This window comes from Actinomadura sp. 21ATH, from assembly GCF_041951345.1.
Taxonomy (GTDB): Bacteria; Actinomycetota; Actinomycetes; order Streptosporangiales; family Streptosporangiaceae; genus Spirillospora.
In genome coordinates this window covers 167573-222804 of the sequence record NZ_JBGNUR010000007.1, presented here as the reverse complement: position 1 = coordinate 222804, position 55232 = coordinate 167573, and the positions used below count along the sequence as shown (strand labels likewise).

55 protein-coding genes (2 of these 55 running past the window's edge) are annotated in these 55232 nt (G+C 74.2%); 39 read left to right on the top strand and 16 right to left on the bottom strand.

The genetic code is table 11. From position 1 onward, the window contains the following. The 5 genes in view from ACA361_RS22465 to ACA361_RS22445 are tightly spaced (at most 59 nt apart) and all read left to right on the top strand, a layout consistent with a single transcriptional unit that may run on beyond the window. Window positions 1–1052, top strand: partial view of a glycosyltransferase family 4 protein gene (locus ACA361_RS22465; RefSeq protein WP_375014647.1) — the 3' portion only. The gene continues 181 nt to the left of window position 1, outside the view; only the last 1052 of its 1233 coding nucleotides appear in the window; its start codon lies beyond the left edge, outside the window; its stop codon occupies window positions 1050–1052. A gap of 59 nt (window positions 1053–1111) precedes the next feature. After that, window positions 1112–2569, top strand: a complete 1458-nt coding sequence (locus ACA361_RS22460) for a lipopolysaccharide biosynthesis protein (protein WP_375014645.1) — start codon at window positions 1112–1114, stop codon at window positions 2567–2569. Beyond that, a complete protein-coding gene (locus tag ACA361_RS22455; protein WP_375014643.1) occupies window positions 2553–3278 on the top strand; it encodes an acetyltransferase in 726 nt (241 codons plus the stop codon). Before ACA361_RS22460 ends, ACA361_RS22455 begins: the two co-directional genes overlap by 17 nt. Further along, a complete protein-coding gene (locus tag ACA361_RS22450; protein WP_375014641.1) occupies window positions 3278–4369 on the top strand; it encodes a DegT/DnrJ/EryC1/StrS family aminotransferase in 1092 nt (363 codons plus the stop codon). Before ACA361_RS22455 ends, ACA361_RS22450 begins: the two co-directional genes overlap by 1 nt. Window positions 4370–4387: 18 nt before the next feature. Next, window positions 4388–5380: a hypothetical protein gene (locus tag ACA361_RS22445; RefSeq protein WP_375014639.1), complete on the top strand. Its 993-nt coding sequence runs from the start codon at window positions 4388–4390 to the stop codon at window positions 5378–5380. 20 nt (window positions 5381–5400) lie between these two features. Here ACA361_RS22445 and ACA361_RS22440 read toward each other — a convergent pair whose 3' ends face one another. Beyond that, window positions 5401–6738 (bottom strand): O-antigen ligase family protein, encoded by a 1338-nt coding sequence (locus ACA361_RS22440; protein WP_375014637.1) that lies wholly within the window; start codon window positions 6736–6738, stop codon window positions 5401–5403. 2 nt (window positions 6739–6740) lie between these two features. Next, window positions 6741–7682: a hypothetical protein gene (locus tag ACA361_RS22435; RefSeq protein WP_375014635.1), complete on the bottom strand. Its 942-nt coding sequence runs from the start codon at window positions 7680–7682 to the stop codon at window positions 6741–6743. Window positions 7683–7879: 197 nt separating this feature from the next. Between ACA361_RS22435 and ACA361_RS22430 the strand changes: the two genes are divergently transcribed. Then, window positions 7880–8626, top strand: a complete 747-nt coding sequence (locus ACA361_RS22430) for a hypothetical protein (protein WP_375014633.1) — start codon at window positions 7880–7882, stop codon at window positions 8624–8626. Here ACA361_RS22430 and ACA361_RS22425 read toward each other — a convergent pair. From ACA361_RS22425 to ACA361_RS22410, 4 genes are all read right to left on the bottom strand, one after another. Then, window positions 8509–9360 carry a WecB/TagA/CpsF family glycosyltransferase gene (locus tag ACA361_RS22425; protein WP_375014631.1) on the bottom strand — a complete coding sequence of 284 codons (852 nt, stop codon included), beginning with the start codon at window positions 9358–9360 and terminating at the stop codon, window positions 8509–8511. The two genes, ACA361_RS22430 and ACA361_RS22425, sit on opposite strands and share 118 nt — an antisense overlap. Continuing rightward, complete coding sequence (locus tag ACA361_RS22420) at window positions 9357–10550, bottom strand: hypothetical protein (RefSeq protein ID WP_375014629.1); 1194 nt, start codon at window positions 10548–10550, stop codon at window positions 9357–9359. Before ACA361_RS22420 ends, ACA361_RS22425 begins: the two co-directional genes overlap by 4 nt. Further along, window positions 10547–11173 carry a class I SAM-dependent methyltransferase gene (locus ACA361_RS22415; protein ID WP_375014628.1) on the bottom strand — a complete coding sequence of 209 codons (627 nt, stop codon included), beginning with the start codon at window positions 11171–11173 and terminating at the stop codon, window positions 10547–10549. The genes ACA361_RS22420 and ACA361_RS22415 overlap by 4 nt, the downstream gene beginning before the upstream one ends. 262 nt (window positions 11174–11435) lie before the next feature. Then, window positions 11436–12452 (bottom strand): hypothetical protein, encoded by a 1017-nt coding sequence (locus ACA361_RS22410; protein ID WP_375014625.1) that lies wholly within the window; start codon window positions 12450–12452, stop codon window positions 11436–11438. A 198-nt stretch (window positions 12453–12650) separates the two neighbouring features. Here ACA361_RS22410 and ACA361_RS22405 point away from each other — a divergent pair, with 198 nt between their 5' ends. The 10 genes from ACA361_RS22405 (at window position 12651) to ACA361_RS22360 (ending at window position 23037) form a co-directional block, all read left to right on the top strand. Further along, window positions 12651–14150, top strand: coding sequence for a sugar transferase (locus tag ACA361_RS22405; RefSeq protein ID WP_375014623.1), 1500 nt, complete (start codon window positions 12651–12653; stop codon window positions 14148–14150). Then, window positions 14150–15250 carry a non-hydrolyzing UDP-N-acetylglucosamine 2-epimerase gene (wecB, locus tag ACA361_RS22400; protein WP_375014621.1) on the top strand — a complete coding sequence of 367 codons (1101 nt, stop codon included), beginning with the start codon at window positions 14150–14152 and terminating at the stop codon, window positions 15248–15250. The genes ACA361_RS22405 and wecB overlap by 1 nt, the downstream gene beginning before the upstream one ends. Window positions 15251–15297: 47 nt before the next feature. Further along, the gene (locus tag ACA361_RS22395; protein ID WP_375014618.1) at window positions 15298–16563 is read left to right on the top strand and encodes a nucleotide sugar dehydrogenase; all 1266 of its coding nucleotides are present in this window, start codon (window positions 15298–15300) and stop codon (window positions 16561–16563) included. 115 nt (window positions 16564–16678) lie between these two features. After that, entirely contained in the window at window positions 16679–18301 is a 1623-nt protein-coding gene (locus tag ACA361_RS22390; RefSeq protein ID WP_375014616.1) for an alpha-amylase family glycosyl hydrolase, read from the top strand. A gap of 93 nt (window positions 18302–18394) precedes the next feature. Next, window positions 18395–19321 (top strand): ABC transporter ATP-binding protein, encoded by a 927-nt coding sequence (locus ACA361_RS22385; protein ID WP_375014614.1) that lies wholly within the window; start codon window positions 18395–18397, stop codon window positions 19319–19321. After that, window positions 19318–20136, top strand: coding sequence for a hypothetical protein (locus ACA361_RS22380; RefSeq protein ID WP_375014613.1), 819 nt, complete (start codon window positions 19318–19320; stop codon window positions 20134–20136). The genes ACA361_RS22385 and ACA361_RS22380 overlap by 4 nt, the downstream gene beginning before the upstream one ends. A 271-nt stretch (window positions 20137–20407) precedes the next feature. Then, window positions 20408–20791, top strand: a complete 384-nt coding sequence (locus ACA361_RS22375; RefSeq protein ID WP_375014611.1) for an ATP-binding protein — start codon at window positions 20408–20410, stop codon at window positions 20789–20791. 179 nt (window positions 20792–20970) lie between these two features. After that, the gene (locus tag ACA361_RS22370; RefSeq protein ID WP_375014609.1) at window positions 20971–21753 is read left to right on the top strand and encodes an aspartate dehydrogenase; all 783 of its coding nucleotides are present in this window, start codon (window positions 20971–20973) and stop codon (window positions 21751–21753) included. Next, the gene (locus ACA361_RS22365) at window positions 21750–22523 is read left to right on the top strand and encodes an alpha/beta fold hydrolase (RefSeq protein ID WP_375014607.1); all 774 of its coding nucleotides are present in this window, start codon (window positions 21750–21752) and stop codon (window positions 22521–22523) included. The genes ACA361_RS22370 and ACA361_RS22365 overlap by 4 nt, the downstream gene beginning before the upstream one ends. Window positions 22524–22539: 16 nt before the next feature. After that, window positions 22540–23037, top strand: coding sequence for a cupin domain-containing protein (locus ACA361_RS22360; protein WP_375014605.1), 498 nt, complete (start codon window positions 22540–22542; stop codon window positions 23035–23037). A 72-nt stretch (window positions 23038–23109) separates the two neighbouring features. On the opposite strand, the gene ACA361_RS22355 is transcribed toward ACA361_RS22360, so the two are convergent. Genes ACA361_RS22355 through ACA361_RS22340 form a run of 4 tightly spaced genes read right to left on the bottom strand, consistent with a single transcriptional unit; the run spans window position 23110 to window position 27028 of the window. Continuing rightward, on the bottom strand, window positions 23110–24255 hold the full coding sequence (locus tag ACA361_RS22355) for an alcohol dehydrogenase catalytic domain-containing protein (RefSeq protein WP_375014603.1): 1146 nt from the start codon (window positions 24253–24255) through the stop codon (window positions 23110–23112). Further along, window positions 24252–25142: an ABC transporter permease gene (locus ACA361_RS22350; protein ID WP_375014601.1), complete on the bottom strand. Its 891-nt coding sequence runs from the start codon at window positions 25140–25142 to the stop codon at window positions 24252–24254. The genes ACA361_RS22355 and ACA361_RS22350 overlap by 4 nt, the downstream gene beginning before the upstream one ends. Beyond that, complete coding sequence (locus ACA361_RS22345; protein ID WP_375014599.1) at window positions 25139–25954, bottom strand: ABC transporter ATP-binding protein; 816 nt, start codon at window positions 25952–25954, stop codon at window positions 25139–25141. The genes ACA361_RS22350 and ACA361_RS22345 overlap by 4 nt, the downstream gene beginning before the upstream one ends. Window positions 25955–25957: 3 nt before the next feature. Next, a complete protein-coding gene (locus ACA361_RS22340; RefSeq protein ID WP_375014597.1) occupies window positions 25958–27028 on the bottom strand; it encodes an ABC transporter substrate-binding protein in 1071 nt (356 codons plus the stop codon). A 179-nt stretch (window positions 27029–27207) separates the two neighbouring features. On the opposite strand from ACA361_RS22340, the gene ACA361_RS22335 reads away from it, so the two are divergent. Continuing rightward, a complete protein-coding gene (locus ACA361_RS22335; RefSeq protein ID WP_375014595.1) occupies window positions 27208–27744 on the top strand; it encodes a MarR family winged helix-turn-helix transcriptional regulator in 537 nt (178 codons plus the stop codon). Here the strand turns inward: ACA361_RS22335 and ACA361_RS22330 are convergent. Both ACA361_RS22330 and ACA361_RS22325 read right to left on the bottom strand, forming a co-directional pair. Continuing rightward, window positions 27741–28460: a cache domain-containing protein gene (locus ACA361_RS22330; protein WP_375014592.1), complete on the bottom strand. Its 720-nt coding sequence runs from the start codon at window positions 28458–28460 to the stop codon at window positions 27741–27743. The genes ACA361_RS22335 and ACA361_RS22330 overlap by 4 nt on opposite strands. Window positions 28461–28566: 106 nt before the next feature. Continuing rightward, window positions 28567–29319, bottom strand: coding sequence for a FadR/GntR family transcriptional regulator (locus ACA361_RS22325; protein ID WP_375014590.1), 753 nt, complete (start codon window positions 29317–29319; stop codon window positions 28567–28569). 259 nt (window positions 29320–29578) lie between these two features. Between ACA361_RS22325 and ACA361_RS22320 the strand changes: the two genes are divergently transcribed. The 8 genes from ACA361_RS22320 to ACA361_RS22285 all read left to right on the top strand — a co-directional run bounded on the left by ACA361_RS22320 (window position 29579) and on the right by ACA361_RS22285 (window position 38676). Continuing rightward, a complete protein-coding gene (locus ACA361_RS22320; RefSeq protein ID WP_375014588.1) occupies window positions 29579–31087 on the top strand; it encodes an APC family permease in 1509 nt (502 codons plus the stop codon). After that, on the top strand, window positions 31084–32310 hold the full coding sequence (locus tag ACA361_RS22315) for a cytochrome P450 (RefSeq protein ID WP_375014586.1): 1227 nt from the start codon (window positions 31084–31086) through the stop codon (window positions 32308–32310). Before ACA361_RS22320 ends, ACA361_RS22315 begins: the two co-directional genes overlap by 4 nt. Beyond that, window positions 32307–32495 carry a ferredoxin gene (locus tag ACA361_RS22310; protein ID WP_375014584.1) on the top strand — a complete coding sequence of 63 codons (189 nt, stop codon included), beginning with the start codon at window positions 32307–32309 and terminating at the stop codon, window positions 32493–32495. Before ACA361_RS22315 ends, ACA361_RS22310 begins: the two co-directional genes overlap by 4 nt. A 1-nt stretch (window position 32496) precedes the next feature. Further along, window positions 32497–33711 (top strand): NAD(P)/FAD-dependent oxidoreductase, encoded by a 1215-nt coding sequence (locus ACA361_RS22305; RefSeq protein ID WP_375014582.1) that lies wholly within the window; start codon window positions 32497–32499, stop codon window positions 33709–33711. Window positions 33712–33727: 16 nt separating this feature from the next. Beyond that, window positions 33728–35122 (top strand): glutamine synthetase family protein, encoded by a 1395-nt coding sequence (locus tag ACA361_RS22300; RefSeq protein ID WP_375014580.1) that lies wholly within the window; start codon window positions 33728–33730, stop codon window positions 35120–35122. Next, window positions 35122–35817, top strand: a complete 696-nt coding sequence (locus ACA361_RS22295) for a substrate-binding periplasmic protein (RefSeq protein WP_375014578.1) — start codon at window positions 35122–35124, stop codon at window positions 35815–35817. The genes ACA361_RS22300 and ACA361_RS22295 overlap by 1 nt, the downstream gene beginning before the upstream one ends. A 564-nt stretch (window positions 35818–36381) precedes the next feature. Then, the gene (locus tag ACA361_RS22290; RefSeq protein WP_375014576.1) at window positions 36382–37692 is read left to right on the top strand and encodes a vanadium-dependent haloperoxidase; all 1311 of its coding nucleotides are present in this window, start codon (window positions 36382–36384) and stop codon (window positions 37690–37692) included. Between the two features lie 111 nt (window positions 37693–37803). Further along, complete coding sequence (locus tag ACA361_RS22285) at window positions 37804–38676, top strand: alpha/beta fold hydrolase (RefSeq protein WP_375014574.1); 873 nt, start codon at window positions 37804–37806, stop codon at window positions 38674–38676. A 476-nt stretch (window positions 38677–39152) separates the two neighbouring features. On the opposite strand, the gene ACA361_RS22280 is transcribed toward ACA361_RS22285, so the two are convergent. Further along, window positions 39153–40220 carry a helix-turn-helix domain-containing protein gene (locus tag ACA361_RS22280; protein WP_375014572.1) on the bottom strand — a complete coding sequence of 356 codons (1068 nt, stop codon included), beginning with the start codon at window positions 40218–40220 and terminating at the stop codon, window positions 39153–39155. A 71-nt stretch (window positions 40221–40291) separates the two neighbouring features. Between ACA361_RS22280 and ACA361_RS22275 the strand changes: the two genes are divergently transcribed. The 5 genes from ACA361_RS22275 (at window position 40292) to ACA361_RS22255 (ending at window position 44326) form a co-directional block, all read left to right on the top strand. After that, window positions 40292–41377, top strand: a complete 1086-nt coding sequence (locus ACA361_RS22275; RefSeq protein ID WP_375014570.1) for a saccharopine dehydrogenase family protein — start codon at window positions 40292–40294, stop codon at window positions 41375–41377. Window positions 41378–41433: 56 nt separating this feature from the next. Beyond that, window positions 41434–42300 (top strand): alpha/beta fold hydrolase, encoded by an 867-nt coding sequence (locus tag ACA361_RS22270; protein ID WP_375014569.1) that lies wholly within the window; start codon window positions 41434–41436, stop codon window positions 42298–42300. 84 nt (window positions 42301–42384) lie between these two features. Continuing rightward, on the top strand, window positions 42385–42741 hold the full coding sequence (locus tag ACA361_RS22265; protein ID WP_375014567.1) for a hypothetical protein: 357 nt from the start codon (window positions 42385–42387) through the stop codon (window positions 42739–42741). 73 nt (window positions 42742–42814) lie between these two features. Then, window positions 42815–43060 (top strand): zeta toxin family protein, encoded by a 246-nt coding sequence (locus ACA361_RS22260; RefSeq protein ID WP_375014565.1) that lies wholly within the window; start codon window positions 42815–42817, stop codon window positions 43058–43060. Window positions 43061–43159: 99 nt separating this feature from the next. Next, window positions 43160–44326, top strand: coding sequence for an MFS transporter (locus tag ACA361_RS22255; RefSeq protein ID WP_375014563.1), 1167 nt, complete (start codon window positions 43160–43162; stop codon window positions 44324–44326). Between the two features lies 1 nt (window position 44327). On the opposite strand, the gene ACA361_RS22250 is transcribed toward ACA361_RS22255, so the two are convergent. Beyond that, complete coding sequence (locus tag ACA361_RS22250) at window positions 44328–47090, bottom strand: LuxR C-terminal-related transcriptional regulator (RefSeq protein WP_375014561.1); 2763 nt, start codon at window positions 47088–47090, stop codon at window positions 44328–44330. Between the two features lie 121 nt (window positions 47091–47211). On the opposite strand from ACA361_RS22250, the gene ACA361_RS22245 reads away from it, so the two are divergent. Genes ACA361_RS22245 through ACA361_RS22220 form a run of 6 tightly spaced genes read left to right on the top strand, consistent with a single transcriptional unit; the run spans window position 47212 to window position 51935 of the window. Continuing rightward, window positions 47212–47796 carry a TetR/AcrR family transcriptional regulator gene (locus ACA361_RS22245; RefSeq protein WP_375014559.1) on the top strand — a complete coding sequence of 195 codons (585 nt, stop codon included), beginning with the start codon at window positions 47212–47214 and terminating at the stop codon, window positions 47794–47796. Window positions 47797–47806: 10 nt separating this feature from the next. Next, on the top strand, window positions 47807–49015 hold the full coding sequence (locus ACA361_RS22240; RefSeq protein WP_375014557.1) for a cytochrome P450: 1209 nt from the start codon (window positions 47807–47809) through the stop codon (window positions 49013–49015). A 2-nt stretch (window positions 49016–49017) separates the two neighbouring features. After that, window positions 49018–49848 carry an SDR family oxidoreductase gene (locus ACA361_RS22235; RefSeq protein ID WP_375014555.1) on the top strand — a complete coding sequence of 277 codons (831 nt, stop codon included), beginning with the start codon at window positions 49018–49020 and terminating at the stop codon, window positions 49846–49848. Further along, window positions 49845–51185 (top strand): cytochrome P450, encoded by a 1341-nt coding sequence (locus tag ACA361_RS22230; RefSeq protein WP_375014553.1) that lies wholly within the window; start codon window positions 49845–49847, stop codon window positions 51183–51185. Before ACA361_RS22235 ends, ACA361_RS22230 begins: the two co-directional genes overlap by 4 nt. A 7-nt stretch (window positions 51186–51192) precedes the next feature. After that, window positions 51193–51387: a ferredoxin gene (locus ACA361_RS22225; protein ID WP_375014551.1), complete on the top strand. Its 195-nt coding sequence runs from the start codon at window positions 51193–51195 to the stop codon at window positions 51385–51387. Then, window positions 51387–51935, top strand: a complete 549-nt coding sequence (locus ACA361_RS22220; protein ID WP_375014549.1) for a hypothetical protein — start codon at window positions 51387–51389, stop codon at window positions 51933–51935. The genes ACA361_RS22225 and ACA361_RS22220 overlap by 1 nt, the downstream gene beginning before the upstream one ends. Before the next feature lie 55 nt (window positions 51936–51990). Here ACA361_RS22220 and ACA361_RS22215 read toward each other — a convergent pair whose 3' ends face one another. Further along, window positions 51991–52473 (bottom strand): DUF3515 domain-containing protein, encoded by a 483-nt coding sequence (locus tag ACA361_RS22215; protein WP_375014547.1) that lies wholly within the window; start codon window positions 52471–52473, stop codon window positions 51991–51993. Window positions 52474–52513: 40 nt separating this feature from the next. Continuing rightward, window positions 52514–52747, bottom strand: a complete 234-nt coding sequence (locus ACA361_RS22210) for an Lrp/AsnC family transcriptional regulator (protein ID WP_375014545.1) — start codon at window positions 52745–52747, stop codon at window positions 52514–52516. Window positions 52748–52885: 138 nt separating this feature from the next. Between ACA361_RS22210 and ACA361_RS22205 the strand changes: the two genes are divergently transcribed. From ACA361_RS22205 to thiD, 3 genes are all read left to right on the top strand, one after another. Then, window positions 52886–53806, top strand: a complete 921-nt coding sequence (locus tag ACA361_RS22205) for a thiamine-phosphate kinase (RefSeq protein WP_375014543.1) — start codon at window positions 52886–52888, stop codon at window positions 53804–53806. A 207-nt stretch (window positions 53807–54013) separates the two neighbouring features. Beyond that, on the top strand, window positions 54014–54520 hold the full coding sequence (locus ACA361_RS22200; RefSeq protein WP_375014542.1) for a cellulose binding domain-containing protein: 507 nt from the start codon (window positions 54014–54016) through the stop codon (window positions 54518–54520). A gap of 32 nt (window positions 54521–54552) precedes the next feature. Then, window positions 54553–55232, top strand: partial view of a bifunctional hydroxymethylpyrimidine kinase/phosphomethylpyrimidine kinase gene (gene thiD / locus ACA361_RS22195; protein ID WP_375014541.1) — the 5' portion only. The gene runs 142 nt beyond the window's last position; the window shows 680 of its 822 coding nt (coding positions 1–680); its start codon is at window positions 54553–54555; its stop codon lies off the right edge, out of view.

Here is a 55232-nt window from a genome sequence, read left to right as displayed (position 1 = left end):
GCCGTCCCGCCCCGGCCACCGTGCGGAGGCTGCGCGCGCTGGTGGGCGAGCGCGGCTTCGACGTCGTGCACGGGTACGAGTGGCCGCCCGGCCTGGAGGCGTTCCACGCGGTGCGGAACAGGCGCGGCGCCGCCGCCGTCTGCACGGTGATGTCGATGGCGGTCGCGCCGTTCCTGCCGCCCTCGCTGCCGCTGGTGGTCGGCACGGAGCAGATCCGGCGCCAGGTCCTGGAACGGCGCGGCCGCCGCCCCGGAGCGGTGCACCTGATCGAGCCGCCGGTGGACGTGCGCGCCAACGCGCCCGGCCATCCCGACGCGGAGTTCCGGCGCCGGTTCGGCCTGGAGCGCGGCCCGGTGGACATCGTCGCGGTGAGCCGGCTGGCGGCCGAGCTGAAGCTGGAGGGCCTGCTCACCGCCGTCGAGGTGGCCGGCCGGCTGGCCGCCGACACCCCGCTGCGGCTGGTCATCGTCGGCGACGGCCCGTGCCGCGGCCGCGTCGAGGAGCGCGCCGCCGAGGTCAACGCGCGGGCGGGCCGCCGCGTCGTGGTGCTCACCGGCCAGATCGACGACCCGCGCCCGGCGTACGCGGCCGCGACGATCGCGCTCGCCATGGGCGGCTCGGCGCTGCGCGCGATGGCGTTCGCCCGGCCGCTGATCGTCCAGGGCGAGCGCGGCTTCTTCGAGCCGCTCACCCCCGAGACCAGCGGGACGTTCCTCGACCAGGGCTGGTACGGCGTCGGCGGCGCGGGCGCCGACCGGCTGGAGGCCGTCCTGCGCGCCCTGATCGGCGATGAGGAGCGCCGCCGCGAGCTGGGCGAGTACGGCCGCGGCCTGGTCGTCGAGCGGTTCAGCCTGGAGGCCGCCGCCCGCGTCCAGGAACGGATCTACGAGCGGGCGCTGGACGCCGCCCGTACCGGCGCCGGCCTGGCCGTACGGCGCGACGCGGCGAGCACGGTCGGCCGCGTGCTGGCGTACAAGGTCGAGCGCCGCGCCCGAAAGCTCCGCGGCACGGTCGCCCTGGACGACTTCAACGCCGTCGCGGGGCCGCGGTGAGGGAACCGGAGGGAAGGCGGCGCCGGAAGGCGCCCCGGAGGCGACCGGGGACGCTGAGAGTGACGGTCGGGGAGGAGGACTCCCTCTTCGGGAAGGCGTCCCGGGCGCTCGGGTGGAGCCTCGCCAACACGGCGGCGGCGCGGCTGGGGACGCTCGCGATCGGGATCGCGCTGGCCCGGCTGCTCGGCCCCGCCGAGTTCGGCGTGTTCGCGGTGGCGATGGTGGCGCTGCTGGCCGTGCTCAGCTTCAACGAGCTGGGCGTCAGCCTGGCGATCGTGCGCTGGCCCGGCGACCCGAAGGAGATCGCGCCGACCGTCGCGACGATCTCGGTGGCGTCCAGCTGCGCGATCTACGCGGGGTGCTTCCTGGGCGCGCCCGCGTTCGCCGCGGCGATGGGCGCGCCGGGCGCGACCGGCGTGATCCGGCTGCTCACCCTGAACGTGGTGGTCAACGGGCTGGTGGCGGTGCCCGCCGCGCTGCTCCAGCGCGGGTTCCGCCAGGACCGCAGGGCGCTGGCCGACCAGGTCAACAACTGGGGCGGCGCGCTGGTGTCGATCGGCCTGGCGGTGACCGGGATGGGCGCGATGAGCCTGGCCGTCGGGCGGCTGGCGGGCGCGGGCGCGTCGGCCGTCCTGCTGGCGTGGGCGGCGCCGGGACCGCTGCGGTTCGGGTTCGACCCGGCGGCGGCGCGGGCGCTGCTGCGGTTCGGGCTGCCGCTGGCCGGGTCGAGCGTCGTGCTGTTCGCGGCCGGCAGCGTGGACCAGCTCGTCGTCGGGCACCTGCTCGGCCCCACCGCGCTCGGGTTCTACGTGCTCGCGTTCAACCTCTCCAACTGGCCGGTCACGATGTTCTCGCAGCCGGTGCGCGCCGTCGCTCCGGCCGCGTTCGCCCGGCTCCAGCACGACCCGCCCGCGCTGCGGCGCGCGTTCCTGTCGACCGCCGGGCTGCTCGCGGGCCTGACGCTGCCGGTCTGCCTGCTGCTGGCGGGCGCGGCCGGCCCGCTGGTCCGGCTCGTGTACGGGACGAGCTGGGAGCCCGCGGCGGCCGTGCTGCTGTGGCTGGCGGTGCTCGGCGGGTTCCGGATCATGTTCGAGCTGGTCTACGACTACTTCGTCGTGCTGGCCCGGACGCGGGCGGTGTTCACCGTCCAGGTCGTCTGGCTGGCCGCGCTCGTCCCGGCGCTGGTCGCCGGGGCCCGGCTGGACGGCCTCGCCGGCGCGGCGGTCGCGCACGTGCTGGTGGCCGCGCTCGTCGTCCTGCCCCTCTACCTGCGGGAACTCCGCCGCGCCGGGATCCCCGCGCTGCGCTTCCTCGCCCGTACCGCGCCGCCCGCGCTGCTGGCGGCCGGGGTCGGGCTCGCCGCCTGGAGCGCGCACGTCCTGATCCCCGCCGATCCGATCGCGCTGGCGGTCGCGGGCACGGCCGCGCTGGCGGCCCTGGGCCTGCTGCTCCGCCCGATGCGCACCGCCCTGCACGGGCTGCGAACCATGGAGGCCGCCGATGCCCGAGCAGTCTGACCACTGGCGGCTCGACCACGAGCCCTCTGACCACAGGTCGGCCGGCCACGGGCCGTCCGAACTGGTGATCGTGGGGGCGGGCGGGTTCGGCCGCGAGACCGCGCAGGCCGTGGCCGCGCTGCCGGACCGGACGGCGGCCGGATTCGCCGACGACGACCCCGCCCGGCACGGCACCCGCATCGAGGGGCTGCCCGTCCTCGGCGGCGTGGAGGAGATCGCGAAGAGCACCCCGGCCCGGCTCGTTGTCTGCACCGGCAGCCCCCGCGACTACGGCAGCCGGGCGCGGATCGTCCGGCGGCTGGGCCTGCCCGCGCACCGGTACGCGACGGTCGTGCACCCGGCGGCGTCGGTCGCGCCCTCGTCCCGGATCGGCGCGGGCTCGGTCGTGCTCGCGCAGACCGCGCTGACCGCGTCGGTCCGCGTCGGCGCGCACGTCGCCGTCATGCCGCACGTCACGCTCACCCACGACGACGAGGTCGGGGACTTCGCCACGATCGCGTCCGGCGTCCGGCTGGGCGGCGGCGTGACGGTCGGGCCCGGCGCCTACGTGGGCGCCGGGGCGCTCGTCCGGGAGGGCGTCGCGATCGGGGCGGGCGCCCTGGTCGGCATGGGCGCGGTCGTGCTGCGCGACGTACCGCCGGGCGAGGTCTGGGCGGGCTCCCCGGCCCGCCGCCTGCGCCCGGCACCCGAGGTCGGAGAGGTGAGCTGATGGTGGACGTTCCGTTCGTCGATCTCGCGGCGGCGCACGCCGAGGTCGAGGAGGAGGTGCTCGCCGGGTTCCGGCGGGTGCTGGCGGCGACGGCGTTCGTGCAGGGGCCGGACGTGGACGCGTTCGAGCGCGAGTACGCCGCGTTCGCCGGCGCCGCGCACTGCGTCGGCGTCGCCAACGGCACCGACGCGCTCGAACTGGCGCTGCGCGCGCTCGGCGCCGGGCCGGGCTCGGAGGTGGTGCTGCCCGCCAACACGTTCGTCGCCACCGCCGAGGCCGTGGTCCGGACGGGCGCCCGGCCGGTGCTGGTGGACGCCGAGCCCGAGCATCTGCTGATGGACCCGGCCGCGGCGGCGAAGGCGGTCGGTCCCGCGACGGCGGCGATCGTGCCCGTCCACCTGTACGGGCGGCTCGCCCCGGCGGCGCCGTTCCTGGAGCTGGGGCCGCCGGTGCTGGAGGACGCGGCGCAGTCGCAGGGCGCGCGGATCGCGGGGGAGGGGCTGTTCGGCGCCATCGCCGCGACCAGCTTCTACCCCGGCAAGAACCTCGGCGCGTACGGCGACGCGGGCGCGGTCGTCACCGGCTCCGCCGAGCTGGCCCGTACGGTGCGGCTGCTGCGCGACCACGGCAGCGAGCGCAAGTACCGGCACGAGATCATCGGGTTCAACTCGCGGCTGGACACGCTCCAGGCCGTCGTCCTGCGCGCCAAGCTGCGCCGCCTGGCGGCCTGGAACGGCCTGCGCCGCGCCGCCGCCGCCCGCTACGCCGAACTGCTCGACGGCGTCCCCGGCCTGACCCTCCCGGCACCGGCCGGGGAGGAGCACGTCTGGCACCTGTACGTCGTCCGCGTCACCGGACGGGACCGGGACGAGGTCGCCGGGCGGCTCGCCGGGCTGGGCGTGCGCTGCGGCGTCCACTACCCGGTCCCGGTGCACATGCAGCCGGCGTTCCGGTACCTCGGACACGGCCCCGGCGACTTCCCGGTCGCCGCGGCGGCCGCCGGCGAGATCCTGTCGCTGCCGATGTTCCCGCAGATCACCGCGGCGCAGCAGGAACGGGTCGCCGCCGCCCTCCGCAAGATCCTCGGCTGACCGCTGAAGGAGGCCGCCATGGCCCTGCCCAGGACGCTCAGGAGAATCCCGGTGGCCGCGCTCGCCGTCGCGTGCGCGGCCGCCGGCCCGGCCGCCTGCTCCGGTGACGGGTCCGGCCGTACGGCCAAGGGCACCCGCACCGCGAAGGCGCCGCCGACGGCCACGCCGAGCCCCAGCCCGAGCGGCGCGGTGTCCGTCCCGCCGCTGCGGCTCAAGAGCCCGGCGCCGGTCGGCGGCGAGGGCTCCCGCCTCACCTGGCCGACGCTGGACATGGTCGGCGTGCCGCGCGGGAAGCCGCTGCGCTCCAGCGGCCCGATCACCGTCCGCAGGAACGGCACGGTGATCGACGGGCTGCGGGTGAGCACCGAGATCAACGTGGACGCCGACAACGTCACGATCCGCAACACCCGGGTCCTCGGATCGGGCCAGTGGGCGATCATCCAGCGCAAGGGCCGGTCCGGGCTGCGGGTGGAGAACAGCGAGATCAGCGGGGACGGCCGGACCAAGACGCAGTACGGCATCCTCAACCAGGGCGGGACGATGACCGCCCGCCGGGTGCACGTCCACACCGTCAGCAACGGGATCGTGACCGACCACGGGCTGGTCGAGGACTCGGTGATCCGGAAGCTGAAGGAGTACCCGGGCGACCACGTGACCGCGTTCCAGTCCAACGGCAGCCCGGCGCCGGGGCTGTCCCTGGTCGTCCGGCACAGCGTGCTGCTCAACCCGGTCGCGCAGACCTCGGCGATCTCGATCTACCAGGACTTCAGCCGGGCGCGCGACGTGACGATCACCGGGAACCTGCTGGGCGGCGGCGGGTACGCGGTGTACGGCGGCAAGGGCAGGTTCGGCGCCCCCACCAACATCAGGATCACCCGGAACGCGTTCAGCCGCGACCACTTCGGGAAGGGCGGCCGGTACGGCCCCGTCACCGCGTGGGACCCGGCCGGGAAGGGCAACGTCTGGAAGGACAACGTCTGGGCCGACACCGGCAGGCCCGTCCGGCCCTGACCCCGCTCTGGAGGCGCCGCTCAGGAGGCGGGTCGCGTCATCCGCCACAGCGCGCCGCAGCATCCCAGGCACAGGAACGTCAGGCTCGCGGCCATCGGGAAGCTGAACGCGTCGAACGTCGCGTACGACGCCACCGCCACCGCCATCGACGCGGCGAAGCACTGCGCGAGGTGCCGCGTCTCCGGGTCGGCGCTCGCCTTGCGCGCCTTCCGCGCCAGCGCCCAGCCCGACACCAGCACGACCAGCAGCACCGCCAGGCCGGCGATCCCGGTCTCCACCAGCGACAGCAGGTACTGGTTGTCGAGGATCCGGTACGTCTGCGGCAGGTACGTGCCGAAGCCCTGCCCGAACCAGGGCCGCGGCGCCACCGCCTCCCCGATGACCGCCCAGTCGTCCGTCCGGGTGGTCGTGCTGGAGTCGCTGCCGATGGAGGAGACCAGGCCGGTCAGCGTCCCGATCAGGCCGGGGACCACGGCGCGCAGCGCCACCGACAGCAGCCCGACGACCAGCACCGCCCAGACCCGCCACATCGCGGGCCACACCGGCAGGACCACCAGGCCCACGACGACCATGCCGAGCATCGCCGACCGGGACACCGTCATCGGCAGCACGATCATGATCAGCGCCACCGGCAGCCAGCCGCGGAACCGCCGCCCCTTCCCGGCGCGGACCGCGCCGTGCAGCGCCAGCGGCAGCAGCATCGCCATCACCACCCCGAACTCGATGGGGTGCGTGGCCGTCGCCATCGGCCGGTTGAACTCCTCGCGCTGGAGCACCGAGGTGTACGACGTGGACGTGGTGAGCCCCGGGAACGCCAGGTACCCGGCCAGGTCGACGCCGGTGAAGAACTGGAACGCGCCGACCGCCGCGATGAGGCCGCCGCCCGCGACCAGCCTGCGCCGGACCGCCTCCAGCCGTTCCAGGTCCGGGATGCCGTCGGCGGCCAGCAGCGCGACGCCGATCCAGCCGAGCATCAGGATCAGGCCGCGGTCGGCTCCGTTCGCCTCCAGCCCGGGCAGGTTCCGGCCCATCGCGGCGGCGTACGCGGCCAGGATCGAGCAGGCGAACAGCACCATCACCGAGCGGACCGGCTGCGGCCCGCGCAGCGGCGTCGTCCGGGCCGTGATCATGGAGCTGAGGTACCAGCCGAGGCAGAGCACCGCCATGATCCCCGCCGGGGTGCCGGCGGCGCCGAGCGGGCCGACCACGAACCGCGCGGGCACCACCGTCAGCACCAGCACGAACGCGCTGAGCACGGTGACGGCGTCCACCCGCCCGGGCAGCGGCCGCGTCCCCGCGGGGTCCGCGATCAGCCCGCCCGGCGATCCCGTACCGGACGCGGCCGTGGTGGCGGCCAAGGTCAGCTTCCCGGCCTGCGGTAGCGCCCGGAGCCGGAGCGCGCCGACGCCTTCTCCTTGGCCTCGGCGGCGCTCTCGGCGGACGCGGCGGGGCCGGCGGGTTCGGCGGGTTCGGCGGGGCGCTTCGGGCCTTCCCTGGGCGCGGTCTTCGCGCCGTCCTGCCGTTTCGTCCCGTTCACCTTCCGGGGGAGCGGTACGTCCGGCAGCGTGACGCCGTTCGGCGACGGCTCCGCGGCGGCCGGGCCGTCGTCGTAGCCCGTCGCCGGAACCGCGGGCGGCTCGGGGCCCTCGCCCGCCTTGCCGCCGGCGCCCGCACCCGCTCCGGCGCCCGCGCGGACGCGCTTGCGGCGTTCGGAGAGGACCTCGGCGAACAGCGGTACCGCCACCGTGAGCGCCAGCCCGACGAACAGCACCATCACCAGCGTGCGCATCTTGCCGGTGGGCGCGAGCGTGGCGGACGGGCTCGCGGTGACGACGTTCGCCCTGATCTGCGCCCGCTCGGCCACGCCCTCCTTGGCCTGGAGCTGCGCGAGCCGCTGCGGGATCGCGGCCACCAGGGCGTCCAGCGTGCCCTTGGTGACCTTCTCGTCCGGCCCGGTGACGTCCACGGCCAGTACCGGGCCGGTGGAGTCCTGCGCGACGCCGACCTCGTACTCGGCGGTCAGGCCGCGGCCGCGCAGCTCGGCGGCGGTGCGGTCGTCCATCATCTCCCGGCCCACCACCTCGGCGGTGATGGTCAGCGAGCTGTCGAAGATCAGCCACGGGTTGCCGCCGGCCTCCCGCGCCTGGAACGGGGAGGCCAGGAACACCACGCTCGCCTTGGCCTCGTAGGTCCACGGTGTCAGCACCGCCGCCGCGGCGACGCCGCCCAGCGCGAGCAGCAGCAGCGGCACCGTCAGCAGCCACCGCCGCAGCAGGATGCCCATCCAGTCGAGTAGATCCACCAGTCCCCCTAGGCGGGCTCGCCGAGGCGGGCGAGCACGTCGATCATCACCATCGTGCGCAGCGGCCGGGCGCGCGTCACCCGGATGGCCACACCTGGCGAGCGGCGGCCGCCGCGGGCGGCGGCGTGCCACGATGTCCGGTACGTACCGGGACGGACGGCGCGGACGGGGCGGGACCGGACGGGCGGGGGGTGCTCGTGACCATTCGGGACTTCGGCGCCGCGCTGTGGCGCAGCCGGCTGGTGACCCTCGCGGTCGCCGCGCTGACGCTGGCGGCGCTGCTCCACGTGAAGACCGCGCCGCCCGACCACGAGCAGCGCTCGGCCATCACGCTGCTCTCGCCGCGCTCGCCGTTCCCCCGCAACGCCTACGCCAGCTTCACCCCGGCCATGGTCACCAACGCCGAGATCTCGGTGCGGATCCTGAGTTCGGAGCAGGGCCGCCGGCTCGTCCGCGCCGCCGGGGGCCGCGGCGAGTTCCAGGTGCTGCTCGCCAACCGCGGCAACCAGGAGATGCCCATCCACGACCAGCCGCACATCACGGTGGCGGCGCGGGACTCCACGGCGGCGGGCGCGCGGCGCACCCACGCGGCCGTCCTCCAGGTGCTGCGGCGGCAGCTGCTGGACCGGCAGAGCTCGCAGGGCGCCGCGCCCGGCTCGCTGATCTCCTGGCAGGTGACGGCGGGCACCGGCCAGGCGGTGCCGATGACGGGCCGCCCCTCGCGGCGGCTGCTCGCGGTCGCGCTGCTCGGCGGCATGATCATGCTGTACGCGGCGGTCGCCGCCGACCGCCGGCGGAACGGCGGCGGCGGGGGGCCGGGCCGGGGTCACGGGCTCTTGGCCCCCGGACGCCGCGCCCGGCGCGGCCTGACGATCCCGCGCAGGGTCTCCCGTACCGCCGCGAGCCCCACCAGCGCGACGAACGTGAAGTTCGTCGTGAAGTAGCGCGGGCCCAGCCGCAGCGGCTCCTGGATCACGCGGTACAGCCACTCCAGTCCGTGCCGCTGCCACCACACCGGCGCCCGCCGCACCTCCCCGGCCAGCACGTCGAACGTCCCGCCGACGCCGTGCGCGACGTACGCGCCGCTGCGTGCCGCCCAGTCCCGGACGAACAGCTCCTTCATCGGCGACGAGACGCCGATGAACAGCAGGTCGGTCCCGGCCGCGCGGATCTCGTCGGCGATCGCGGGCGCCTCGGCGGTGGAGAAGTACCCGTGCCGGGACCCGGCGACGACCAGCCCCGGGAAGCGCCGCCGCACCTCGGCGACCGTGCGTTCCAGCACCTCGGCGCGGGCACCGAAGAAGAACACCCGGTCGCCGCGCCGCTCCGCCTCCGGCAGCAGCGCCAGCATCAGGTCGATCCCGGCCACCCGCTCGGGCAGCGGCGCCCGCAGCAGCCGCGACGCCCACACCACCGACTGCCCGTCGGCGAGCACGAGGTCGCAGTCCAGCACCGCGCGGCGCAGGTCCGCGTCCCTGCGCAGCCGTACGATCTTGGCCGCGTTGAGCACGCCGATCGTCACCGGGGACCGCTCCTCGACGGCCTTCACGCAGGCCGCCACCGTCTCGTCGATGGTCAGCGGATCCAGCCGCACGCCGAGGAACTCGCGGCGGTCGCCGGGGCGCCGGCCGCCGGTCCCGCCCCTCGTTCGGTCGGACTCGGGAACGTCGCGGTTCATCGATCCTCCAGCCAGGAGTAGAGGAGCCAGCCGAGCTCGTAGGGGCGGCACTCCCGGTCGACCGCGCCGGGCGGGAACACCCGGTCGAGCGTCGCGGTACGCCAGCGGGGATGGAGCATCGTCGCGGCGGCGCGCGCGCCCCGTACCGCCTTGCGGGGGTCGGCGCGCGCCACCTTGCGCCAGGTCATCACCGGATCGCCGGGCATCAGCGGGACGTCGGTCTCCGGCGGGCGGGCCAGCCAGCCGACCCCGCGGGCGATCGCGTCCATGTGGCCGGGGCCGCCCGCCGCGGCCAGGTCGAGCAGCGCCATCGGCGCCATCGCGTGCTGGTGGACGCTGTAGACGGGGTAGCCCTCGACGACGCCGCCGGTCCGGGCGTCGTAGTGCCACCACCACTGGCCCTCCGGTCCCTGCGCCGCGCAGACGCCCGCGGCGGCCTTCGCGGCCGTCTCCAGCGACTCCTCGTCGCCGAGCCGGGCGAGCGCCTGGATCGGGTAGACCTGGTCGGCGAAGCAGCCGACGTGGGCGCGGTAGCGGGGGACCAGGCCGCGCCCGCCGACCTCGTGGGCGTACAGCTCGCGGCCGCGCAGGCCGTTCAGGAGCCGGCGGCGCGCCTTGTTCAGGTGGCCGAGCCCGTGCGCGGACGCGTCCAGCGCGCCGGCGTCGCGGGCGGCGGCCAGGGCGGCGACCACCCAGGCGGCGTCCACGGTGTACACCGGGCCGCGGCCGGGACGGTCGGCGCCGGCGAGCCGTTCGAGGGCCTGCGGCAGCCCGTCGTGCCCGGTCTCCGCGGCGGCCCAGCACACCAGCGCCACGTCGCCGAGCGAGGTGACGGCCCGCGCGCCGGTGTCCTTCAGCCGCGCCAGCAGCGTCCCGGCCAGCTCGGCGGCCGTCTGCCCGGCCAGCGCCGCGCGCTGCCCGTCCTCCGGCAGCAGCCGCGCGCCGAGCGCCACGATCGCCGCGTACCGCAGGCTCTGCCCGGCCGGTACGGCGCCGTCCCCGCCGGGCTCGCCGCGCATGGTGAAGACGAACGGCGCCGCCTCGCCGCCGCCGCGTTCCGTGCCGCCGCCGCGTTCCGTGCGCATCCGGGGCAGGCCGCGCACCGCCTGCGCCAGCAGCTCGCCGATGACTTCGCGGGCGGCCGGGTCCGCCTCGTCCAGGGCCCGCAGCCGGGGGGTGTCGAGGTTCACGAGCGCTTCACCGCGATCAGCGACTTGGTGAGGCCGGCGACCTTCTCGCCGAGGATCCGCGAGTGCGGGAAGTACTCCCGCATCTCGGTGCGGCTCAGCAGCTCGACCTCCAGCACGGCGCGCAGCGCCTCGGCCCGGTCGGCGGGCGGCGTGTGCACCAGCGGCCAGTGCCGCGCCACGGCCGCCCGCGCGGGCGGCGGCAGGAACTGCATGCCCGGGCAGACCCAGTGCGGCTCGACCGGGAAGTACCGGTACGGCGTCTGCACCCAGTGCCGGTCGGCGAGGCGGTGCACCGCGGCGGCGAACATCCGGCGGCGCGCGTGCCCGCCCAGATGCTCCAGCACCGAGTTGGAGATCACCAGGTCGTACCGGCCGCCGAGGATCTCCGCCGGCAGCTCGCACGCGTCGGCGTGGTCGGCGCGCAGCCACGGCGGCGGATCCGCCGGCGGTTTCTCCAGGTTCACGATGTGCACGCGGGCCGGCCGCACCGGGGCGCGGTGCCACGATTCGGCGGTGCCGCCCAGATCGATGACCGACATCCGGTCCAGCTCAGGAAAGGCGGCGCACAGCCAATCCCAGCGGCGGGCGCGGTAGCGCGCCCCCAGGGAACCCGGTGCGTCCACGAAACGATTACGCAATGCGTGCAGTCGACTCAACGCATCTCCCCGAACGGCTCCCCGTGACGGCCCAATATTGCGACCGTTCTACCGGGAAAAGCCACCTGGTTAAGTGGCCTGATCAGGACAGGGCATCGCGTGAAGTGGCCGGTATCGGCACGGCACACCAGTAGAAAATCGTCGAGAAAACGTCCTACCGAAATGGTTGCGCACCGAATGCGCGCGACTACAGAATCCGGTTCCGAAGTTCGATAGAGGTGCTGCCGGTTCAGCGGATCACGGCCGGCGAGAAGGCGCTGGCCAGCAGGATCCGGGGCGCGCCGGAGCCGTCGGCCGGGACCGTCCAGACCTCGCCGGCCCCGCCGCGCAGCCGCCCGTACGCGACGCTCCGCCCGTCCAGCCAGATCGCCTGATCGTCGATCGACGCGGTTTCGGCCAGCGCGGTCTCCTTCATGCCGCGCAGCTCGAGCACGTGCAGCCGCCATGGCCGGGATGGGTCACCGGTGGCCTTCTTGAACGCCAGCCGCGTCCCGTCGGGCGACAGCGACGGGCACTCGACGCCGGTCCGCATCGTCCACATCGCCTGCGTGCTGACCCGGCCCTGCACCAGGTAGGTGACGCCCTTGGTCTTCGCGGTGGCGTAGAAGCGGTCGTCGTCGCCGGTGAACGTCACGCCCCAGTAGTTGAGGTCGACGGACGTGTTCGGCCGCCCGTCCTGGAGCAGCGTGAAGCGCTCCAGGTCGGGGATGACATGGCCGGTTCTCGTGTCGAGGATCCCGGTGCGGGTGGACAGGTCCCCGCCGGCGTACGAGTCGCCGCTGACGAACACCGTCCAGGAGATCATCCGGCCGCTGGGCGAGACCTGCGCGCGGCTCGGCGCGCCCGGGATCGGGACCTTCCTGGTGACCGCGCCGCGCCGGTCCAGGGCCAGCGCGTACGCCTGCGTGTGCGCGCCGCGCTCGACAGTCAGGCAGGCGCCCGTGCCGTTCCTGGCGTGGACGCGGACGCACGGCAGGTCGCTGACGGTCCGGGTGCCGCCGGGCGCCTTGACCGGCACGCTCGCCAGCCGGCCGCTCTCCGGGCCGGGCGCCGCGTTGCGGAACAGCAGCGTCCCCGCGCGGGCGAGATCGAGCCCGCTCGCCCCCGCGCCGGTCCCGGTGCCGCCGCCCCCCTCGCCGCCGCGCGGGAACGGCAGGACGGCGGCGGCCACCGCGGCGACGGCGGCGGCCGCCGCGACCGCCGCCAGCGCGGTACGGCGGCCGGGCGAGCGCCCGGACACCTTCATCGAGCCTGCCCGGCGGTGTCGAACATGGGCGCAAGGCTAAGTGCGGCACGCGGTGCCGCCGCTTTATCGTCCGAATCCGGCCACCGGGATCGCTATTGACCACGTATTACTGATCCACTTCCCGGTCAGGGTCCTGTCCGGAGTCGGCCTTTTGCCTTCCTTTTACCAACCTCGACTGGAAGCTTAACGGGTCGGTCAATGTTCTTTCTGGCAACGGAGAGGGTGACGGGGGATGACCGGGTGAGCGTCATCGGCCATACCGGCACGGGTGTTCGTCCCGACCGGGGAAGGCGGGCAGCGGGACGCGACGGCTGGGTTTCACGCTATGTTCGTCTTGCCATTGCCGTGGATTTCTGCTGTGCACTCACGGCCGGCCTCGCCGGTTTCGTGTTCCGTTTCGGAGACCAAACTCTCGCGTACCGGCCGGACGTCGTGCTGGCCGCCGGCCTGCCGCTGCTGTGGGTCGGCTGGGCCGCCGCGGCCCGCGCGTACGACCCCCGCTTCTTCGGGATCGGGTCCGACGAGTACCGCCGCATCCTGAACGCGGGGGTCAGCCTCACCGCGGCGGTCGCCATCGCCTCGTACGCCACCAAGGCCGAGGTCGCCCGCGGCTACGTCGTCATCGCGCTGCCGCTGGTGACCGCGCTGACCCTCGCCGGCCGCTACCACCTGCGCAAGGGCCTGCACCGGCGGCGGGCGCGCGGCGACTGCCTGCGCCGGGTGGTGGCCGCCGGGCACCGCGAGGCGGTGGACGAGCTGATCCGCGAGTTCGGCCGCGCCCCGTACCACGGGATGCGGATCGTGGCCGCCTGCCTGCCGGCCGGCGGCACCGCGGACCGGCTCGGCGGCGTGCCCGTGGAGGGCCGGCTGGACGAGGTCGCCGACGTCGTGGCGCGCACCGGGGCGGAGACCGTCGCGGTGCTGGCCTGCCCCGAGCTGGCCGGCGTCGAGCTGCGCCGGCTCGCGTGGCGGCTGGAGAAGAACGACACCGAGCTGCTGGTCGCGTCCGCGCTGCTGGACATCGCGGGCCCGCGCACAACGATCCGCCCGGTCGCCGGGCTGCCCCTGCTGCACGTCGACCACCCCGAGCTCGCCGGCGTCCGGCGCGTCTTCAAGGGCATGTTCGACCGGGCCGTGGCCGCCGCCGCGCTCGTCCTGCTCGGCCCGCTCTGGGGGCTGATGGCGCTGCTCATCCGGGTCGACGACCCCGGCCCGGCGCTCTACGCGCAGGAGCGCGTGGGCCGCGGCGGTCACCGGTTCCGGATGCTGAAGTTCCGCACGATGGTCGTCGGCGCCGACCGCCGCCGCGACGAGGTCGCGGCACCGAACGCCCGCAACGGCGTCCTGTTCAAGCTCCGCGACGACCCGCGCGTCACCCGGCTCGGCGGCCGGCTGCGCCGCTTCTCGCTGGACGAGCTGCCGCAGCTGGTCAACGTGCTGCGCGGCGAGATGTCCCTGGTCGGCCCGCGCCCGCCGCTGCCGGACGAGGTCGACCGGTACGGCGAGGACGTCCACCGGCGGCTCGCCGTCAAGCCAGGGATGACCGGGCTGTGGCAGGTCAGCGGCCGCTCCGACCTTCCGTGGGACGAGGCCGTGCGGCTGGACCTGCGCTACATCGAGAACTGGTCGCTCACCCTCGACACCCAGATCCTCTGGAAGACGATCGCCGCCGTGGTCCGCGGCCAGGGCGCCTACTGATGGCAGGGAACGAAATGATCATCCTCCATGTGCTCGGCGCACGCCCGAACTTCGTCAAGGCGGCGCCGGTGATCGACGCGCTGGCGGCCCGCGGGGCCGCGCAGGCAGTGGTCCACACCGGCCAGCACTACGACGAGAAGATGTCGGAGATCTTCTTCCGCGAGCTGGGCCTGCCCGAACCCGACGTCAACCTCGGCGTCGGCTCGGGCAGCCACGCCGCCCAGACCGCCGCCCTGATGACCGGCCTGGAGGCCGAGTTCCTGCGCCGCGCCCCCGAACTGGTCGTCGTGTACGGCGACGTGAACTCGACGATCGCCGCCGCGCTGGTCGCGGCCAAGCTGCACCTCCCGGTCGCCCATGTGGAGGCCGGGCTGCGCAGCTTCGACATGACCATGCCCGAGGAGGTCAACCGCCGCCTCACCGACCAGCTCTCCGCACTGTGCCTGGTCACCAGCCCCGAAGCGATCGGCCACCTGGCCGCCGAGGGCATCGACCCCGCCCGGGCGCACCTGGTCGGCAACCCCATGATCGACACCCTGCTGACCAACCTCGGCCACTTCGACACCGCCGCCGTCCGCGCCGCCCACCACCTGCCCGAGCGCTACGTGCTGGCCACCCTGCACCGGCCCGCCAACGTCGACGACCCGGCCACCGCCGCCGCCCTGGTCACCCACCTGCACGGCATCGCCGACCTCGCCGACCTCGTCATCCCCCTCCACCCCCGCGGCCGCGCCAACCTGCTGGCCGCTGGCCTGGACACCCACCAGGGCGTCCACGTCCTGGACCCGCTGGGCTACATCGACTTCCTCGCCGCCGTACGCGGCGCCGCCGCCGTGGTCACCGACTCCGGCGGCCTCCAGGAAGAGACCACCATCCTCGCCGTCCCCTGCCTGACCGTACGGCCCAACACCGAACGGCCGATCACCATCACCCACGGCACCAACCGCCTGGTCACCCTCGACGACCTCGTCCCCGAGACCCGCAAGGCCCTGGAGACCGACCGTCACGGAACGAAACGCACGCCCCCGCTCTGGGACGGCCACGCGGGCGAACGCATCGCGGAAGTCATCCAGACCTGGCGACGGGAGAGCACCCGATGACGGCGGAGCGCGGCGTGGCAGGGCCGGACAGGCCAGACAGGCAGGACATGGATCTGGCGGTCATCGGACTCGGTTATGTCGGGTTGCCGTTGGTCAGGGAGGCATGCCGGGCAGGACTCCGCGTCGGGGGCCTGGACCGCGACACCCGCGTCATCGACGGCCTGGCCGCGGGCCGCTCGCACATCGACGACGTCACCGACGGCGAGGTTCGCGAGATGCTCGCCGCCGGGTTCGCGCCCAGCACCGACGACACGCTGCTGAGCGCCGCCCGCACCATGGTCATCTGCGTGCCGACCCCGCTGTCGGCCGAAGGCGGCCCCGACCTCACCGCCGTCAAGGGCGCCGCGGCCACCATCGCCCCGCACCTCAACCCCGGCGACCTGGTCGTCCTGGAATCCACCACCTACCCCGGCACCACCGAGGAGGTGCTGCGGCCGCTGCTGGAGGAAGGCTCCGGCCTGACCGCCGGCACCGACTTCCACCTGGCCTTCTCACCCGAACGCATCGACCCCGGCAACCCGCACTACGGCGTCGCCAACACCCCCAAGATCGTCGGCGGACTCACCGAAGCCTGCGCCCAGGCCGCCGCCGCCCTCTACGGCAAGTTCGTCGCCCAGGTCGTCCTCGCCAAAGGCACCCGCGAAGCCGAGATGGCCAAACTCCTGGAGAACACCTACCGCCACGTCAACATCGCCCTCGTCAACGAGATGGCAGTGTTCTGCAACGAACTCGGCATCGACCTGTGGGACGCCATCGACTGCGCCGCCACCAAGCCCTTCGGGTTCCAGCCGTTCCGCCCCGGGCCCGGCGTCGGCGGCCACTGCATCCCCATCGACCCCAACTACCTGTCCTACAAGGTCCGCTCGCTCGGCTACCCGTTCCGGTTCGTCGAACTCGCCCAGGAGATCAACGACCGCATGCCGCGCTACATCGTCGAGCGCGCCCAGCAGCTCCTCAACCAGCACGGCCAAGCCCTCAACGGCGCCCGCGTCCTCCTCCTCGGCGTCACCTACAAGGCCGACATCGCCGACCAGCGCGAATCGCCCGCCCGGCCCATCGCCCGCCGCCTCGCCCGCCTCGGCGCGCACCTCACGTACCACGATCCGCACGTCCCCTCCTGGCAGGTGGACGGCGCCGATGTGCCCGCGGCCGGCGGGGAACTGGCGGAGTCGCTCGGCCGGGCCGATCTGGTGCTGCTGCTGACCGGGCACGCCGCGTACGAGCCGCAGCTGCTGGCCGAGCACGCCACGCTGCTGTTCGACGCGCGCGGCCACACCCGCGCGACCGCCCGCCCCACGATCGAGACGCTCTGACACGGCCGCGGCGGATGTGTTGACTCGTGGCGTGTCTGGCTGATCGGGGCGCTCTGGCGGCGAGACACGCCACGAGTCAACGTTCTGGGGCGGTCCGGGTGGGAATCATCGGGTGATGGTTACCTCCCGCACCGGCGGTACGTCCTGGCTGGACGCCGCCGTCCTGTACCAGATCTATCCGCAGAGCTTCGCCGACTCCGACGGGGACGGGATCGGCGACTTCGCCGGCATCACCGAACGGCTCGGCCACCTCGCCTGGCTGGGCGTGAACACGGTCTGGATCAATCCGTGCTTCGTGTCGCCGTTCCGGGACGCCGGGTACGACGTGTCCGACCACTTCACCGTCGCCCCCCGCTACGGCACGGCGGACGACCTGGCCGTGCTGGTCGAGGCCGCCCGCGGGCACGGCATCCGCGTCCTGCTGGACCTGGTCGCGGGGCACACCTCGGACGAGCATCCGTGGTTCCTGCACTCGGCGGACGACCCGTCCGACCACCGCTACATCTGGACGGACGGCGGCGCGGCCCCGCGCGGCTTCGTGCCGTCGCCGGGGAGCCGGCCGGGCGCGTACCTGCCGAACTTCTTCGAGTCCCAGCCCGCCCTCAACTTCGGCTACGCGCGCGAGAAGGAGGGCCAGCCCTGGCGGCAGCCGGTGGACGCCGAGGGGCCGCGCGCCAACCGCGCCGCGCTGCGCGAGATCATGGACCACTGGCTGCGGCTCGGTTTCGCCGGGTTCCGGGTCGACATGGCCTCGTCGCTGGTGAAGGACGATCCGGGGCTGCGCGAGACCGCCCGGCTGTGGACGGAGCTGCGCGGCTGGCTCGACCGCGCCCACCCGGAGGCCGTGATCATGGCGGAGTGGGGCGATCCGGCGGTGTCGGTGCCGGCGGGCTTCCACGTCGACTTCTTCCTCCAGTTCGGCGGCGAGACCGACGGGCTGGCGATGCGGTCGCTGTGGAACAACGGCCAGGGCACCGTGCTGGAGCACTGGGACCCGCTCGACTGCTTCTTCGACGCGGGCGGCGGGGGCTCGCCGCGGCCGTTCGTCGAGGCGTGGCGGGAGGCGACCCGGGTCATCGGCGGTCCGGGGCACGTCTCGCTGCCGACCTCCAACCACGACTTCGCCCGGCTGGCCTGCGGCGCCCGGACGCGCGAGCAGCTGCCCGCCGCGTTCGTGCTGCAGATGACGTGGCCGACGCTGCCGGCGATCTACTACGGCGACGAGATCGGGATGCGCTTCGTTCCCGGCCTGCCCGACGTGGAGGGCAGCCGCCTCGGGCCGCGCTACAACCGGGCGGGCTCGCGGACGCCCATGCAGTGGGACGCCGGCCCGAACGCGGGGTTCTCGACCGCCGCGGCCGACCGGCTCTACCTGCCGCTGGACCCGGATCCGGACCGTCCCGACGTGGCGTCCCAGCGCGCCGACCCGGACTCGCTGCTGAACCTCGTCCGCCGCCTCATCGCCCTGCGCGCCGCCGCGCCGGAGCTGCGCGGCGGCGGTGACGTGGAGATCCTGGACGACGGGTTCCCGTTCGCGTACGTGCGCGGCGGCCGCTACCTCGTCGTCGTCAATCCGCGCCGCGAGCCCGCGACGCTCCCGCTGCCGCGCCCGGAGCTCGCCGCCGCGCGCCCCGTCGAACGGGCGGGCGTCACCATGAACGCCGACTCCGTGACCGCCGCCGCGTTCTCGTACGGGATCTTCGAGTGCGGCGGCCCGGGGAACGCCGCCGCTCCCTGACGAAAGTGGGGGGCGCCCCGGGACGATCGGGCACTGCGCCGCCGCCCGCCCGCTTCCTACCGTGATCGCGGTAGACGACGAGCGGGGGAGTGCATGATCACTCTGGACGGGCTGACGAAACGGTACGGCGACCGGACCGCCGTACGGGACCTGTCGCTGACGATCGAACCGGGCCTGGTGACGGGCTTCCTCGGGCCGAACGGCGCGGGGAAGTCCACCACGATGCGGATGATCCTCGGCCTGGACCGGCCGACGGCCGGCACGGCGCTGGTCGGCGGCCGGCCGTACGGCGCGTACCGGCATCCGCTGCGGCAGGTGGGCGCGCTCCTGGACGCCAAGGCGCTGCATCCCGGCCGCGGCGCGCGCCGGCACCTGCTGGCGATGGCGCACAGCAACGGGATCCCCGCGTCCCGGGTGGACGAGGTGCTGGGCGTGGTCGGCCTGCCGGAGGTCGCGGGGAAGCGCGCCGGGACGTTCTCGCTGGGCATGGGCCAGCGGCTCGGGATCGCGGGCGCGCTGCTGGGCGATCCGCCGGTGCTGATGTTCGATGAGCCGGTGAACGGCCTGGACCCGGACGGGGTCCGCTGGGTGCGCGAGCTGATGCGGTCGCTGGCGGCCGAGGGGCGGACGGTGTTCGTGTCCAGCCATCTGATGAGCGAGATGGAGCTGACCGCCGACCGGCTCGTCGTGATCGGGAAGGGCCGGCTGCTGGCCGACGCGCCGATCGCCGAGGTGCTGGCGGGCAGCTCCCGCCGGCGGGTCAGGGTCCGGGGTCCGCAGCCGGAGGGGCTGCGGAGGCTGGCGGCCGAGCTGGCCCCGCACGGCGTCGCCGCCGAGGAGGTCGCGCCCGGCGAGCTGCTGCTGTCGGGCACGAAGGTGGACCCGGTCGGTGATCTCGCGTTCCGGCTCGGCGTCCCGCTGTACGAGCTGAGCCCGCAGGACGCCACCCTCGAACAGGCGTACATGGAACTGACCGCCGGCAGCGTCGAGTACGCCGCGCCCGAAGGAGCGACCCGATGACCGCGGTGCTGACAGAGGGAGGAGCGCGGGCCGGGGACGGGGCGCGGGCCGGGGGCGGGCTGCCCGGCGCCGTCCGTTCCGAGTGGACCAAGGCATGGTCGGTCCGCGGCACGTGGTGGAGCCTGGTCGGGGCGGGCGCGCTGATGGGCGCGGCCTGCCTCCAGCTGGCGATCTTCACGGTGAACGCCAACGGCAACGACGATCCGGCCGACGACAAGGGCGTGGTCGGGCTCGGCACGATCGCGTTCGGCGCGGTCGACCTGGCCCAGTTCGCGATCATCGGGCTGGCGATGCTGCTGATCACCTCCGAGTACGCGACCGGCGCGATCCGCACGACGCTCCAGTGGATCCCGCGCCGCGGCACGATGCTGCTGGCCAAGACCGCGGTGGCCGCCGTCGTCGGCGCGGTGGCGGGCACGCTGCTGGCGGCGGGCGGCTCGCTGGCCGCCGCGCCGCTGCTCGGGCGCTGGGGGGAGTTCGAGCCCGCCACCTGGCTCGGCGACGTCCTGGCCGTGGGGGCCTACCTCGGCCTGATCAGCGTGTTCACGCTGGGCCTGGGGGCGATGCTGCGCAGCTCGGTGGGGACGCTGATCACGGTCTTCCTGATCTTGATGGTGGTGCCGGCGACCCTCCAGGCGAGCGATGTCGAGGCGGTCGAGCGGGCCTCGGAGTTCCTGCCCGGCATCGCGGGCACGTCGTTCATGCGGGGCGAGGCCGAGGCGTATCCGGCGCCGTTCGGCCTGCTGATCCTGGCCGCGTGGGCGGTGGCCGCCGTCGCCGGGGGGTACCAGGTCCTCCGCCGCAGGGACGCGTAACCCCTACTGGGACGGCGATCCCGCCGTGTCCGCCGCTGTGTCTTCCGCCACGGGGCGGGCACGGCGGGACCGCGTTCCCCATGGTGGTGAAGCCGGCCGCCGGGCCTTCCCCGCCCGGCAGGGGCACCCACCGGCAGAGCATCCGGTATGGGCGGGTACGTTCTGACCTGTGGACCCGCGCCCAGACCCGCCGCGGGCTGGGTATAACGGAGGGGCCGGGCTCTGGCCACCGGCGCGCGGACGGTGGCGGCGATCATGGGGGGATGGACGCGTGGGCGACTGGACGGTGATCGGCACGATCACGCTCGCCGCCGTGCCGGAGAGCGTGGGGGACGCCAGGCGTTTCGCCACCGAGACGCTGCCGGACGGCGACCGCACCGACACGGTGGAGCTGCTGGTCTCCGAGGCGTGCACCAACAGCGTCCAGCATTCGCGGTCCCGGTTCGGCGGGAAGTTCACCCTGACGCTGTCCGAGTGCGGCGGCGCGGTGCGCTGCGAGGTCGTGGACGACGGCAGCCCGACCCTCCCGACCCGCCGCGAGGGCGGCGAGTTGCGGGGCAGCGGGTACGGCGTGATGCTGATCGAGACGATGGCGGACCGGTCGGGCCACTTCGTCGAGGACCGCCGCCTGCACACCTGGTTCGAACTCGACTGACCGCGTCCGAAGGCCACAGGGCGGATCTCCTAGCGGGGATCCGCCCTTTTTGTCGTCTCTGTACCGACTCTTGCCGTCTCCTCGCCGGCCGTCTTGCGCGCCCGCCCGCACCCGGATACTTTTGAACCAAGTATTTTCGTTCCAAGCTATTAACGAACCAAGCTACTGACGGAGGGGCCGTGCGGGTCGGGGTGCTCGGGCATGGAGCGATCGGGGCGCGGGTCGCCGGGGTGCTGCGGGAGGGCGGCGTGCCCGGGGCCGAGCTGTCGGCCGTCCTGCGGCGCGGCGCCGGGACCGTGCCCGAGCGCGTCGAGGACGTGCGGGAACTGGTCGAATCCGCCGACGTGGTCGTGGAGGCCGCCGGGCAGGGCGCTCTGCGCCAGTACGGGCCGGACATCCTGGACGCCGGCCGCGACCTGGTCGCGGTGTCGGTCGGGGCCCTGGCCGACGACGCGCTCTTCGGCCGGCTGAGCGGTGCCAAGGGGCGGCTCCTGGTGTGCCAGGGCGCCCTCGGCGGGCTGGACGTCGTCCGCGCGGCAGCGATCGGCGGCCCCCTCACCGCGGTCCGGCTGACCTCGTCCAAGGCGCCGGCCTCGCTGATCCAGCCCTGGATGGACGACGGCTTCGCGGAACGGCTCCGCTCCCTCAAGCCGGGCGACGAGCCCGTCGTCCTGCACGACGGGGCCGCGCGCGAGGCCGCCGAGAGGTTCCCCAAGAACGCCAACGTGGCCGCGACGCTCGCGCTCGCGGCGGGGGACTGGGACGCCGTCCAGGTCCGCCTCGTCGCCGACCCCTGCGCCTCGATGACCCGGCACGTCGTGGAGTTCGCCGGGGCGGTCGGGCAGTACCGCTTCGAGCTGGCCAACCTCCCCGACCCCGACAACCCGGCCACCAGCGGGCTGGTGCCGTACGCCGTACTGCGGACCCTGGCGGACCTCGGCGCCTCCTGGCGGGTCGCATGACCGGCGCCCCGCGCATGATCAGGGACACCGGCACGGGCGCCCCGCTCCTGTGCCTGCACGGGATCGGCTCCAGCGGCGCCTCGTTCGACGCGATCACCCCGCTGCTGGCGGACCGGCTGTGCGTGATCGCCCGGGACGCCCCGGGCTACGCCGCCGCCCCCGACCCCGACGGCCCGCCCGGCATGGACGGCTACGCCGACGCCGCCGTCGCGATCCTGGACGATCTCGGCATCGGCCGGGCGCACGTCCTCGGCGTCTCCTGGGGCGGCGTGATCGCGACCCGGATCGCCCTCCGGCACCCGGACCGGCTCCGCTCGCTGATCCTCGCCGACTCGACCCGCGGCTCGGGCACCGCGCCGGAGAAGGCCGCCGCCATGCGCGCCCGCGGCGCCGAGCTCGCCGAGACCGGACCCGCCGCGTTCGCCCGCAGGCGCGCCGCCCGGCTGCTGTCGCCCGCGGCGACCCCCGCCCAGGTGGACGCCGTCGCGGCCGCGATGGCCGCCGCGATCCGCATGCCCGGGTACGGCCACGCGGCCGAGTCCATGGCCGCGACCGACCACGGCCCCCGCCTCGGCGAGGTACGGGCCCGCACTCTCGTCCTCGTGGGCGAGCACGACGCCGTCTGCCCGCCCGCCGAGAGCCGGCTGATCGCCGCCGCGATCCCCGGGGCCCGCTACGCGGAGATCCCCGGCGCCGGCCACCTGTCCAACCAGGAGCGGCCCGCGGAGTTCGCCCGGGCCGTACGCGACTTCCTCCACTCCGACCACTGAACGAAGGGGAACTGCCATGACTGATCTGGACCAGCTGATCGACGGCTGCATCGCCAGCCGGGACAGCCGCCTGGAGGACTGGGACACGCTGGGGTTCCAGGCCAAGGCGGGGGAGGAGTTCAAGCGGGCGCAGATCCGCTACATCGGCTCGGGTGCGACCGGGAACCACGAGACGGACGCGCGGATCCTGCCGTCGGAGCACTTCACGTTCTCCAACATGCGGCTGCCGGTGGGGGCGATCGGGCCGGAGCACACCCACCATGACGTGGAGGAGGTGTTCTTCGTCCTGGAGGGTGAGCTGGAGGTGACCGTTCACGATGTGGAGGACGGCACCCGGACCGCTTCGCGGGTGCTGGGGTACCGGGATCTGATCCGGGTGCCGGCGGGGGTGCCGCGCAGCCTGCGCAACATCGGGGACACCGACGCGCTGTTCTGCGTGGTGATCGGTGCGCAGAAGCCGCAGCTGCCGACCTACCCGCCGACCTCCCCGATGCACGGCGTCACCCGCGACTGAGAAGAGCGGGAACGCGGGAACGCGAGAGGGCCGGGGCCGTCCAGCGGCCCCGGCCCTCTCGCGTTCCCGCCCTCAGGGGATGAGCACGAACTTCTTCCCGGCCCCCGCGCCGAACTCCTCGTACGCCCCGGCCGCCTCGTCCAGCGGCACCGCGGTCGCGCGCACGGCGTCGCCGATGGCCAGGCCGCCGCGCAGGACGGCGGACGCCAGCTCGTCCTGATAGCGCCGCGCCGGGGTCGCGCCGGAGGTCACCGTGATCGCCTTGGACCAGATCCCGCCGAGCCACACCTCCAGCCCGGGACGCTCGCCGGGAGGGCCCGCCGGATACACGCCGGGGATCGCGATCGCGCCGCCCGGCCGGACGACCGAGACGACGTCGTTCAGCGCGGCGGCCCGGACGCCGGACGCGCCCACGCAGTCGATCCCCGCGTCCACGTGCGGGACGCCGGCGATCTCCGCGATCAGGTCGGGCAGCCCGCCGGCCGCGAGATCGGCGGCCGCGAAGCCGGCCGCGCGGGCGTGCGCGAGCCGCTCGGCGTTGAAGTCGCCGACCACGACCAGCGCCGCGCCCAGCAGCCGGCAGGCCGCCGCGCACGCCAGGCCCACCGGCCCGGCGCCGGCGACGTAGACGGTCGAGCCGGGGCCAACCCGGGCGCCCTTGGCCGCGTGGTACCCCGTCGGGAGCACGTCGCCGAGCAGCGCCACGTCCAGCAGCCGCTCGCGCGCCTGGTCCGGGTCGGGCAGGACGTGCAGGTTGAAGTCGGCGTACGGCACCAGCGCGTACTCCGCCTGGAGCCCCGCCCAGCCGCCGAAGCCCTCGCCCATCCCGTACGTGGCGCCCGGCCGGGACGGGTTCACGGCCAGGCAGTGCGCGGTGAGCCCGGCGCGGCAGTTCGCGCAGCGCCCGCAGGCCACGTTGAACGGGACCGAGCACACGTCGCCGGGCCGTACCCGCTCGACGTCCCGGCCCGCCTCGACCACGACGCCGGTCAGCTCGTGCCCCAGCACCATGCCGGGGACGGCGCCCGGCCCGTGCAGCGTGTGCCGGTCGGAGCCGCACACGCAGGTCGCCAGCGTCTGGACGATCACGCCGTGGTCGCAGCGCCGGGGCAGCACGCCGGGACCCGGCCGCACCTCCAGGGCGGGCATGGGAGCCTCGCCCAGGACGGCACGGCCGGGTCCGGCGTACACCACGGCCCGCTGGGAGCCGTTCGTCACAGCGCCCCCGACGCCTCGAACCGGCGGCCGCTCTTCTTCCCCGGCACGAGGACCCGTTCCAGCACCTCGACCAGCAGGAACAGCACGAAGCCGATCACGGTCAGCCAGGCGATCGACGCGAACACCGTGAGGCTGTCCATGTCGCCGCGCGCGGTGATCAGCAGCACGCCGAGGCCGGTGTCGGCGCCGACGAACTCGGCCACCACCGCGCCGACCACGGCCAGCGTGATGCCGACCTTGACGCCGGCGAAGATGCTGGGCAGCGCCCACGGCCAGCGGATCTTCCAGAACGCCTGCCACCGGCTCGCGCCCATCGACCGCACCAGCATCAGGCTCTCCGGCCGCGCCGCGCGGAAGCCCACCAGCGAGTCGATCACCACCGGGAAGAAGCAGATCAGCGCCACCATCAGGATCTTCGGCAGCTGGCCGAACCCGAACCAGATGATGAACAGCGGGGCGATCGCCACCTTCGGCACCACCTGCGCGATGATCAGCAGCGGGTAGATCGCCTTGCGGACGATCGCGCTGTAGACCATCCCGACCGCGATCGGCAGCGCGACCGCGATCGCCAGCGCGAACCCGACGAAGATCGCGATGATCGTCGGCACCGACTCCTCGGCGAACACGCCGAAGTCGCCGAACATCTTGGCCACCACGTCGCCCGGCGCCGGGAGCACGTACTCCTCGACCCCGCCGAACGACACCAGGCCCTGCCAGCCGGCGACGACCAGCACGACCAGCACGATCGGCAGCGCCCAGTCGGCGAACCGCGACTCCACCCAGCTCCGCTTCGGCGCGACCGCCGCGGCCGGGGCCGCCTTGCCCGCCTTCCCGGGCCTCTCCGTCTTCCCGGCCTTCTTCGCGTTCCCGGTCCGCGTCGCGGTCACTTGCCCTCCTCCGTCAGAACGCCGAGGGTCTCGAAGACGCCGCGGATCTCGCCGACCAGGTCGGTGAACTCCGTGCCGCTGCGCGCGCTCAGCGGCCGCGGCCGCTCCAGCGGCACCCGGAACTCGGCGGCGATGTTCGCCGGCCGCGGCGAGAAGACCAGCACCCGGTCGGCCAGGAACACCGCCTCGTCGATGCTGTGCGTCACGAACACGACCGTCTTGCGGCGCTCCATCCACAGCCGCTGGAGGTCGATCTGGATCTGGTCGCGGGTCAGTGCGTCCAGGGCGCCGAACGGCTCGTCCATCACCAGGATGTCGGGGTCGTGCAGCAGGGCGCGGCACAGCGCCACCCGCTGCTGCATGCCGCCCGACAGCTCCTCGGGGTAGTGGTCCTCGAACCCGCCGAGCCCGACCTGCGCCAGCAGCTCCTTCGCGCGCTCCTCGGCCGCGGCCCTGGGGGCGCGCCGGATCTCCGACTGGAGCAGGACGTTCTGCATCGCGGTCCGCCACGGCAGCAGCTCGGCGTTCTGGAACACGATCCCGAGGTCGGTGTACGGCTCCAGGACGGCCTCGCCCTGCACCCGCACCTGCCCGGACGTCGGCTGGGTCAGCCCGGCCAGCGCCATCAGCAGCGTGCTCTTGCCGCAGCCGCTGGGCCCGACGATGGCGAGGAACTCGCCGCGGTCGAGCTTGAAGGACATCTCGTTCACCGCGGTGACGACGCCGCCCGCGGTACCGAACGACTTGGTGAACCGGTCGAACTCGACGTACGGGGTCCGCGTCCCCGCCGCTTCCTTGGTCGCGGCCGTCATCGGCTACTTCCCTCCGAGGCTGTCGGCGCACTTCGCCAGGTGCGCGTTGCTGGCCACGTCGGCGGGCGAGAGCTTGCCGGCCTCCACGCCGCCGTACTGCTCCATGACCTTGATCGTGCTCTTCCAGTCCGCCTCGGCGGTGCAGCCGAACGGCTGGCCCTTGGTGGCGGCGGTGGTCAGCAGGGCGTTGGACGCCTCCCACTGCTTCTTGACCACGTCCTTGGACAGCGTGCTGGTGGTGGCCACCTTGAAGAACGAGGCCACCGCCCCGTCGATGTCCTTGTTGGTCGCCTGGACGGCCTCGGCGGTCGCGGCGAGGAACTTGCGCACCGCGTCCGGGTTCTCCTCGGCGAACTTGTCGGAGGTGACGATGCCGGAGCTGAGCACGTCCAGTCCCGCGTCGGCGTAGCCGAGCGCGACCAGGTCGCACTTGCACTTCTCCTTCATGTTCGGCTCGGTGACGTTCAGCAGGCCGAAGGTGAACTGCGTGGTGCCCTGGACGAACAGGCTGTCGCGGGCAGGGACGTCGACCTTCTTCAGCGTGACCGAGTCGGGGTCGAGCCCGGCCGCCTTGGCGAACGCCGGGAAGACCGTCTCGGGCGCCGAGCCCGCGGTGTACCCGGCGGACTTGCCGGCCAGGTCCTTGGCGGTGCGGATGCCGGAGTCCTTCTTGGCGAAGATCGCCAGCGGGGAGCGCTGCACCATGCCGGCCACCATCTGGACGGGCATGTTGCGGCCCGCCGCCTGCACCAGCGCCCCCGCGTCGGCGTAGCCGAGGTCGTCGGAGCCGTTGGCGACGGTCTGCAGCGTGGTGGCCGAGCCCTTGCCGGGGTTGAGCGTGACGTTCAGCCCGTGCTTGGCGTAGATACCCTGGTCGACACCGGCGACGAGGGGCAGGACGGCACCGGTGTAGAACACGTCGGTACGGACGTCGAGCTTGATCTTCCCGTCGGCGTCCTTCTCCGTTCCCGACCCGCCGCACGCGGCCAGCGTCAGGGCGGCGGCCGCGGCGAGCGCGGCGCCCGCCACGATCCGGCGCCGGCGCGGGCGGGAAGTGGCAACGACTGTGTGCATGGTGACCCCATCAGAGCGCGTTTACTTGGGGCGAAGTATCTGGGAGTCAAATTACTTGTGTCAAGGTATCTTAGGTCGTGTGGTTTTCCGCTAGGCTTCCCCCGTGCCGCCCGGCGGGCGGCGCCCCCCACCCCGGACGAGCCCGCTCAGCCCGGCTCGCACACCACACGGACGGTGCCATGGACACGGTCGAGAAGGTCCTCGACGACTGGCGGCGGGAACGTCCCGACCTCGACCCGTCGCCGATCGGCGTGTTCGGCCGCCTGCGCCGCGTCGCCGAGCTCGCGCGGCACGAGCTGGAGGGCTACCTCGCCCCGTACGGGCTGACGCCGAGGTCCTTCGACGTCCTGGCCAACCTGCGGCGCGGCGGCCCCCCGTACCGCAAGACCCCCTCGGAGCTGGCCGAGTCGTCGCTGCTGTCCAGCGGCGCCATGACCGGCCGCCTCGACGGCCTGGAGAAGGCCGGGCTCATCACCCGCACCCCGCACCCCGGCGACCGGCGGGTGATGTTCGCCGAGCTGACCCCGGCCGGGATCGAGCTGATCGACGAGGTCTTCGCGGAGCACCTGGCCAACGAGGAGGCCCTGCTGGACGGCCTGGACCGCGAGCACCGCGACGAGATCGCCGCCGCCCTGGCGCTGCTGGAGCGGACCATCAAGGACGCCGTCGCGAAGAGCGCCCCGCGCCCCCGCCGCCGCAGGAACGCCGGCGGCTAGGGCGTGAGCAGGTAGAGGCGGAGCTCGCCGCACGGCGCCAGCACGCCGCCGCCCTCCACCTCGACCGGCGCCCCGGTGCGTTCCACCGCCCTGATGTCCAGCCGGCGCAGGAGCGCGCCGGTCACGTGCCGCGCCGACCGGGAGATGATCACCCGGCCCTGCGAGTTGAGCAGGATCGCGCCCGGCGGCAGCAGCGGCAGCACGGCCTTCTCCACCCGGCGCAGGTACAGGTCGGCCCCGGTGATGCCGAGGTACCGCCCGGCGTCCAGGACGGGCGCCGACATCGTCAGGATGTACTGGTCGGTGCCGTGGAAGTCGACGTACGGCCCGTGCACGTTGGCCGCGCCCGTCCGGGCCGGGACGGTGTACCAGGGCTTGCCGGTGTAGTCGTAGAAGCCCAGGCTGTCGGGGTCGAGGTCGACGACCAGGCGCTCCGGATCGGGCCCGTCGCCGGCCTGCCACCACTCCAGCCACAGCGGCGCGTCCGCCAGCACGTCCGGCGCGGCCACGTACCCCGTCCCGGTGACCAGCGGGGCGTGCCCGCCGAGCACGCCGAGGATCTCCAGCCGCAGCGGCTCCAGGTCGCGGCGGGCCGGCCGCCCGTGCTCCCGGACGAGGCCGACCACGGTGGCGCTGAGCCGTTCGACGGAGCGCAGCACGGCGTCGAACACCTCGCCGACGTCGTGGCCGGCGGTCTGGGCGAGTCGCTGGTTCACTGGTGAGCCCCCGGCGTCGGCGATGGTCTCGATGGTGTCGTCGGTCTCGATGGTCTCGATGGTCTCGATGGTCTCGATGGTCGTCGGTGTCGGTGGTCGGTGCGCTTCACGGTTCTACGAGACCGAGATGCAGCTCCACAAGTCGTTCGACGGACTCGGCCACATGTCGCCGCGCGAGCGCGGCGGCGCGGTCGCCGTCCTCGGCGGCGATCGCCGCGACGATCTCGCGGTGCTGCCGGTCCAGCCGGCGCCGGGTCCGCTCGTCGGCGCCCGGCAGCCACAGCAGCGGCCCGATCTCGCTCTGGAGCCGGATCTCCTCCCGGGTGAGCCGGGCGGACTGGGCCGCGGCGGCCACCTCGACGTGGAAGCGCCCGTCGGTGTGGTGCTGGCGGCCGGGGCCGGTGGCCGCGGCGAACGCGTCGGCGGCCTCGCCGAGCCGGCCCAGGTCGTCCTGCGAGGCGCGGTCGGCCGCCAGCAGCGCCGCGCCGGCGGCCAGCGCGGCGTAGTGGTCGCCGAGGTCGCGCAGGTCGGCGACGGTGAGGTCGGCCAGCCGGCGGCGCAGCAGCCCGGCGGTCTCGGCCCGCTGCGGGGCCTTCACGAAGCTGCCGCCGCCCCGCCCCCGCCGGGTGACGATCAGGCCCTGGGCGCGCAGGTCGCTCAGCGCCTCCCGGACGGTCACGGTGGCCACCCCCAGCTGCGCGGCGAGGTCCGGCTCGCTGGGCAGCTGCTCGCCGTCGGCCAGCAGCCCGAGCGAGATCGCGTCGGCCAGCCGGCGGGTGATGGTCTCCGCCCGGCCCCGGTTCTCCAGGGGCGCGAACACGGCGAGCCGGGCGGTCGCCGACGCGTCCGGTGCGGGCATCGTTCTCCCTTCCACGGGTCCGGTCCTCGGCCCTCGGCCGCGGGTCCACGCCCACGGGGCCGTGGCCGTGGCGAGCGCGCCGGCCGGGGACCGGCCGCCACGGATGTCGCCGGGACCCTTGCCAAGAAAATATCTGGCGCCATATCTTTTCGCCGTGAGAGTACCTGCGGCTCTCGCGGCGCGACGCATCGCCGGCGCCAGTTTCGCAGGCCCGCGCGGTCCGGGCACAGGCCAGGACCCCGACGAGGGAGGACCCCCCGTGTCCGCCACACCTGACGCGGCCCCACCGGCCGCCGCGCCCCCTCACGACGACGACTCCGCCACGCTCGCCGCACTCGGCTACGAGTCCCACTTCCGGCGCGACATGAGCCTGTGGGCCAACTTCTCCCTGGGCTTCACCTACCTGTCCCCGGTGGTGGGCATCTACGCGCTGTTCGCGTTCTCGCTCGGCACCGCCGGGCCGCCGATGGTGTGGGCGCTCGTCATCGCCGGGATCGGCCAGCTGCTGGTGGCGCTGGTCTTCGGCGAGGTCGTCTCGCAGTACCCGGTCAGCGGCGGCATCTACCCCTGGGCCCGGCGGCTCTGGGGCCGGCGCTGGGCCTGGATGAGCGGCTGGATCTACCTGTTCGCGCTGCTGGCCACGATCGCCAGCGTCAGCTACGGCGCCGGCCCGTACGCGGCCGCCATGCTCGGCTTCGAGCCCACCGTCACCACCACGATCGGCTGCGCGCTGGCCGTCCTGCTGATCGCCACCCTGATCAACCTGTCCGGCACCCGCTGGCTGTCGCTGGCCGCGATCATCGGCTTCTCCGCCGAGCTGGTCGGCGCGCTGGTCGTCGGCGTCTGGCTGCTGGCCACCGAGCGCCACCACGGCCTCGGAGTCTTCTTCGACGGCCAGGGGACGGGCGCGGGCGGATCGTACGCCGCCGCGTTCCTGGCCGCCTCGCTCATCGGCATCTACCAGTACTACGGCTTCGAGGCGTGCGGCGACGTCGCCGAGGAGGTCCGCGACCCGGCCCGCCGCATCCCGAAGGCGATGCGGATGACGATCTACGTCGGCGGCGCGGCCGCCACGTTCATCACCTTCGCGCTGGTGCTGTCGGTCGCCGACTTCGGCGCGGTCATCTCCGGCGCGGACGCCGACCCGGTCACCACCGCGCTCACCGCCGCGTTCGGGCCGACGATGGTCAAGGTGATCCTCGGCATCGTGCTGATCTCCTTCGTGTCCTGCGCGATGAGCCTCCAGGCCGCCGCCAGCCGGCTGACCTACGCCTACGCCCGGGACGACATGATCGTCGGCAGCCGGGTGCTGGCCCGGTTCTCGGCCGCGCGGCACGTCCCGCCGTACGCGCTGCTGCTCGCCGCCGTGCTGCCCGCGCTGCTGGTGATCGGCTCCAAGGTCTCCGCCGACGCCCTCACGAAGATCATCTCGTTCGCCTCGCTGGGCATCTACCTGGGCTTCCAGATGGTCGTGCTCGCCGCGCTGCGGGCCCGGCTGCGCGGCTGGAGGCCGGCCGGCCCGTTCACCCTCGGCCGCTGGGGCCTGGCCGTGAACGTCGCCGCGCTCGTGTACGGCGTGCTCGCCATGATCAACATGGCGTGGCCGCGGACGCCGGACGTGCCCTGGTACGACAACTACATCGTCCTTCTCTCCGGCGCCGTCGTCATCGTGCTCGGCCTGGTCTACATGACCGTGACCCGCCACTACGGCCGCGGCGACGCCCCCGCCGGCGACGCGATCCCCGCCAAGCAAGGAGCAGGAGCGTGACCGCAGCCCCGTACTTCGACGCCCCCTACTTCAACATCGCCGACCCGACGTTCTCGGTGCAGTCCGCGGAGGTCAGGAAGGCCCGCGAGCAGGGCTGGTACGCCCGCACCAACTACGGCATCGCCGTGCTCCGGTACGACGAGGTCAGCCGCCTGCTGAAGCACCCCCGGCTCCGGCAGGGGAGCGCCAAATGGCCCGCGCACCACGGCATCACCACCGGCCCGTTCGCGGACTGGTGGGCCAACTGGGTGCTCAACAAAGAGGGCGCGGACCACCACCGGCTGCGCCGGCTGATGAACCCGGCGTTCTCCCGCCGGCTCATCGGCGGGCTCGTCCCGCGCTTCCGCGCCCTCGCCGGCGAGCTGGTGGACGGGTTCGCCGAGCCGGACCGGTGCGAGTTCGTGTCCGAGTTCGCCGAGCCGTACGCCGCCCGCGTCATCGCCATCATGCTCGGCCTGCCCGAGGAGGAGTGGCCCGTGCTGGCCCGCGACTCCGCGACGATCGGGCTGGCGATGGGCGTCACGATCGCCGAGGACCTGCCGAGGATCGAGGCGGCGCTGGACAACCTGTACGGCTACGTCGACGAGCTGATCGCCGACCGCACCCGGGAGCCGCGCGACGACTTCGTCACCCGGCTCGTCCAGGCCGGGAAGGACCAGGACCGGCTGGACCACACCGAGCTGCGCGACTCGATGGTGCTGCTGATCTTCGGCGGCTTCGACACCACCCGCAACCAGCTCGGCCTGGCCATGCAGACGTTCATGCGGCACCCCGACCAGTGGGGCGTCCTCGCCGAGCGCCCCGAGCTGGGCGCCGCCGCCGTCGAGGAGGTCATGCGGGTCGCGCCCACCACGACCTGGGTGACCCGCGAGGCCCTGGAGGACTTCGAGTTCGAGGGCCTGGACATCGCCGCCGGCACCACCGTCCACCTGTTCACCGAGTCCGCCGGGACCGACCCGCTCGCCGTCCCGGACGGCCGCTTCGACATCACCGCCGAGCGCCCGCCGCACTTCGGCTTCGGCGGCGGCGCCCACCACTGCCTCGGCCACTTCGTCGCCCGCTGCGACATGAGCGAGGCGCTCCCCCTGCTGGCCCGCCGGATGCGCGACCCGCGCCCCGGCGGCGAGATCCGGTCGCTGCCGCTCAGCGGCAACACCGGCCCCACCACCCTGCCCATCGCGTTCACCCCCGCCACCAGCCACTCAGGAGGAACCACCGCATGAAGGTCGTCGTCGACCTGGCCGTCTGCCAGGACCACGGGCAGTGCGCCATCGCCGCCCCCGACGTCTTCCGCATCAACGACGACGGGAAGCTGGAGTACGACGACGCCCCGCCCGAGGAGCTCCGCGAGGACGTCGAGGACGCCGCCGACGTCTGCCCCGTCCAGGCCATCCTGATCGAGGGCTGACATGGGCGGCCATGTCGTGATCGTCGGGGCCGGGATGGCCGGGCTGCGCGCCGCCGAGCAGCTGCGCGCCGCCGGCTGGGACCGCGCCCTCACCATCGTCGGGGCGGAGGAGCACCTCCCGTACAACCGTCCCCCGCTGTCCAAGGAGCTGCTCGCCGGCAAGGTCGGCGCCGGCGGGCTGGCCGAGGCGCACGCCGCGGCCGTGTTCCGGCGCCGCCGCAGCGTCGAGGACGCCCGCTGGATCCTCGGCAACCCCGTCGTCCGGTCGTCGCTGACCGCCCGGCGGCTGGAGCTGGCCGACGGCACCCGGCTCACCTTCGACGGCCTCGTGGTCGCCAGCGGGCTGCGGCCGCGCCGCGCGACCGTGCCGGGGCCGGCGGGCGGCCGGTACGTCCTGCGCACGCTGGAGGACGCCGTCGACCTGCGCGACCGGCTCGTCCGGGGCCGTTCCGTGCTCGTCATGGGCGGCGGCTTCATCGGCTGCGAGGTCGCCGCCACCGCGCTGCGCGCCGGCTGCGAGGTCACCGTCGTCGAGCCGTGCGCCGAGCCGATGGAACGCGCCCTCGGCCCCGAGCTGGGCCGCGTCCTGCGGCGCCACCACGAGGACCAGGGCGTCCGGTTCATCACCGGCCGCATGGTCGCCGAGTTCCTCGCCGACGGCGACCGGGTCACCGCCGCCGTCCTGGACGACGGCACCCTCGTCCCCGCCGACCTGGTCGTCGAGTCGATCGGCTCGCAGGCCAACGTCGAATGGCTGCGCGGCAACGGACTCGACCTGCACGACGGCGTCCTGTGCGACAACCTCCTGCGCGTCGAGGGCCGCCCCGGCGTGGTCGCGGTCGGCGACGTGGCCCGCTTCCCCAACCCCCGCTACGACGACGTGCCGCGCCGGGTCGAGCACTGGTGCGTCCCGACCGACACCGCCAAGCGCGCCGCCGCCACGCTGGCGGCGCACCTGGGCGTGCGGGCGCCCGACGACGCGCCGTTCGCGCCCGTCCCGTCGTTCTGGAGCGACCAGTACGACGTCCGCGTGCAGAGCTTCGGCGCCCCCGGCCTCGGCGACCGCTGCGAGCTGCTCGACGGCGGCCTCGACCATCCCCGCGCCCTCAAGGGCGGCGTCGCGATGGCCTACTACCGCGACCGCCGGATGGTCGGCGTCGCCCTCGTCGGCATCCCGCCCGCCCGCCACCGCCAGTACCGCGACCTCGTCAGCTGAACGGAAGGTCCCACCCATGAGCACGACCCCCCTAGACGAGCACCGGCAGCGCAACGCCGCCGCGGCCGCCGACATCCTCGCCCGGGTGGAGGAGTCCGGCGTCGAGTTCCTCTACTACCAGACCGTCTCGCTGACCGGCCGCGTCGTCGGCAAGGTCGTCCCGGCCCGGCACCTGGCCCGCAACCTCGAACGCGGCGTCAACCTGCACCGCACCGCGATGTCCGACCTCCAGGTCGACCGGCTCGGCAACCTGCTCGGCGGCGGGACGGAGGCCGCCGAGTTCACCGCGATGCCCGACCCCGAGACGTTCGCCGTCCTGCCCTGGGACACCACCGTCGGGCGCTTCTTCTGCCGCGTGTACGAGCCCGCGCACCGCGCCGACGTCGGCGGCCGGATCCTCGCGACCGACGGCCGCACCAACCTGCTGCGCGCGCACGAGGCGTTCACCGAGGCGACCGGGCTGCGGCTGCGCAGCGGCTGCGAGCCCGAGATGACCTGGACGGGCCCCGGCATGGAGGTGCACGTCAAGCCCGGCTCCAGCTCGTCGTACCACATCGACTGCCTGGAGGTCATGCGGCCGGTCTTCCAGCGGGTGATCCGGTACGGCCAGGCGCTCGGCTTCGACATGATCGAGGGCGACTACGAGGACCCCGGCCAGCTGGAGCTGAACTGGCTGTTCGACGACTGCGACGTGACCGCCGACCGGCTCGTCACGTACCGGCAGATCTGCCGCCAGGTCGCCCGCGAGCTCGGCGTGACCGCCAGCTTCATGCCCAAGCCCGCGACCGGCGTGATGGGCAACGGCTGCCACCACAACCTCAGCCTGTGGCGCGTCGGCGAGGAGGGAGGGGAGGGCACGAACATCCTGGCCGATCCGGACGTGACCGAGATGCACCTGACCGAGGCCGGCCGGCACGCGGTCGGCGGGATCCTGACGCACGCCGCCGGGATGATGGCGCTGATGGGGCCCACGGTGAACTCGTACAAGCGGTACTGGGACGCCGGCCAGTTCGCCCCCTCGCAGATCAACTGGGGCTTCGACAACAAGACCTGCACGGTGCGGCTGTCGGCGAACGGCCGGCTGGAGTTCAAGATCCCGGACGCGAGCGTCAACCCGTACCTGTCGCACGCCGCCCTCCTCGCGGCCATCAAGGACGGCCTGGACAACGCCATCGACCCGGGCGCGCCCCAGTCCGGCAGCAGCTACGAGGGCTCGCCGTCGAAGTTCGAGCCGCTGCCGCTGTCCCTCAGCGACGCCCTCGACGCGTTCGAGGCCGACCAGATCGTGCAGAGCTCCTTCCCCGCCGACCTCACCGGCCTGTACCTGGACCTCAAGCGCGACGAGTGGGCCCGCTTCTGCGGCCACATCACCGACTGGGAGCGCGACATGTACGCGGAGCACCTCCCGTAATGGCCGCGCCGCTCCGCCTCGCCTGCATCGACGCCGAGGCGCCCCCGCTGTTCTCCAAGAGCCCGGACGGCGTCACGCGCGACGGCTACGAGCCCGACCTGGCCGAGCTGTGCGCGGCCGTCCTGGACCGTTCCGTCGAATGGGTCTTCACGCCGTGGGCCGAGTTCGTCCCGGCCCTCCGGTCCCGCGAGGCCGACGCGGTCTGGTGCGGCCAGGGCATCACCGAGGCGCGCCGCCGCCAGGTCGACTTCACCCGCCCGTACGCCGTCTTCAACGAGTCCGTGCTGGTCCGCCGGGGGACGCCCGTCGCGTCCCCGGCCGACCTGCGCGGCCTCCGGGTCGCGGCCATCGAGGGCAGCACCAACATGGCGCTCGCGGAGACGTTCGAGGGCGCCGTGGCCGTCCCGTTCGGCGGCGCGACCGACGACGTCTTCGGTGACATGCTGGCCGCCCTCCGCGGCGGCGAGGTCGACGCGGTCGTGGACGACGACGTCGTCTTCGTCCCGCTGGGCGACGACCCCGACTTCGACCTGGCCTTCACCGTCCCGACCGGCAACCGCTGGGGCGTCGCCGTCGCCAAGGACCGCCCCGACGTCCTCGCCGACCTGGACGGCGCCCTGGCCACCATCATCGAGAACGGAGCACTGGAAAAGGTCTGGAGGGCACGCATGCCCGCCCTCCCGTACCCCTTCTGACGCGTCCCCGCCGGGCTGCGGGGCGGGCGCTGCCAGGGCGTTCCCGGAGGCGTCCCGGCTGTCGAGGGTGGCCGCGAACCGGCACAGCGGCCACCCCGGCAGCGGCGTGCCGAGCGGTTTCCAGGCCGCCCGGCAGGTCGCGTTCCGGATACGCCGGCAGACCGGCGTCGGCGCCGGAACGGCCCCGCCCGGCGCCCCCTGTCCTCGCATTTCGTGCGGCGGCCGGATTTCGGACGTACGCGCCGACCGGAATCGGATGAGCATTCCCCGCAATTCCGTGTCTATCTCGACATTCGTGCCGGGCGGATACCGGTTCACCGGCGGGGCGACACCGGCGGCCGGTCATGGCCCATTCCGGCCCGCCGATGACGGAACACCGCCGAGCAGGCGCTCATGTCGCAGCAGCTCGCAGCGGCCATGACGCCCGAGCGAGCTCGCCCCGGTTCCGCTCGAACGCGCCCGCCCGCGCGAATTCGCCGGCACCGTCTCATTGCCCCGACCCGGCCATGGCCGGACACTGAGTTCCTTGCCAGGGCCGGTGCAGATCAGTTGATGGGGGCCTCCATGTCACAGTCCATTCGCGAGCCCGTGAATTCTCGTGGAACGCGCAGCAAGGCGGCCATTGCCGCGCTCATTCTCGCCGCGCCGGTGGTGGCCGCGCCCGGTACGGCGCGGGCCCGCCCGGCCGCCGCCCCCGGCGCCCATCCGGCCGGCGCCGTCCTCACCTGGGACGTCCACGCCGAGACGGCGATCTTCGACCGGGCCCGGCAGTCGCCGACCGCGGCCGCCCGCAGCTTCGCCATCGTGCAGGGCGCCGTGTACGACGCGGTCAACGCCGTCGCCGGCGCCCCGTACGAGCCGTACCTGGTCGCGCCCCGCAGCCGGCCCGGCGACTCGACCCCCGCGGCCGTCGCCACCGCCGCGTACCGCACGCTCCGCTGGCTCTTCCCCGACCAGGCCGAGCCCCTGCGCGCGCAGTACGAGCAGGCGCTCGCCGCGATCCCCGACGGCCGTCCGGAACGCGGCGGCGTCGCCGTCGGCGCCGCCGCGGCCGCCGCGATGATCGAGGCCCGCCGCGACGACGGCGCGTTCTCCGACGCGACCTGGCGGGTCGGTACCCGCCCCGGCGAATGGCGGCCGACCCCGCCGGGGTTCCTCCAGGTCGGCGCCTGGTACGCCACCCTGAAGCCGTTCGTCATCGACGACCCCGGCGACTACCGCACCCCGGGTCCGCCCGCCTTGAGGAGCGCCGCGTACGCGCGCGACCTGAACGAGGTGCAGTCCCTCGGCTCGGCCGCCAGCACGTCGCGGACCCCCGACCAGACCGACGCGGCGAAGTGGTGGGACGACCCGCGGCAGGTGGAGTGGGCGATCGGCCGGCAGCTCGCCGCGACCCGGCGGCTCGGCGAGCTGCAGACGGCCCGCCTGCTGGCGATGGCGGGCGTGGCCGCCGCCGACGCGCTGGTCGCCTGCTACAAGGAGAAGAAGTACTGGAGCTTCTGGCGCCCGGTGACGGCGATCCCGCTCGCGGACACCGACGGCAACCCCGCCACCCGCGCCGACCCGTCCTGGACTCCGCTGCGGACCACGGCGCCGTCCACGGAGTACCCGTCCGGGCACGCCTGCTACACCTCGGCCGTCACGGCGGGCTGGGGGCGGTTCTTCGGCCGCGACGACATCTCGTTCAGCGCCTACAGCGCCGATTCCGGCACGACCCGCCGCTACGGCAGCCTCGCCGAGGCCAGGGCAGAGCTGGGCGAGGCCAGGATCTGGGCGGGCGTGCACTACCGCAGCGCCTCCGACGACGGCACCCGGCTCGGCTCCGCCGTCGCCCGCGCCGTCCTCGACCGCGAGTTCGGCCGCCGCGGCGACTGAGCCCGTTCACGACCGGACCCTTCTAACCTTCTAAATGCCGTTGACAAGTTAGGTAGGCCATGCGAGTCTCTAACTGTTGATAGTGTTTTAGAAGGTTAGAAGGGCGACGCGATGACCATCCGGCACCACACCATCGAGATCCAGGGCCTGCCCGTCTTCTACCGGGAGGCGGGCGACCCCTCGAAGCCCGCGCTCGTCCTGCTGCACGGCTTCCCGACCAGCTCGGCGATGTTCCGCGACCTCCTGCGCGACCTCGCGGACGACTTCCACCTGATCGCGCCCGACCACATCGGCTTCGGGCGGTCGGCCATGCCCCGGCTGGACGAGTTCGACTACGGCTTCGAACGGCTCACCGAGATCACCCTGGCGCTCCTGGACGAGCTCCGCCTCGACCGCTTCGCGCTGTACATCCACGACTACGGCGCCCCCATCGGCCTCCGGATCGCCTCCCGCCGGCCCGAACGCGTGACCGCGATCGTCAGCCAGAGCGGCAACGCCTACACGGAGGGCTTCACCCCGTTCTGGGACGTCCTGTTCGCCCACGCCAAGGACCGCGCCGCCAACGAACCCGCCGTACGGAGACTGCTGGAGCCCGCGGCGACCGAGTGGCAGTACACGCACGGCGTCCCCGCCGACCGCCTGGACCGCGTCTCACCCGACGCGTGGACGCTCGACCAGGCGTACCTCGACCGGCCCGGCAACCAGGAGATCCAGCTCCAGCTCTTCTGGGACTACCAGTTCAACCTCGACGCCTACCCCGCGTTCCAGGAGTACTTCCGCACGCACCGGCCGCCGCTCCTGGCCGTCTGGGGCCGCAACGACGAGATCTTCGGCCCGGACGGCGCCCGCGCGTTCGCCCGCGACCTCCCGGACGCCGAGATCCACCTGCTCGACGCCGGGCACTTCGCCCTCGACACCCACGGCCCCGAGATCGCGTCCCTGGTCCGCGACTTCCTGACCCGCGAGGCCGCCGCGTCCGCATGACGCCCCGCCCCGGTCTCCGCCGGCCCGTCCGCCGGAGACCGGGGACGGGCGGGAACCTTGACGGCCACCTCGGTGCCGCGGGGAGAATCGCGTCCGGTGGCGCCGGATGGGAGGCCGAGTGGAGGAACCGGCGGCGGGCGATCCGCGGACGGCGGGACCGTTCCGGCTGGTGGCCCGCCTCGGGAGCGGTGGCATGGGCCGGGTCTTCCTGGGACGCTCGCCCGGCGGTAGGCCGGTCGCCGTCAAGATGATCCGGCCCGAGCCGGCGGACGACCCCGGGTTCCGGCGCCGCTTCGCCCGGGAGGTCCGCGCGGCCAGCCGGGTGAACGGCTTCTGCACCGCCGAGGCGGTCGGCGCCGACCCCGCCGCGGACCCGCCGTGGATGGCCACCGCCTACATCGAGGGGCCTTCGACGACGACGTGCTCATGTTCGCGGTGCTGCGGCTCATGGCGCGCGACCTCGGCCGGCTCCGGGGTCAGCGCGCCACCGCGGCCTGGCCCGAGGAGCGCACCGGCCAGGTGTTCGGGCTGCTGGACGCCCCCGGGCCGTGGTCGGCCGGCCGCGTGCCGGAGCCCGGCGGCCCCTGACCGGCGCCCCGCCCCCGGTGCTCGGCGCGGAAGGTGCGGCGGTACGCGTCGGGCGGCACGCCGACCGCGCGGTTGAAGTGGCGGCGCAGCGTCGCGCCGGTGCCCATCCCGGTCGCCGCCGCGATCGCCTCGACACCGTCGTCGGTGGTCTCCAGCAGTTCCTGCGCGCGGCGGATCCGCTGGACCAGCAGCCACTGCAACGGGGTGGTGCCGGTCACCGTCCGGAAATGGCGGCCGAGGTTGCGCGTGCTCATCGCGGCCTGGCGGGCCAGGTCCTCCACGGTCAGCGGCCGGTCCAGCCGCTCGATCGCCCACGGGAACAGCGCCGCCAGCGGATGGTCGGCCTGCTCCGGCATCGGCGCGGAGACGAACTGGGCCTGGCCGCCGGCCCGGTGCGGCGGTACGACCAGCCGGCGCGCGACCACGTTCGCGACCGCCGAACCGTGGTCGAGCCGGACCAGGTGCAGGCACAGGTCCATCGCCGCGGCCTTCCCCGCCGAGGTGAGCACGCTGCCGCCGTCCACGTAGAGCACGTCCGGATCGACGTCCACCTCGGGGTAGCGCGCGGCCAGCGCATCGGTGTGCGCCCAGTGCGTGGTCGCGCGCCGCCCGTCCAGCAGGCCCGCGGCGGCGAGCACGAACGCGCCCGTGCAGAGGGAGGCGACGCGCGCGCCCGCCCGATGGGCCGCGCGCAACGCGTCGATGAGGTCGCCGGGCGGGTCCGCGTCGACGTCCGCCCACCCCGGAACGATCACCGTGTCGGCGTCCGCCAGCCGGTCGAACCCGTGGTCGGGCTCCAGCAGGAACCGGCCGGCCCGGACGGCGCCCGTCCCGCACCCGGCGAGGTCGTACCAGGGGACGGTCACGGCGGCCGGCGGCGGGCCGAACACCTCGTAGGCCACCGACAGCTCGAAGTGCAGCATCCCGTCGGTGACGGCGACCGCGACAGTTCTCATGTCCGGAATTGTACGAGCATTGGCGTTCCGGACACTCGTGCGGACCGGCCGGTCCCGCCAAGATCGTCGTCATGGATCGACCGAGCACGATGGAGGCGACGATGGCGACCGGCCAGGCGGTCACGGTATTCGGCGCGTACGGCCACACGGGACGCTTCGTGGTGGCGGAGCTGCGCGAGCGCGGGTTCGTCCCGGTCCTGTCCGGCCGCGACGCCGGGAAGCTGGAAGCGCTGGCGGCGGACTTCCCGGGGGCCGGCGTCCGGCCCGCGTCCGTCGACGACCCGGCCTCGCTCGACCGCGCCCTGGCCGGCGCGGCGGCGGTGATCAACACCGCGGGGCCGTTCGCCGCGACGGCCGCCCCGGTCATCGAGGCGGCGCTGCGCGCCGGCGTCCCGTACGTGGACGTGGCGGCCGAGATCGAGGCCAACGCCGACACGTTCGCGCACTTCGGCGAGCGGGCCCGCGCCGCCGGGGCCGTGATCGTCCCGGCGATGGCGTTCTTCGGCGGCCTCGGCGACCTGCTGGCCACCGCCGCGCTGGACGACCGCACCGCCGCCGACGAGGCGCACATCGCGTACGCGCTGAGCAGCTGGCACCCCACCGCGGGGACGCGGGACTCGGGCACCGTCTCGCGGGACCGGCGGGACGGCCGCCGCGTCCGCTTCACGAACGGGAGGCTGGAGTACCACCAGGACGACCTCCCGTCCCTGGAGTGGGCGTTCCCCGAGCCGATGGGCGCCCGGCCCGTCGTCGGCGAGTTCAGCATGGCGGACGTCGTCACGATCCCCAGCCACCTGGAGGTCCCCGAGGTCCGCTCGTACATGACGGTCGAGGCGGTGGAGGACCTGTCGGCCCCCGGCACCCCTTCCCCGGCGGCGGCCGACGAGCGCGGGCGCTCCGACCAGACCTTCCTCGTGGACGTCGTCGTCCGCTCCGGCGGCGAGGAGCGCCGCGCCACGGCGAGCGGCCGGGACATCTACGCCATCAGCGCGCCCCTCGCGGTGGAGGCCGTCGACCGCGTCCTCACCGGCCGGACCCGGACCACCGGGGTCGCCTCCGCCGGGCAGATCTTCGACGCGGCCGACTTCCTCCGCGCCCTGTCACCGCACCTGTCGTTCGAGATCTCGGACGAGGTCGCCGCCGGTTCCGGCGTGTAGCCCGGATGCCGGCGCGGGCGATGAGATGATCCTGCACGGAGATCGGAGGCCGTGCCATGGACGCTGAACCGCCGCACGTCGAAGGGGTCGCCCATCGATGGGTCGAGGCCCGGGGCATGAGGTTCCACGTCGCCGAGGCGGGGACCGCCGGCGACACCGTGGTCCTGCTGCACGGCTTCCCGCAGCACTGGTACGAGTGGCGGCACCTCATCCCCGAGCTGGCGGCCGACCACCGGGTCGTCGCCATCGACCTGCGCGGGCACGGCTGGTCGGACGCGCCGCCGGACGGCTACGCCAAGGAGGAGATGGCGCGGGACGTGCTGGCCGTCATGGACGCCCTGGACCTCGACCGGGTCAAGCTGGTCGGCCACGACTGGGGCGGCTGGATCGGCTTCCTGCTCTGCCTGAAGGCACCGGAGCGTTTCGACCGTTTCCTGGCGCTCAACATCGTCCACCCCTGGTCGCGGCCGCTGGCGGCGCTGCCGCACCTGTGGCGCTTCTGGTACCAGCAGGTCATCATCGCGCCGGGCATCGGCCGGCTGGCACTGCGCAAAGGCGCGTTCGCCCGCCTGATACTGCGGCTGGGCGTCCACGACCGGTCGGTGTGGGACCGGCGGACCATCGACGCCTTCGCCGACCGCTACACCGATCCCGCGCGGACCCGTGCGGGGATCATGGTCTACCGGACGTTCGTCCTGCGCGAGTTCCGCGCGGTGATGAGCGGCCGCTACCGGAGCCCCCTCGCCGTCCCGACCCGGCTCGTGTTCGGCACGCGCGACGTCTTCCTCAGCCACCGGGTGCTCGACGGCCACCAGCCGTACGCCGATCTCGACGTCCATCTCGTTCCCGACTGCGGCCACTTCATCGCCGACGAGCGCCCGGACATCGTCGCCGAGCACGCCCGCGCCTTCCTGGCCCCCTGATCGTCCCGGTTCGTGGACGATCGCTAGCGCCGGCGGGGAGTCCAGGCGTTCGCGGGGCGGCGCGGCCGAGATGATACTGACTGCATGCGCCGAGCCTTCGTCCATGAGGCCGTGGTGACCATGGCGGCCGGAGACGTCCGAGCACCGGGAGCCGCCGTCACCGCCGCGCTCTGCGGGCACTGGGAGCACGAGCCGCCATGCCCGCTCGCGCCCCACCACACCGCGGCGCACCGTTCCGGCGACGAGGTACGGCTGCGGGTGCTCTTCGCCACCGAACCCGCGGCCGAGGCCGAAGTGCGCCGCCGCATCGAAGCGGCCCTGTCCCAGGCGACTCTCACCACCCCGGACGGCACCGTGACCCGCTGGCGACTCCGCAGCGCTCACCCCGGCGCCATCGAGCAGGACGAGACCGGCCACGCCGAACGGCTCCTGCGGACCTGACCCCGTCGACACGCGGGCAATCGACATCGACCTGGAGTCCGTAGGTTTCGGCTGGGCGTGGTGGGGTGGCGGCATGACCACACCAGTCGCCATCCTGGTCAACGGGCTGCCCGGGGCAGGGAAGACCACGCTGGCCCGCACGCTGTCGCGCCACCTGGAGCTACCGATGTTCAGCAAGGACATCATCAAGGAGGCCCACGCGGCCGTGGCGGTGAAGCGACCGGAGCTCATGGTGAGGTGCCCGCCGTCCGGCAACCTGAACGCGCCCGTGATGGCGCTCGCGTGGCGGGCGGCCGACTTCATCATCGCGGGGAGCTGACCGGCGGATCGGTGGCGGATCCGTGGTGGCCACGGATGCCCGTCCGTGGCGGCGGAGGCGAGTCTTCGGCGGTAGGACGGCTGCCGAGGAGGCCCCGCGATGAACACCGCCACGCTGGACCGGACGAGCAAGACGGACGAGACGGAGCGGGAACGCCTGCTGACGCCCGCGTTCCTGCTGGTCATGACGGCCGGTGTCGGGGCGGCGACGAGCTTCTACCTGCTGTTCTCGGCGCTGCCGCGGTACGCGGAGGCGTCGGGGGCCGGCGGCGTGGGGGCCGGGCTGACGACGGGCGTGATGATGGCGGCGACGGTGGCCGCCGAGCTCGCGGTGCCGGGGCTGGTACGCCGGTTCGGGTACCGGCCGGTGTTCGGCGCGGGCCTCGTCCTGCTGGGCGCGCCGGCGCTGGCGCTGGTCGTCTCGGGCGGGATGGGGACGGTGCTGGCGGCCTGCCTGCTGCGGGGCGCCGGGCTCGCGGTGGCCGTGGTGCTGGGCGGGGCGCTGGTCGCCTCGATCGTGCCGGCGGCGCGGCGCGGCGAGGGCCTGGGCGTGTACGGCGTGGCGTGCGGCGTGCCCGGCGTGGTGGCGCTGCCGCTGGGGCTGTGGCTCGGCGACGCGGCCGGGTACCGGGTGGTGTTCGCGCTGGCCGGCGTGTCCGCGCTGGCGGGCCTGGCGGCGGTACGGCGGCTGCCCGGACGGCGGCCGGCGCCCGAGGAGCCGCTGGGCGTCCTGGCGGCGGCCCGCACGCCCGCGCTGCTGGTCCCCTGCGCGATCTTCGCGGCGGTCACGGTCGCGATGGGCGTCACCGCGACGTTCCTGCCGCTGGCGGCCGGCGGCGTGGCGGTGTGGGCGCTGCTGGCGCAGTCCCTCGCGGCGACGGCGACCCGGTGGTGGGCGGGGCGGCGCGGCGACCGGAACGGCGCCGGCCGGCAGCTGGTGCCCGGCCTGCTGATCGCGGCCGCGGGGATCGCCGCGCTGGTGCTGGTGCCCGAGCCGCTCTCGGCGCTGGCCGGGATGGTCCTGTTCGGGATCGGGTTCGGGCTCACCGGCAACGCGAGCATGGTCGTGATGCTCGACCGCGTGCCCGCCTCGTCCTACGGCACGGTCAGCGCCCTGTGGAACGTCGCGTACGACGCGGGGATCGGCGCGGGCGCCCTCGGCTTCGGCCTGATCGCCGTCCACACCGGCTACCCGGCGGCGTTCGGCCTGGTCGCGGCACTGATGCCGGTGCCCCTGCTCGCCGTCCGGCGCCGCACCGCTTCCTGAGCTAGAGGCAGCCGAGGGCCGCGAGTTCCGCGCGGCCCTCGGCGGCGCGTCCGGGCAGGAGCGCCAGCGTGGTCGCGCGCTCGAAGCGGGCGCCGATGCGCTCCCACTGCTCGGCCGCGGAGGCCAGCTCGTCCCGGTCGCCGTTCAGCCGTCCGCGTGTCCGGGCCAGGCACGCGGCGGCCCACGCGTTCTCGGCGGCGGCGCTCTCGGCGGCGGCGACCCGTTCCGCGGCGCCGGGCAGGCCCGCGACGGCGGCGAGCTCGGCCCCGGCGGCGTGCGCGTAGCCACGGTAGAGCGTGCGGTCGTCGAACAGGGCGGCGACGAGATCGGCGGCGGCATCGAGCCGGCCGGTGTGCACCGCGACGCGGGCGTCGACGAAACCGGTCAGCGCCGCGTGGTCGAACACCTGCCCGCCGGCCGCCCCGGACGCCCGCTCCCGCCACGCCAGGTACTCCGCGCGCTCGCCGCGCAGGCCGTGCACCAGCGCCGGGCCCACGGCGACCGGCCGCATCATGCCGCCGCCCGGGCCGCCGGCCCGCCGCCAGCTCTCCAGCGCGGCCGCCGCGTGCCGCAGCACCTCGTCGAACGCGCCGCTCAGCGCCAGCGGCAGGACGACGGTGTTCGTCGACAGGAAGTACTGCCCGCCGAGCAGGTCGTCGGCCAGCGCCCGCCGCCCGGCCGCCAGCGCCGCGGGCAGGTCGCCGGCGGCGGTGGCGCAGTTGGCCGCCACATGGAAGATGTCGACGATCTCGGCGGCGCAGCGCGGATCGTGCTCGGGCAGGCGGGCCAGCAGCGCGAGCCGGTCGCGGGCGCCGCGCGCCGCGTCCCGCAGCCGCCCCTCGCGCAGCGCGGCGCTGATCGTCGCGTCGAGGGCGGCGCTGACCAGCACGGGATCACCGGCGGCGCGCGCCGCCGTGACCGCCTCCTCGGCCAGCGCGCGGTCGGCGCTGTACGGCTCGGGCGAGGCGAGCCAGGCGCGGGCGGCGGCGAGCCAGGCCGCGACCGCGGGCCCGCCGTCCGCGCCGGCGGCCTCGGCCCGTTCCAGCAGCCGCCGCAGCTCGCCGTGCGGGACCGTGTACCAGCCGGGGTTGCGGGCCGTGGTGACGACCGCCGCGGCGAGCGTGGCCGCCTCGCCCGCGGCGTCCCCGCCGGCGCGGGACCGGTCGGCGGACGAGCGCAGCAGCGCGAAGTGCCGGTCGCCGCCGGTCGGGACGACATGGGCGCAGTCGGCCGCGCTCCGCAGGTCGCGGGCCGCCTCCGCGGGCGACGCGGCGCGCTCGGCGGCCTCCAGGAAGTGCCCGTACGCCTCGGCCTGGAAGCGCCGCGCGTACGCCAGCCGTCCCAGCGCCCGCGCCAGCCGGTGAGCGATCTCCCCGGCATCCGCGGGAGCCCGCTCCAGCGCCACCCGCAGATCCCCCGCGACGACGTCGAAGCCCGCCGCGGCGTCCGGGGCGCACCTCTCGTCGGCGGCCCTGGGCGCGGCCGGGTGGTCTGGGGTGCGGTGTGGGGCATCGAGCGCTTCGGCGAGCGCGGTGGCGGTACGGGACGCCCAGAGCAGGTGCCGCCGCCGCAGGTCCTCGTGCTCGCCGCTCTGGGCCAGCCGCTCGGCGGCGAAGTCCCGCACGGTCTCCAGCAGCCGCCAGCGCCCGGCCGCCGCCTTCACGACGAGGCTCTTGTCGACCAGGCGTCCCAGCACATCGGCGGCGGCACCCGGCAGCGGCATGGCGCTCCCCGTGCCGGGAGCGGCCGTCACGGCGCACACCGCGCCGAGGTCGAAGTCGCCCGCGAAGACGGCCAGCCGCCGGAACAGCTCCCGCTCCTCCGCGTCGAGCAGGTCGTGGCTCCAGCCGAGGACCGCGCGCAGCGAGCGGTGCCGCTCGTCGCGGCCCCGGCCGCCGGCCAGCAGCCGCAGCCGGTCGTCCAGGGCGGCCAGCACGCCGGCCGCGCCCAGGGCGGCGCTGCGGGCGGCGGCCAGCTCGATCGCCAGCGGCATGCCGTCGAGCCGGGCGCAGATCTCCGCGAGGGTGCCCGGGTCGGCGGTGAAGTCCGGGTCGGCGGCGCGGGCGCGGTCGGCGAAGAGCGCCTCGGCGTCCGACGACAGCGGTCCCACCCGGACGATCCGCTCGCCGGGGACGCCGAGCCGCTCCCGGCTGGTCGCCAGGATCCGGGTGCCGGGGCAGGCGGCCAGGATCCGGTCGGCGAACCCGGCGGCCGCGTCCAGGAGGTGCTCGCAGTTGTCGAGCACGAGGAGCGCGCGGCGGCGGCCGAGCCGTTCGGCGATGCCCGCCTCCAGGGGCGTCCGCGGGCTCTCGGTCACCCCGAGCGCCGCCGCGACGGCCTGGGCGACGAACCCGCCGCGTACCGGCACCAGGTCCACGAACGCGCCGCCGTGCCGGGAGGCCGCCGCGGCCACCGCCGCCAGCCGCGACTTGCCCGCCCCGCCGGGGCCGAGGAGCGTCACCAGCCGGGCCGTCCCGATCGCGGCCTCGATCTCCGCCAGCTCGGCGGCCCGCCCGACGAACGACGTGCGCGCCGCGGGCAGGCCCGCCATCGGGCGGTCCTCCTCGCCGGTACGCTCCTGCGCGGCGAGGATGGCCAGGGCCCGCCGGTCGGGGACGCCGTACTTGCGCAGCAGCGACGAGACGTGGCTCTCGACCGTGCGCACCGAGATGTGCAGCCGGTGCGCGATCTGGACGTTCGTCAGGTGGCGGCCGACGGCGGCGAGCACCTCGGCCTCGCGCGCGGAGACCTCGACGGGCGGCATCGGCCCATGGTCGCAGGACGCGGAGATCACTTCCATGGCGCGGCCCGTGCCGGGCGGCGGGTGCGGGACGGGCGGCGGGGGAGGTTGCCGCCGCGCGTTTGCTGAACTATTGTCTGGACACGTGTCCGGAAACCAGGAGCTGATCACCGAGTCCACCCGCCGGCGTCTCACCGAGCGGCAGGCCGACACCGTGCGGAGGCTGACCGACGCCGCGGTGGAGGAGATCCGCGAGACCGGCTTCGACGGCCTGACCGTACGGAACGTCGCCAAGCGCGCGGGCGTGGCCCCGGCCACCGCCTACACCTACTTCGCCTCCAAGAACCACCTGATCACCGAGGTGTTCTGGCGGCGGCTCAACGCGCTGCCGCCGGTGCCGGCGGGCGGGACGCGCCGCGAGCGGGTGAACGAGGTGCTGCGCGAGGTCGCGCTCCTGGTGTCCGACGAGCCCGAGCTCGCGGCGGCCTGCACGGCGGCCATGCTCGGGAGCGACCCCGATGTCCGCGAGCTGCGGATGCGGATCGGCGTCTCCATCAGGCGGCGGCTGGAGGCCGCCATGGGCGACGGCGCCGATCCGAGGATCCTCGGCGCGCTCGAACTCGCGTACGCCGGTGCGCTGGTGCACGCCGGAATGGGCTACACCTCGTACGCCCGGATGGCCGACCGGCTCGCCGAGATGGCAGAGCTCATCCTGCCCGACCCCGAATGAGGTGACGGCCATGGGCCATTCCTCCCCCCAGCCCCCCGACGTCCATTACAGCCCCTTCGACTACGCCGTCCACGAGGACCCCTACCCGACGTACGAGCGGCTCCGGGAAGAGGCGCCGCTCTACCGCAACGACGAGATCGGCTTCTGGGCGCTGTCCCGGCACGCCGACGTGTCCGCCGCGTTCCGGAACCACGGCGCGTACTCCAGCTCCAACGGCGTCTCGGTGGAGCCGAGCGCGTGGGGGCCGCACGCGTCCAAGACGATGTCCTTCCTCGCGCTCGACCCGCCCCGGCACACGCGCATGCGCGCGCTGGTCTCCAAGGGGTTCACGCCCCGGCGGGTGAAGGAGATGGGCGACGACATCCTGCGGCTGACGCGCCGGCACATGGACCTCCTCCTGGAGAAGGGCGAGGGCGACTGGGTCGCCGACTTCGCCGGGCTCCTCCCCATGGACGTCATCTCCGAGATGATGGGCGTCCCCGAGCCCGACCGGGCGGAGGTGCGGCGGCTCGCCGACCTCGTCGTCCACCGCGAGGACGGCCTGAACGACGTTCCCCCGGCCGGCATGGAGGCCGCCCTCACCCTCGTCGGCTACTACGAGGAGATGCTGGCGGAGCGCAAGAAGGCCAGGCGGGACGACCTGACCTCCGCGCTCCTGGACGCCGAGATCGACGGCGACCGGCTCGCCGACCGCGAGATCATCGCGTTCCTCTTCCTCATGGTCGTCGCCGGCAACGAGACCACGACCAAGCTGCTCGCCAACGCCCTCTACTGGGGGCACCGCAATCCCGCCCAGGGAGCCAAGCCGTTCCGGGACCCGGCGCGCGTGGACGATTGGGTCGAGGAGACGCTCCGGTACGACACCTCCAGCCAGATGCTCGCCCGCACCGTGACCGAGGAGCAGGAGCTGTACGGGCGGAAGGTGCCGGCGGGCGACCGGATGCTGCTGCTGGTGGGCTCCGCCAACCGCGACCCGCGCGTGTTCGACCGCGCGGCCGAGTACGACCTGGACCGCGACACGTCCCAGCTCGTCAGCTTCGGCGCCGGCCGGCACTTCTGCCTGGGCGCCAACCTCGCGCGGCTGGAGGCGCGGATCGCGCTCGGCGAGCTGGTCCGCGCGGTCTCGTCCTACGACGTCGACGAGGCCCGCGCGGAACGGGTCCACGCGGCCAACGTCCGCGGATTCGCGTCCCTTCCCGTACGACTGGAGGTGCGGTAGGCGTGCCCAGATTCGATCCCCATCCGGAACGGCGCCCCGCGATCGTGACCGGTGCCTCGTCGGGCATCGGCGAGGCCACCGCGACCGCGCTGGCGACGGCCGGGTACCCGGTCGCGCTCGGCGCCCGCCGGGTCGAGAAGTGCGAGGAGCTCGCGGCGACGATCCGGGCCGGGGGAGGCGAGGCGTTCGCGCACCACCTGGACGTCGGCGACTCCGACTCGGTGAAGGCGTTCGCGGCGGCGGCGCAGGACGCGCTCGGCCCGGCCGAGATCGTCGTGTCGGGCGCCGGCGACCTGGCGGCGGGCCGCGTCCACGAGCTCGACCCCGACGAGTTCCTGGCGCAGATCCAGGTCCACCTGGTCGGCGTGCACCGCCTCGTGGCGGCCTTCGTCCCCGGGATGGTCGCGCGCAGGAGGGGCGACCTGGTCTTCATCTCGTCCGACACGGTCGGGGTGCCGCGGACGTGGACGGGCGCCTACGTCGCGGCCAAGAACGGCGTCGAGGGCATGGCGCGGACGATGCAGATGGAGCTGGAGGGCACCGGCGTCCGGGCGTCGATCGTCCGGCCCGGCCCCACCGCCACCGGCATGGGCATGGGCTGGGACGCCGGGACGACCGCGAACGTCCTGGACGACTGGGTCAGGTGGGGCGCGGCCCGCCACCCCTACTTCCTGCGGCCCTCCGACATCGCCGCCGTCGTCGCGACGATCGTCGGCACGCCGCGCGGCGCCCACCTGCACATGGTCGAGGTCCAGCCCGAGGCGCCCCTCGCAGAGCAGCCGGCCCTCGCAGAGCAGTCACCCCTCGAAGAGAACAGGACCGAGGAGAAATGACCGAGCTTCTCGCGCCGCCCGTCGTGTCGGGCGGCCCCGATCACCTCGAAGAGCTGCGCACCGATCCGATCGGGCTGATGCGGCGGGTCCGGGACGAGTGCGGCGACGTCGGCGAGTTCGTCCTCGCCGGCCGCCGCGTGGTGCTGCTGTCGGGCGCCGAGGCGAACGAGTTCTTCTTCCGGTCGCCGGACGAGGAGCTCGACCAGGCCGAGGCGTACCCGTTCATGACCCCGATCTTCGGCGAGGGCGTGGTCTTCGACGCCACCCCCGAGCAGCGCCGCGAGGCCCTGCACAACCAGGCGCTCAAGGGGTCGTTCCTCAAGGGGCACGCCGCCACCATCGCCGCCGAGGTCGACCGGATGACGGCCGGCTGGGGCGACGAGGGCGAGATCGACCTGCTCGACTGGTTCGCCGAGCTGACCATCTACACCTCGTCGGCGTGCCTGATCGGGAAGAAGTTCCGCGAGCAGCTCGACAGCCGCTTCGCCGAGCTGTACCACGACCTCGAACGCGGCACCGACGCGATCGCCTACGTCGACCCGTACGCCGACATCGAGAGCTTCCGCAAGCGCGACGAGGCCCGCCCGGGCCTCGTCGCGCTGGTCCAGGGCATCATGGACGGCCGGGAGCCGAAGCCGCCGCGCGAGGACCGCGACCTCCTGGACGTGCTGATGTCCATCAAGGAGGAGGACGGCTCCCCGAAGTTCTCCGCCGACCAGGTCACCGGCATGTTCATCTCGATGATGTTCGCCGGGCACCACACCACCTCCGGCACCGCCGCGTGGACGCTGATCGAGCTGCTGCGCCACCGGCCCGTCCTGGACGGCGTGGTGGCCGAGCTGGACGACCTGTACGCCGACGGCAGCGAGGTCTCCTTCCAGGCGCTGCGCGCGATCCCGCGGCTGGAGTCGGCGATCAAGGAGGCGCTGCGGCTGCACCCGCCGCTGATCCTGCTGCTGCGCGTCGCCCAGTCCGACCAGGAGGTCGTGGGCCACCACATCCCCGCCGGGACGATGGTCGGCTGCAGCCTGGCCGTCTCCAACCGGATCCCCGAGGACTTCCCCGAGCCCGACGCGTTCCGCCCCGAGCGCTACATCGCGCCGCGCGAGGAGGACCTGCTCAACCGGTGGACGTGGGTGCCGTTCGGCGCCGGCCGGCACCGCTGCGTGGGCGCCAACTTCGCGATGATCCAGCTCAAGGCGATCTTCTCGGTGCTGCTGCGGGACTGGGAGTTCGAGCTGGCGCAGCCGCCGGAGACGTACCGCAACGACCACTCCAAGATGGTCGTCCAGCTGGCCCGGCCGTGCAAGGCCCGGTACCGCAGGCGGCGGAGGTGAGGCGCCGATGAGGATCGAGGTGGACCTGGACCTGTGCCAGGGGCACGCGATGTGCGAGCTGGAGGCCCCGGACGTGTTCGAGGTCCCCGGCAAGGGCAAGGTCCGCGTTCTCGAGGAGGAGCCGTCCGAGGACCACCGCGACGAGGTGGCCGCCGCCGTCCGCTACTGCCCCACCCAGGCGATCAAGCTTCAGGAGATGTGATGCCGGAGTTCTCCCGCGAAGAGATGGACGACATGGTCCAGCACTGGCTGGACGAGAACAAGCGCTGCGAGGAGCTGGGCGACTGGCGCCCGCTCGCCGACCTCTACACCGAGGACGCCACGTACGGCTGGAACATGGGCCCGAACCAGGACTTCATGGCGATCGGCCGGGACGAGATCCGGAACATCGCGCTCGGCCAGGAGATGGGCGGCCTGGACGGCTGGACGTACCCGTACCAGAGCATCCTGGTCGACGAGCGCAAGGGCGAGGTCGTCGGGTTCTGGAAGCAGATCGCCGACGTCCGCCGCGAGGACGGCGGCGCCTACGAGGTCGCGGGCATCGGCGGCAGCTGGTTCCGGTACGCGGGGAACCGGCAGTGGTCGTGGCAGCGCGACTGGTTCGACCTCGGCAACGCCGCCGCGATCTTCATGGAGATGATGCGGGCCGACGTGCTGTCGGACGGGATGAAGCGGCGCATGGACCGCTCGGTCAAGGGGCCGCTGCCCGGCTACTACAAGCGCGGCGAGGGCCCCGTCCCCATCTGGTGACGCCGCTTTCCGGCGGCGCCGCGTCCCGGCGGGCCCGGGGGCCTCGGATCCGTGCTCAGATCTGGCCCTCGGGCTTCTTCGGGATCGTCGCCGCGATCGCCTGCCCCAGCTCGATCAGGACATCTCCCGGCGGGCTGTACTTCGCCGGCACGGTGACCTCGACGTACGCCTGCCGCGCCACCGCCGTCCACGTCACCGGGCGGTCGGCCGGCACGCCGAACCAGTCGACCCCGTTCACCGTCATCAGCTGCGACGCCGGCTGGAGCCCGGCCGGGCGCGGCACCCCGCAGCGCAGCGCGATCGCGGGCGAGCCCCACGCGGCCGTCAGCGGCGACTCGGGGGAGGTGTCGCGGCGCGACTCGCCGTGCACCGTCTCCGGCAGCCGCAGCCCCGAGCACAGCCGCTCGCCCGCCGCGTCCGCCGCCGGCACCGGGACCTGGACGGCCCCGCCCGCGCACCCCGCCGCCAGCAGCGCGGCCGCCGGCAGCGCGAGGACACGGGGCGCGGTACGCCGGGAACCGGTGGAGCGTCGAGGCACGGGGAAGCTTCGCGGTAGGGAGCCGTCGGCTACGTCTCGGTCAGATGTGGACGATCGGGCACGTGAGGGTGCGGGTGATCCCTTCGACCGCCTGGATCTGCGCGACGACGAGCTTGCCCAGCTCGTCGACATTGCGCGCCTCCGCTCGGACGATCACGTCGTAGGGTCCCGTCACGTCCTCCGCCAGGGCCACGCCGGAGATCCCGGAGATCTCGGCGGCCACCTCGGCCGCCTTGCCCACTTCGGTCTGGATGAGGATGTAGGCCTGCACCATCACGTCCTCCCCGGGCGGAGAAAATGCCGTCGGACGGTCACCGTATCGTGTTACGGGCCGCGGCGGGCGCCCGGGGCGGCCCGGGCCCGGGCCGGTGCCGTTCCGGTACCGGCTGAGCACGCACGAGGACGGGGGCCGATGAGCAGCATCGGGGAGCTGGGCGAGTTCGGGCTGATCACGAGGCTGACCGACCGGCTGCCGCAGGGGCCGGCGGTGGAGCTGGGGCCCGGCGACGACGCGGCGGTGGTGCGCTCGCCCGACGGCCGCGCCGTGGCCACCACCGACCTGCTGGTCGAGGGCCGGCACTTCCGCCGCGACTGGTCCGGCCCGTACGAGATCGGCTGCAAGGCCGCCGCGCAGAACCTCGCCGACGTCGTCGCGATGGGCGCCCGGCCGACCGCGCTGCTGGTCGGGCTGGCCGTCCCGGCCGAGACGCCGGTGGAGTGGGCCGAGCAGCTGTACGCCGGGCTCGCCGAGGAGTGCGGGCTGGCCGGCGCGTCGGTGGCCGGCGGCGACGTGGTCGCCGCCCCGCGGATCACGCTGGCGGTCACCGCGCTCGGCGATCTCGGCGGCCGGCCGCCGCTGACCCGCGCCGGCGCCCGGCCCGGCGACCTGGTCGCGGTGCGCGGCACCCTCGGCCTCTCCTCGGCGGGCCTGGAGCTGCTGGAGCGCGGCGAGGAGGGCCCGGCCGAGCTGATCGAGGCGCACCGCCGCCCGAGGCCGCCGTACGCGGCCGGCGACGAGGCCCGCGCGATGGGGGCCACCGCGCTGCTGGACGTGAGCGACGGGCTGCTCCAGGACCTCGGCCACATCGCCAAGGCCAGCGGCGTGCGGATCGAGGTCGACACGGCGCGCGTCCCGGTGCCGCCGGTGCTCGGCCGGGGTGGTCTCCGCCACGTCCTCACCGGTGGCGAGGACCACGGGTTCGCCGCGACGATCGGACCCGGCGCCGTCCCGCCGCCGTCCTGGACGGTGGTCGGCACGGTCGCGGAGGGTGCCGGCGTGCTGGTCGACGGGGGTCCGTACGCCGGATCCGGCTGGGACCACTTCCGCGGGTGACCCCATGTGAGAGCATGCGGGCGGCCCCTTCTCCAGGCGGACCCCTTTGCTCGTCTGGTAGGCATGCTTGGGACGGGTTTGGTATACATCCTGTGATCGAAGAGGGATGGGATGGGACGACACACCAGGCTCGGACAACCCGAAGACGAGGTCCCGCAGGACGAAGCGGAACCTCCTTCAGGCCGCCCTCGGTTCAGGATCTTCTCGATGGTCCCGGTGCCGCTGCTGCCCATCGTGGCGCTGGTGCTGGCCGTGGGCGTCGTCTCGTACGCCATGAGCACGCAGCAGATCTCCCTCAACTTCGCCGGCGGCGCCCCGCAGACGCCGCAGACCGGCGTGAAGGAGAACCAGATGTCCCAGCGGGGGCCGGGCGACCGCGCCAGCCGGGACGCGCAGCGCGCCGACGGCCTCGTCGTCGCCTTCAAGAAGGTGAGCGAGTCGCCGGGCGCCTTCCGGTTCACCGCGACGGTCGCCAACCGCGGCCAGCGGCCGGTGCCCAAGTGGTCGCTGGCGTTCAAGATCCCCAACGCCTCGATCGTGTCCGCGAGCGGCGCGGCCGTGGTCCGCACCGGCGAGGTCGGCTGGGTCCGCAGCCGTACCGGCGCTCCCGCCCTCACCCCGGGCCAGTCGGTCCGCGTCACGTTCGTCGCCAAGGGGACGATCGCCCGCCCGTCGGTGTGCAAGATGAACGGCCTTCCCTGCGCCCGCGTCTAGAAAGGCGCATATAGGGCCTTACAGTGGGCGGCATGACGCAGAACCCCGTCCCGCCCGCCGCTTCCGCGGCCCCGCCCCTCGTGCTCACCGTCGCGGGCAGCGACTCCGGCGGCGGCGCCGGCATCCAGGCCGACCTCAAGACGATGCTCGCCCTCGGCGTCCACGGCATGAGCGTCATCGCGGCGGTGACCGCGCAGAACTCCCTCGGCGTCCAGGGCTACTGGGAGCTGCCCGTCGAGGCCGTGCGGGCGCAGCTGGACTCGGTGCTGTCCGACATCGGCGTGCACGCGGTCAAGACGGGGATGCTCGCGTCCACGGCGCTGGTGGAGGCCGTCGCGGCGGGCCTGGCGGACGCGGGGGCGCCCGTGGTGGTCGATCCCGTCGGCGTCTCCAAGCACGGCGACGCGCTCCTCGCCGCGGACGCCGTCGACGCCGTCCGCACGGCGCTGCTGCCGGCCGCGACCGTCGTCACCCCGAACCTGTGGGAGGTCGAGCAGCTCACCGGCGTGAAGGTGGTCGACGAGTCCGGGCTGCGGGAGGCCGCCGAGGCGGTCAAGGCGCTCGGCCCGGAATGGGTCCTGGTCAAGGGCGGGCATCTCCCCGGCGAGCCCGCCGACCTGCTGTTCGACGGCGAGCGCGAGCACCGCTTCACCGCGCCGCGCCACGACAACCGGCACACCCACGGCACCGGCTGCACGCTGGCCTCCGCGAT

What these genes read in the sequence shown, in the direction of transcription:
- ACA361_RS22455 (WP_375014643.1), top strand. Translation starts at nt 2,553, where the DNA reads ATGCCCGAGCAGTCTGACCACTGGCGGCTCGACCACGAGCCCTCTGAC.
- ACA361_RS22450 (WP_375014641.1), top strand. Translation starts at nt 3,278, where the DNA reads ATGGTGGACGTTCCGTTCGTCGATCTCGCGGCGGCGCACGCCGAGGTC.
- ACA361_RS22445 (WP_375014639.1), top strand. Translation starts at nt 4,388, where the DNA reads ATGGCCCTGCCCAGGACGCTCAGGAGAATCCCGGTGGCCGCGCTCGCC.
- ACA361_RS22425 (WP_375014631.1), bottom strand. Translation starts at nt 9,360, where the DNA reads ATGAACCGCGACGTTCCCGAGTCCGACCGAACGAGGGGCGGGACCGGC.
- ACA361_RS22410 (WP_375014625.1), bottom strand. Translation starts at nt 12,452, where the DNA reads ATGAAGGTGTCCGGGCGCTCGCCCGGCCGCCGTACCGCGCTGGCGGCG.
- ACA361_RS22405 (WP_375014623.1), top strand. Translation starts at nt 12,651, where the DNA reads ATGTTCTTTCTGGCAACGGAGAGGGTGACGGGGGATGACCGGGTGAGC.
- wecB (WP_375014621.1), top strand. Translation starts at nt 14,150, where the DNA reads ATGGCAGGGAACGAAATGATCATCCTCCATGTGCTCGGCGCACGCCCG.
- ACA361_RS22395 (WP_375014618.1), top strand. Translation starts at nt 15,298, where the DNA reads ATGGATCTGGCGGTCATCGGACTCGGTTATGTCGGGTTGCCGTTGGTC.
- ACA361_RS22390 (WP_375014616.1), top strand. Translation starts at nt 16,679, where the DNA reads ATGGTTACCTCCCGCACCGGCGGTACGTCCTGGCTGGACGCCGCCGTC.
- ACA361_RS22385 (WP_375014614.1), top strand. Translation starts at nt 18,395, where the DNA reads ATGATCACTCTGGACGGGCTGACGAAACGGTACGGCGACCGGACCGCC.
- ACA361_RS22380 (WP_375014613.1), top strand. Translation starts at nt 19,318, where the DNA reads ATGACCGCGGTGCTGACAGAGGGAGGAGCGCGGGCCGGGGACGGGGCG.
- ACA361_RS22365 (WP_375014607.1), top strand. Translation starts at nt 21,750, where the DNA reads ATGACCGGCGCCCCGCGCATGATCAGGGACACCGGCACGGGCGCCCCG.
- ACA361_RS22360 (WP_375014605.1), top strand. Translation starts at nt 22,540, where the DNA reads ATGACTGATCTGGACCAGCTGATCGACGGCTGCATCGCCAGCCGGGAC.
- ACA361_RS22345 (WP_375014599.1), bottom strand. Translation starts at nt 25,954, where the DNA reads ATGACGGCCGCGACCAAGGAAGCGGCGGGGACGCGGACCCCGTACGTC.
- ACA361_RS22340 (WP_375014597.1), bottom strand. Translation starts at nt 27,028, where the DNA reads ATGCACACAGTCGTTGCCACTTCCCGCCCGCGCCGGCGCCGGATCGTG.
- ACA361_RS22335 (WP_375014595.1), top strand. Translation starts at nt 27,208, where the DNA reads ATGGACACGGTCGAGAAGGTCCTCGACGACTGGCGGCGGGAACGTCCC.
- ACA361_RS22325 (WP_375014590.1), bottom strand. Translation starts at nt 29,319, where the DNA reads ATGCCCGCACCGGACGCGTCGGCGACCGCCCGGCTCGCCGTGTTCGCG.
- ACA361_RS22310 (WP_375014584.1), top strand. Translation starts at nt 32,307, where the DNA reads ATGAAGGTCGTCGTCGACCTGGCCGTCTGCCAGGACCACGGGCAGTGC.
- ACA361_RS22305 (WP_375014582.1), top strand. Translation starts at nt 32,497, where the DNA reads ATGGGCGGCCATGTCGTGATCGTCGGGGCCGGGATGGCCGGGCTGCGC.
- ACA361_RS22300 (WP_375014580.1), top strand. Translation starts at nt 33,728, where the DNA reads ATGAGCACGACCCCCCTAGACGAGCACCGGCAGCGCAACGCCGCCGCG.
- ACA361_RS22295 (WP_375014578.1), top strand. Translation starts at nt 35,122, where the DNA reads ATGGCCGCGCCGCTCCGCCTCGCCTGCATCGACGCCGAGGCGCCCCCG.
- ACA361_RS22290 (WP_375014576.1), top strand. Translation starts at nt 36,382, where the DNA reads ATGTCACAGTCCATTCGCGAGCCCGTGAATTCTCGTGGAACGCGCAGC.
- ACA361_RS22285 (WP_375014574.1), top strand. Translation starts at nt 37,804, where the DNA reads ATGACCATCCGGCACCACACCATCGAGATCCAGGGCCTGCCCGTCTTC.
- ACA361_RS22280 (WP_375014572.1), bottom strand. Translation starts at nt 40,220, where the DNA reads ATGAGAACTGTCGCGGTCGCCGTCACCGACGGGATGCTGCACTTCGAG.
- ACA361_RS22275 (WP_375014570.1), top strand. Translation starts at nt 40,292, where the DNA reads ATGGATCGACCGAGCACGATGGAGGCGACGATGGCGACCGGCCAGGCG.
- ACA361_RS22270 (WP_375014569.1), top strand. Translation starts at nt 41,434, where the DNA reads ATGGACGCTGAACCGCCGCACGTCGAAGGGGTCGCCCATCGATGGGTC.
- ACA361_RS22265 (WP_375014567.1), top strand. Translation starts at nt 42,385, where the DNA reads ATGCGCCGAGCCTTCGTCCATGAGGCCGTGGTGACCATGGCGGCCGGA.
- ACA361_RS22260 (WP_375014565.1), top strand. Translation starts at nt 42,815, where the DNA reads ATGACCACACCAGTCGCCATCCTGGTCAACGGGCTGCCCGGGGCAGGG.
- ACA361_RS22255 (WP_375014563.1), top strand. Translation starts at nt 43,160, where the DNA reads ATGAACACCGCCACGCTGGACCGGACGAGCAAGACGGACGAGACGGAG.
- ACA361_RS22250 (WP_375014561.1), bottom strand. Translation starts at nt 47,090, where the DNA reads ATGCCGCCCGTCGAGGTCTCCGCGCGCGAGGCCGAGGTGCTCGCCGCC.
- ACA361_RS22240 (WP_375014557.1), top strand. Translation starts at nt 47,807, where the DNA reads ATGGGCCATTCCTCCCCCCAGCCCCCCGACGTCCATTACAGCCCCTTC.
- ACA361_RS22230 (WP_375014553.1), top strand. Translation starts at nt 49,845, where the DNA reads ATGACCGAGCTTCTCGCGCCGCCCGTCGTGTCGGGCGGCCCCGATCAC.
- ACA361_RS22225 (WP_375014551.1), top strand. Translation starts at nt 51,193, where the DNA reads ATGAGGATCGAGGTGGACCTGGACCTGTGCCAGGGGCACGCGATGTGC.
- ACA361_RS22220 (WP_375014549.1), top strand. Translation starts at nt 51,387, where the DNA reads ATGCCGGAGTTCTCCCGCGAAGAGATGGACGACATGGTCCAGCACTGG.
- ACA361_RS22210 (WP_375014545.1), bottom strand. Translation starts at nt 52,747, where the DNA reads ATGGTGCAGGCCTACATCCTCATCCAGACCGAAGTGGGCAAGGCGGCC.
- ACA361_RS22205 (WP_375014543.1), top strand. Translation starts at nt 52,886, where the DNA reads ATGAGCAGCATCGGGGAGCTGGGCGAGTTCGGGCTGATCACGAGGCTG.
- ACA361_RS22200 (WP_375014542.1), top strand. Translation starts at nt 54,014, where the DNA reads ATGGTCCCGGTGCCGCTGCTGCCCATCGTGGCGCTGGTGCTGGCCGTG.